Source organism: Streptomyces sp. NPDC053431 (assembly GCF_044544925.1).
Lineage (GTDB): Bacteria > Actinomycetota > Actinomycetes > Streptomycetales > Streptomycetaceae > Streptomyces.
This window is the reverse complement of sequence record NZ_JBITXX010000006.1, coordinates 228,410-285,024: the sequence shown is the minus strand read 5'-3', so window position 1 is coordinate 285,024 and position 56,615 is coordinate 228,410. Positions and strand designations below refer to the sequence as shown.

The window sequence follows — 56,615 nt, the reverse complement described above, 5'->3', positions numbered from 1 at the left end:
CGCACGAACGCCTCGCGCACCGTGTCGCCCTCCGGCCCCGCGAGCGCGGCGCCGAGCTCCAGCAGCCCCGACACGTCGAAGAGGGCGCCGGAGTCCCGCTGTTCCCGCCGGGTCATCCACGGTACGGCGGCGACGGCGGCGGGCTGGTCGACGGCGACCAGACGCCGGATCCGGCCGGTGCCGTACTGGTCGACGAAGCTCCACCACACCGAGACGCCCATGGACCAGCCCAGTGCGTCGAAGCGCTCCAGGCGCAGGTGGTCGACGAGTTCCCGCACGTCCCTGGAGAGGCGGGCGACGCGGTAGCCGTGTCGCGGCTTGGCGGACTCGCCGTGGCCGCGGAAGTCCACGGTGACGACGCGGCGGCCGGGTGCGAGCCCTTCGACCTGGTGGCGGAACATCGCCTGCGTCTGCCCCCAGCCGTGCAGCATCACCAGCGGGACGCCCTCGCCGCCGGTGTCCCGGTAGGCGAGCCGTACGCCGTCCGTCGTGATCAGTTCCTTCATGGCCTCTTCCCTGGTCGCAGGCGGTTTTCCCACGCCTGCCGGTGCTGGACATCATCGAACGGGGCCGCCTGCCGCCACCACCGCGAGCTGTAGGAATCGGGCCGCCGATCCTCCTCGCTCTGTCGAAGCGGGTCCGGGGTCAGGCGGCCACGCCGTCGCCCGGGGCGAGGAGTTCGCCGATCCTGAGGCCGAGGTGCAGGGTGAGCCGGTGAGCGCCGTCGTCGAGGTCGAGTCCGGTGATCTGCTGGATCTGGCGCAGGCGGTAGTAGAGGGAGGTGCGGTGGATTCCCAACGCGTCCGCGGTCCTCGGAATCGATCCCGCGTGGTCGAGGAAGCAGCGCAGGGTGTCCCGCAGGCGATCGCCGCCGTGAGCTTCGGCCAGGGTGCGGAGCGGCTTCGGGATCAGGGACATGGTGAGGGCGTGCTCGGGGAGTTGGAGCAGCACGGCGAGTTCCCCCAGCAGGTCCCAGTCCCCGACGTTCTTCAGGGCGGGCAGTCGGCGGGCCGCCCGGGCCGCCACGAGCGCCTGCTCGTACGACGTCGAGGCGTCGAGCAGGCCGGGGTGCCGCCCGCCGACGCCGATCACGGGGTCCGCCGACGGGTCGAGGAAGGTGCGGAGTTCGTCGAGGATGCGAGCGGACTGGGCGGCGACCTCGTCCGGGCCGGGTGGCCGGTCGCGGAGCTGGAGCAGCATCGCCCGTTCCTTGCCGATCGCGATGAGGCCCTGGGCCGAGCGCGTCTGCCGGAATCCCTCCAACGCCCCCCACAGGGCTGCCTCGGACTGCCGTACGAGCTCCGTTCCGCAGCTCAACTGGACGACGGTGACCAGGACGTGCTCCGCCGCCCCGAGCAGCCCGAGTTCCCTGCCCCTTCGGCGGGCGGCGGTGCGGGCGGCGAGGTCGGTGCCGACGAGTTCCAGGGCCAGCTCGCGCTCGTCCGTCTTCCGGGAGTCGGCGGCGATGTGCTCTCCGTACATCTGGGCGGAAACGGCGTCCGCCGCCCGGGCGATGGCTGCGGTCTCCGGCTCGCCCAGCGCCCGTTCGGGGACGACCACCACGAGCAGCCCGAGGAGGTGCCCGCGTTCGCGCAGCGGCACGACGTAGCGGGGCAGCAGCCCGAGGTCGTCGCGGCCGTCGATGAACCCGGGTCGTGACCACCGGGTGACGCCCTGGGCGAGGACGTGGCGGATGGCCGCGTTGTCGGCCCGGCCCTGCAGCAGGGTGCCGATGCGTACCGGGTCCTCGTCCCCGAAATGGCGGCTCGTGCAGACCATGCGGACCAGCGGGTCGTCGACGGCGACGGACCGGCCCAGCCGCTCCGCGAGTTCGTCGACGAGCGCCTGGAGCTCCGGGCTGCCAGGGCGGGCTCGCTGGGGCCGTGCGGTCATGCGCTGTTCCTCTCTCGACCAACGGTGCTCCGCGGACTTCTTCCGTTCCGCAGTTCTTGATCATTTTGAGGAAGCGACGACCTCGGCACATCGCACGAATCGTCCATTGCCCTGACGCCCGCGTGGGATACGAAGCGACTACGCTCCGCTGTCGCGGCGCTCCACGAGCCGGGCCAGCTCCACGCGTGAGCCGATGTCGAGCTTGGTGAAGGCCCGGCGCAGGTGCGAACTCACCGTGTGCGGCGAGAGGGAGAGGCGCTCGGCCACCTGATGGTTGGTGAGCCCCTGGGCCACGAGCCGCGCCACCCGCACCTCCGCCGCGGTGAGCTCCGGCCACTCCCCGGTGTCTCCGGCCGCCGAGGGCCGTCGGCGGACCCCCGCGGCCCGCAGGCGCCGGCGGACGCGGGCGGCGTCGCGCTCGGCGCCTGCCCGCAGGTAGAGGGAGAGGGCGGCGTCGAGGTACGGCACCGCCTCGTGCCGACGGGTCGCGGCGAGCTTGCGCCCGGTGTCCTCCAGGGCCGACGCCCGGGCGGTGGTCCGGGGACAGTCCTCGTACAGCCGGACCGCTCGCACGAGGTGGTCGAGGTCGTTGTCGAGAAGCCCCCGGGCGTGCGCGGCGGTAGCGGCGAGGAAGGTGAGGCCGGGGTTGAGCACGGCTCGGCGCTCGGCCGCGGCGACCGCCTGCGCGGCCCGCTCGTGAGCGCCGGCGCGCAGCGCGATACGGACGAGCGTGGGGGCGTCGGCGGGGTCGAGCCCGCCGACGAAGACCGGCAGATCCTCGGTGGGATCCGGCACGGCCTCGTCGAGTTCGGCCATGGCGCGGTCGGGCCGGCCCTCGAAGTCGCCCATCAGCGCCAGCATCCAGGAGCCGACGGCGCGGACGGCCGGCGCGCCGTCCTTCCGCATGCGCCTGGCCTCCGCCGCGCACCGCCGTGCGGCCTGCTGGTCGTGGCTCTGGAGGGCGAGGCGCATCGTCACGTACCGGAGCATGACGTCGGCGAGGCCGCCCGTGCCGAGATCGTCGGGCGCCGTGGACGCGGCTTCGGCGTCGGCCCGGGCCTCCTTCAGCCGTCCGGCGTCCAGGAGCACCCGGGCGCGGGTCATGAGCCACAGGCGTGCGGCGTCCGTCCGGTCCTGGCTCTCGGCCCTCCGGATGCCGTCCTCGGCGGCGGCGAGCGCTTCCGCGGTACGGCCGGCCGCGTTCGACAGGCACGCGTGCCACAGCGCCTCCGGAAGCTCCGGCGAGAAGCCGCCGCCCAGGGCATCGGTCAGGGCCGCGGCCCGGTCCGCCTGCCGGAACGCCGCCGTCCAGTCCAGCTGGTGGAAGCGCACGACCGACTCGGCCGTCAGCGCGGTGGCCTTGATGGTGAGGTCCCCCGCCGCTTCGGCGGTCTCCATCGCCTCCGCGGCGGCCCGACCGGCCGCCCCGTACTCGCCCGCCATCGACAGGCCGAGGGACAGCAGCGCGAGCAGCCGGCCGCGCAGGGCGACGGGGATCCCGGGCAGCGCGGCGCCGGCCCTGGCCTGCCGGACCGCCTCGGAGAAGTCGGTGCGAACGGCCACGCGCGCCAGGGCGAGGCGTATGCGCGCCTCGTCCTCGGATGCGAGTCCGCCGGCCGCCAGGGCCGCGTCGCCCAGCTCATGTGCCCGGGCGGTCCGGCCCGTCCGCCGCAGCAGCGGAATCGTCTCGGCGACGACACGGGGCCGTTCCGGAGCGTCCGCCGGGGTGAGTTCCAGGGCCCTGAGGCTGAGTTCCGCGGCGGGCCCCGGTGCGGTGGCCGCGCGTTCCGCCGCGGCGGTGCGGAGCCGGTCGGCCTCCGCCGCGTCGCTCGGAGCGCGTCTTCCGGCCGGCTGCCCGGCCGGGACGGCCGGGACGGCCGGGACGGCCGGGCCCCTGACGCTTTTCCGCAGCAGCGGCTCGGCCGCTTGACGACGCAGTGCCTGCCGCAGGGACAGGGGGAGGCCGGATTCCACCGCCTCGCGGACGAGTTCGTGGCGGAACGCGAGGCGGTCGCCCGTCTCGGCGAGCAGATCGGCGTCGAGGGATTCCCGCACCGCTGTGATGAGCGCCGCAGCGGGTCTGCCCAGCAGTTCGGCGAGCAGCGCGACGGTGACGGGGCGGCCCACGGCGGCCGTCGTCCGCACCAGCTCGCGGGCCTCGTCGGACAGCTGGTCGAGGCGGCGCCCGACCGAGGGGAGTTCCCGTGGGGCCGGGGGTCCGGCCGGCAGCCCGGCCGTGCCGTTCTCGATCGTCACCGCCTCCTCCTCCCGCAGCGAGCCGAGCAGCTCGACCAACAGCTGTGGCACCCCGTCGGCCCGGCGGACGACGCGGAGGACGTCCGGGCCGGGGACCGCGCCCAGGACGTCCTCCGCGATCCGCGCGCTCGCCCGGTCCCCGAGCGCCGCCAGCGGCAGTTCGTACGCGCCCGCCTGCCGGACCCGGTCCAGGGTCGTGCGGACGCCCGGCGGGACACCGCCGCCGCGCACGGCCACGATCCACAGGATCGCCCGCGAGGAGAGCCTGGTGGCGAGGGTGTGAAAGGTGAGCAGGGTCAGGTCGTCGCACCACTGGAGGTCGTCGAGGAGGACGAGCAGGGGCCCGACCCGGGCCGCCTCCTCCAGGCGGTCCCCCAGTTCCTGGAGCAGCCAGAACCGCTGACCGGGTGTCGCGGCCAGGTCCCGGAGACGGGTTGCGTCCGACAGCGGATCGGCGCCGGAGAGCAGGCCCTCCAGGAGGGGGCCGAGCGGCACGAACTGCTCGTCGGGGTCCGCCGCTCCGTGGAACACCCTCGTACCGCGCCGGCGCGCGAGCACCGCGGCCTCGGCGAGGATCCTGGACCTGCCGATGCCGACCGGGCCCTCGACGCGGACGATCCCGCCTTCGCCTCGGTCGAGCGCGTCGAGCCGCGACTCGACGAACGCCAGTTCCGCGTCCCTGCCGCGGACGGGGGCCCGCACGCCGTCGAGCTCCTCGGACACGGTCCCTGTCGTCACTCGGTTCACGCTCATTCCGCCGGCCTGGGGCCGCACGGGACGGGCTCGGTCCACGTGCGGTACGGCGGATCAGTATCCCCCCGCCGTCGCCCGGACCGCAGTCCGTCCCGGTCGATGCGCAGGTCGGTGACACCCGTCCCGACCCGCTCCGGCGGCCGATGCCGCGGGCTCCGGCCGCACCGAGGGGCCGGAGCCCGCGACGGAGTCAGCCGAGGGGCCGACGGCGCGGCGGCGTCACCCGAGGGGTCGACGGTGCGGCGTCACTTCGCCAGGAACGCCAGCAGGGCCGAGTTGACCTCCTCGGCGTGGGTCCACAGCAGGCCGTGCGGGGCGCCCTCGATCTCCACGTAGTCGGCCGACGGAAGGGCCTTGTGGAAGGGACGCGCGGTGCCCTCGGCCGGCAGGATGCGGTCGGCGGTGCCGTGCAGGATCAGGGCCGGCACGTCGACGGCGGGGATGTCGGCGCGGAAGTCGGTGTACCAGGTCGCCGGCGCGGCGGACGCGGCGAAGGAGCCGCCGCCGGCCGCGGTGTTCCAGCTGTTGCGGACGGCCTCCTCGCTGATCCGGCTCCCCAGGTTCTCGTCGAGGTTGTAGAAGTCGTTGAAGAAGGCGGTGTAGTAGGCGTAGCGGTCGGCCTTGACGGCGGCGACGACGCCGTCGAAGAACTCCTTCGGCGCCACCCCGTCGGGGTTGTCGTCGCTCTTGAGCAGGCAGGGCTCGAGGGAGGCCAGGAAGGCGACCTTGGCGACCCGGCCGGAGCCGTACGTGGACACGTAGCGGGCGACCTCGCCGGTGCCCATGGAGAAGCCGACCAGGACGGCGTCGTTCAGGTCGAGGGTCTCCATCACGGTGTTCAGGTCGGCCGCGAAGGTGTCGTAGTCGTAGCCGGCGGTCGGCTGGGAGGACTGCCCGAAGCCGCGCCGGTCGTAGGTGATCACGCGGTAGCCGGCGTCGAGCAGCGCGGCGCTCTGCCGCTCCCAGGAGTGGCCGTCGAGCGGGAAGCCGTGGATGAGGACGACCGGCTGCCCGGTGCCGTGGTCCTCGTAGTAGAGCTCGACGGGGGTGGTGTTCTCCTGGCCCACGGTGATGTAAGGCATGGTTCGCTTCCTCGATTCGGGTCGGCTGGTCCGCGCGTCGACGCGGCGCGATATGCCGTCACGCTAGGACCCGCCGGGCGCCGCCTGTTGGCGTACGGCGCACCACTCCTTGCACGGGCGCGCAAAGCCCGCTCAGTCGGCGGTGAGCGGCTCCGCCTCGTCCTCCGCCAGCACGATCCGGGCCAGGTGGACCCTCGAATGCACCGAGAGCTTGCGGAAGATCGACGCCAGATGGGTGTTGACGGTGTGCGGGGAGACGAGGAGGTCGGTCGCGGCCGACCGGTTGGTGTGCCCCGCGGCGATCAGCCGGGCGACCTTGCGTTCCGAGGCCGTGAGCGCGCCCCACCCCTGGCCGGGGCGTGGCCGGAGGCCTCCGGTGCGCCGGCCGGAGCGGGCCGTGGCCCGTTCCAGGTCGGCCCGCACCTGGTTCGCCTCGGCGTCGGCCCCGGCCCGCTCGTAGGTCTCGTAGGCCTTCGTCAGGGCGGGTACGGCGGCGGGGTCGCCGGCCGTCAGGAGCGCGCGCCCGAGGTCGGCGGACGCGGCGGCGAGGAGCAGCGGCCGGGGGCCGGTGCGGAGGACACGGACCGCGCGTTCCAGGAGGTCCCGGTCGGCGTTCACCAGGGCGGTCGCGTGAGCGCCCGTCCCCTGTGCGGTCGGCACGGAGGGGTTGCGGGCGGCGTGTTCGGCCGCCTGGGCCGCGAGGTCCTCGGCCAGGGTCCGGTCACCGGCGCGCAGGGCGATCCGCACGGCCTGGACGACGTGGGGCCGCAGCAGCCGCCACCGCAGAAAGGGGTGGTCGCGCTGGACGGACCGGAGCTGTTCGGCCGCCGCCGCGTGCTCGCCGCGGGCGTCGGCGACGACGGCCTCCAAGTACCGGTGCGTGGCGTGGTTGCCCGTGTTGGGCCGCGCGGTCACGGCCCTCCGCACGACCTCCAGGTGCTCCCGGGCGGCTTCGCGGTCGCCGCGCAGCATCGCCAGAAGGCCGCGGTTGACCCGTATGTTGACCAGGTTGCCGGGCACATGGAGGTCCGCTTCGAGGCGTTCGGCGGTGACGAGGTCGGCGTCCGCGTCGTCGAGTCGGCCGAGCCCCAGGTTCAGCGTTCCCTGGGCCCAGATCAGCATGGCGGGGCGCAGGGGGTCGTCGCCTGCCGTCCGCAGCAGTCGCCTTACGGTCTCGAAGTCGTCCATGTGGATCCGGGCGACGACCTCCTCGGGCAGGAAGGCCGTGTCGAACACGCTGAGCGCCGTGTGGTGTTCGACGGCCGCGGCGCAGTCGCCCGCGTTGAGGGCGATCTCGCCGAGACCCCACAGCGCGAGGACGCGGGCCTCCCGGTCACCGGCCCGCTCCGCCTCGGCCAGCGCCCGTTCGCCCGTCTCGCGAGCGGCCCCGAGATCGCGTCCGCGGGACCGGGCCAGGGCCTGACGCGCGGTCAGCCGGGCGCGGATCGCCGGGTCGGTGACGGCGGCCAGCGCCGCCGTCGAGCGACGGGTCAGCTCGTGGACGTCGTCGAGGTGCCAGAGCGTGTCGCCCAGCACGGACTGCAGTCGGGCGAAGACGTCCAGGGACGGCTGTCGGGCCAGCAGCGCGTCGCCGGTCTGCCGTGCCTGGGTGTAGCGGCCCGCGCGGGTCAGCGCGACGACGGCCCGTTCTCCCACGTCGAACACCATGGGCGTATGGGGCGGTACGAGTTCCAGGGCGCGCACGGCCAGGTCGGCGGCGAGGTCGGGCATCACGGCGATCACGTCCGTGGCGGCCGTGCCGAGCAGTGCGATCGCCTCCTGGTCGCCGGGTTCGGCGCTCTTCAGCAGATGCGGGACCGCGTCGACGGCGCTCCGGCCCGCGGTGACGAGCCGGCTCGCGGCCTCCCGGTGCAGCGCCCGGCGTACCGAGGGTGCGAGGTCGGCGTACACCGCCTGGCGGAGCAGGTCGTGGCGGAAGAGGAGGCGTTCGCCGTCGTCGTGGAGGAGCCCGGCGGTGACGGCCTCGTCCAGTTCGGCGAGGAGACCGGAGGCGGGCCTGCCGCACAGGGCCGCGGCGTCGGCGAGCGTGAACGCGCGGCCGAGGACCGAGCCGATCCGCAGGAAGTGGAGGGTGTCCGGCCGGAGGGCGGCCAGCCGCCCGCGCACGCCGAGGACCAGCCGCTCGGGCGGTTCCGGCCCGTCCGGGCCCGACCCGGCGATGCCCATGAGCATCTCGGCCGCGAGGAAGGGATTGCCGCCCGCCCCGTCGAGGAGTTCCGTGACCCGCTCCGGCACGTCGTCGCCGAGGATGTCGCGGGCCAGCTCGGCGAGGGCGGCGTCGGACAGCGGTCGCAGCGGAAGGGTCGTCGTCCGCGGCCGCGTCCCTTCCCCGTACAGGCCCGGGTCCTCCCTGCCCGCGAGCAGCCACAGGACCGGGGAGCCGAGCAGCCGTGCCGGCAGGACGGTCAGGGCGAACCGGCTCAGCGGATCGGCCCATTGGACGTCGTCGATCGCGATCAGCACCGGCGTGCCGGCCGAGCGTTCCTCGATCAGCCGGGCCAGCCGTTCCACGAGCCAGATGCGCTGGTCGTGGTGGCCCGCGAGGTGCGCGAAGTCCGTGCCGGACAGCAGGGGCGGGTCGCCCTGCAGAAGGCCGGACGCCAGGGAGGCGAGCGGAGCCAGCTCGTGCAACTCCTCCGCGCGTCCCTCGCCGACGAGGCACCCGTGGGCCCGTGCGAGCGCGGCGGTCTCCCGCAGCAGTGCGGTCTTCCCGATCCCCGGCTCGCCCAGGAGCAGCGCGATCGCGCCTCCTTCGCCGGCGCGCAAGGCCTCGACCAGGGCGCGCAGCCGCTCCCGTTCGTCTTCGCGGCCCCGCAGCCCGGGCCTGCTCGCCCCGGCGTTCACGGCCGCCGCCACGGTCGCGTCCCGTGGCCGGTGCCGGGCGTCATCCCTTGACCGATCCGGCGAGCAGGCCTCGGGCGAAGTGCCGCCGCAGGGAGAAGAAGACGAGCAACGGGACGGCCGCCGTCACGAAGGCGCCCGCGGTGAGCCGCTGCCACTCCTCGCCGCGGGTCCCGGCCAGGTTCGCGAGTCTGACCGTCATCGGCGCGGTCTCGGCCGTTCCGCCGGACAGTGACAGTGCCACGAGGAGGTCGTTCCACACCCAGACGAACTGGATGATCGCGAGGCCGGCCAGGGCCGGTCGGGCCAGGGGCAGCACGATCCGGAGCAGCAGGGTGCCGTGCGAGGCGCCGTCGACGCGGGCGGCCTCGATCAGGTCCCGGGGCAGCCCGGCCAGGGCGTTGTGCAGGAAGAACACCGCGAACGGCAGCGCGAAGACCGTGTGGGCGAACCAGACGGTGCCGAACCGCGCGGAGCCGGTGACGTTCCAGGCGGGCAGGAACAGCCAGCCCTGGGAGAAGAGCTTCAGGAGGGGGACGAGTGCCATCTGGAGCGGCACGATCTGGAGCGCGAAGACGCCGACGACGAGGGCGTGCCGCCCCCTGAAGTCGATCCAGGCCAGGGCGTACGCCGCGAAGAACGCCAGGACGAGCGGGAACAGGACCGAGGGGAGGGTGATGACGACGGAGTTGACGCAGTACTCGGCGAGCCGCCCGGCTCCGTTCCCGCCGCCGGACAGCACCTCACGGTAGTTCTCGAGCGTGAGGTGCGGCGCGCCGAACACGGTCCACCAGCCGGTGGTCTTGACCTCGTTCTCGGGGCGGAAGGAGGAGAGCAGGAGACCGAGGGTCGGTGTGGTCCAGAGGAGCGCGATCAGCACGGCGATCCAGGAGAAGGCGCGGGAGGTCAGACGCTCCCGGACGCCGTTCACGCCGCCCTCCGCCGTGCCCGGCCCTGGAGGGCGACGCAGGGGGTGACGAGGACGAAGAGGAGCACGGCCAGCGCCGCGCCGCGGCCCGTCTCGCCGTAGCGGAAGGCCTGGTCGTACATCTCGTGGGCGAGGACGCCGGTGTCGAACTGTCCGCCGGTCATGGTCTTGACGATGTCGAAGGCCTTGAAGGTGCCGGCCACTTGGGCGAGGACGACGACGAGCAGGGTGGGCCTGATCGACGGAATCGTGATCCGCCGGAAGATCTGCCGGGGGGACGCCCCGTCCAGTCGGGCCGCCTCGGTCAACTCACGGGGCACGGCCCTGATCGCGCCGGTCAGGAGGACGGCCGCGAAGCCCGCCTGGGTCCACACCATCACCATGACGAGGAACAGGACGTTCCAGGGAGAGTCCACCAGCCACTGCCTCGGTTCGCCGCCGAAGGCGACGACGAGCCGGTTCAGCAGCCCGATCTGCGCCGCCTGCGCCGGCCGGTAGGCGAAGACGAACTTCCAGACGACGCCCGCGCCGACGAAGGACATCGCCATCGGCAGCAGGACGAGGGCCAGCGCGAAGGCCCTGCACCGCGACCGGACGACGGCCGCGGCGTGGACGAGACCGACCGCGGTGGCCAGGAGCGGCACCAGCACCACCCACGCCAGCGTGTTGCGCAGCGCCACCAGAGCCCGGGGATCGGTGCACATCCACACGTAGTTGTCCAGCCCGGCCCAGGCCTGTCCCCCACTGTCGGTGAACGACAGGACGACGGTGCGCAGAGCGGGCAGGAGGAGACCGACCGTGAGCAGCAGCAGTGCCGGGGCCAGCAGGAGGAGGGCCGCGGCCTTCCTCCGTACCGGTCCCCGGTGCAGTGCCAGAACGATCAGGGAGACCACCGCCGCGAAGGCGGTGACGCCCTGGAGCAGGTACAGCAGCTTGGGCTGCTGGGCGACCAGGTCGAAGGACATCAGTGGCTCGGCCAGGACCGTTCGACGGAGTCGGCGAACCGCCGGGTGCTCGCGCCGCCGATCCAGTCGACGGCTCCCTTCCAGAACGTCCCGGCACCGACCGACGCGGGCATGAGGTCGGAGCCGTCGAACCTGAACTGCGTCCGGGGGTCCTGGAGCAGCTGGATCGAGAGTCTGTCGACCGGGGTGGCGGCCTCGGCGGGATCCACGGCCTTGTTCGCCGAGACGAACGGGCCCTTCCTCATCCGCGTGTGGGCGAATTCCGGGGACGCCAGATACTCCTGGAAGGCCTGGACCTCGGGACGGTCGGAGAACGCCGCGGTGAACACGCCACCGCCCAGTACGGGCCGGGTCGCCGGGTCGGCTCCCGGCAGGAGGAAGGCGAAGACGTCCTTGTCCGGTCCGATCTCGGTGCCCTCCGGCCACAGATCGGCGTAGAACGAGGCCTGGCGGTGCATCGCGCAGGTGCCGGAGAGGATCGGTGTGCCGGCCTCCTGGAACGAGATCGAGGCCATCGACCGGGCGGGGCCGAAGCCTCCGTTGGCGTACCGGTCGTTCTTGAGGACGGACCCCGCGGTGTCGATGGCCCTGATCACCCGGGGATCGTCGAACGGGATCTCGTGGGCGACCCACCGGTCGTAGACGTCCGTGCCCTGCTGCCGCAGCAGGACGTCCTCGATCCAGTCCGTCACGGGCCAGCCGGTCGCCTCGGCGGACTCGAGGCCCGCGCACCACGGCTTGACGCCCGATGCCGCGACCTTCTCCGTCACGGCCATCAGCTCGGCCCACGTCCGGGGAACGCTCAGTCCCCTGTCCCGGAAGAACTTCGGCGAGTACCAGACGAACGACTTCACGTTCGCCATCAGGGGCGTGCCGTAGAGGGTGCCGTCGACGGTCGCGTAGCTGTTCCAGTCCGCCGACCAGCCCTGTCGCGCCAGAGCGGCGGTCCCGGCGCTCACGGGCTTGAGCCGCCCCGCCCGGGCGAAGCGTTCCAGCAGCCCGGGCTGGGGGAAGAACGCCACGTCGGGGGCGCTCCCGCCGTCGACCCGGAGCTGGATCCGCGCCTCGAACTCCCCGTCTCCCTCGTACCGGACGCCGATTCCCGTGCAGTCCGCGAAGTCCGCCCAGCTCTCCTCGAACAGGTCGGCCTCCCGGTCCCGGTTCTCCGCGTAGACGGTGACCTCGGTGCCGGGGTGCTTGCCGTACCGGGCGTACGGTCCGCAGTCCACGGCGGTGCGCGACCGCGTACCGCCGTCCTGCGGGGCGCCGCAGGCGGTGGCCGTGACGGCGAGGGTGACGACGGCGAGCGCGAGCCTCGCCCCGAACCTCATGGGTGTATCTCCTCCGATCGCCCCTCACAAGATCTGCGGGGCGATCAGAAACTACCAGCGCTCGAACGGCTTCGACTAATCGTTCGAACTTGGACGATCGGGTCAGTGGGCGGTGGACCGGACCGCCTCCAGGATCAGCTCCGCCACGGCCTTCGGCCGGGCGAGCATGACCAGGTGCGAGGAGTCGACCTCCACGGTGGTCATGCCGGCGCGCTGGTAGCCGTAGCGCTCCACATCGGGGTTGATCGTGCGGTCGGAGGAGGCCACCAGACCCCATGAGGGCTTGGTCCTCCACGCCGCGACCGGCGCCGCCTCCGTGAAGGCCCGTGCGGCCAGGGGGCGCTGGGAGACCGCGAGCACCGCGGCGAGGTCGGGGTCGACGTCGGCGGCGAACAGCTCGGGGAACCGGTCGACCGCCACCGAGACGTCGGTGCCGGTCTCGGTGGAGCCGGCCACCGGGAAGGGGGTGTACACGAGCGCGTCGGCGAGACCGGAGTCGGGGAAGCGGCCCTGCAGCTCGCCCAGGCTCTCGCCCTCCTCCAGCGCGTATCCGGCGAGGTACACCAGCGCGCGGACGTTCTCCTCCGCGCCGGCGAGGGTGATGACGGCGCCGCCGTAGGAGTGCCCCACCAGGACCACGGGTCCTTCGACGGCGCGGACCACGGAGGCGATGTACGCGGCGTCGTCGACGAGGCCGCGGTTGGGGACCGCCGGAGCCGTCACCTCCAGTCCGGCGGCGGTCAGTTCGGGGATGAGCCGGGCGTAGCTGGAGGCATCGGCGAAGGCGCCGTGGACCAGGACGACGGTGGGCCGGGCGTGTCGGGGCATGGACGAACTCCTCGGTGGATGAAGGTGGGCGGTGCGGTCAGAGCGTGCGGCGCACGCCTGCCTGGCGTTCCAGGTTGCGGAGTTGGACGGACAGGTCGCCCTCGACGGCGAGGTGGGCGGGGCCGCTGCGGCCGATCGGCAGGACCTGCTCGCTGCGCATGTCCTCGAGCATCAGGGCGAACGCCGTGTACATCGCGACGAGCGCCACCACGAGACCGAGCGCGCCGGACGCGCGCGTCAGCCATGCGGCGCCGGTGACGCCCGCGAGTCCGGTGGCCGCCCAGCGGGGCAGGGAGACCACCAGCACGAACCACAGGGCGCGCTTGGGCCGGGTCACGGCGGTCATCAGCGCCCCGAAGCACAGGAGCGCCAGGTTGAACACACCGAGGACCCGGAGGCCGTCCGCCGCGCCGCTGATCATGACGAGCGCGTAGGGCAGCCAGCTGCCGGCGAACACCGCCATCAGGGTCGCGGCGATCACGTCGCGGGCACCGAAGGCCAGGAAGCTGACGAGGAGTTGCAGGACGAAGGCCGGCAGCACGCAGAACGCGACGGCGGCGCGGGCCTCCTCCTCGAAGATCCCCAGCTGGAGCGAGCCCGTCATCACGGAGGCGATGGCGATCGTGAAGAAGCCGAGCGGCATGGGCGAGGCGATGGGGCGCAGGTTGATCCGTGTCATCGACCGGAGGTCCGGTTCGAAACGGCGACCGGGGGGAGCGCCGTCCGGGACGTCGTCGCCGCCGTCGGCGGCGGGTGAGGCTGCGGTCATCACGGGTTCTCTCTCAGTGCTCGAAGCAGGGGTCGACGAAGGACGGCGTCGTCCCGGGGACGGAGCCGCGCGCGACGCGCCAGCGGCGGTGCTGCTCGGACTCGGCGACGGCCTCGGCCACCGATGCCGCCTGGCGGGCGCCGGCCTGGCCTGCCCGCTGCCCCTGGTCTCCCCGGCCCCGGCGGCCGCCGTGTTCGGACCGGCTCCCCTGGTAGCCGCCGAAGTGCGCCACGGGGCTCCACTCGGGGGTCACCGGCGGGACGGCCTCGTCGAGACCCTCGTACTCGGCGGCCGCGTAGACGATGCGGCCGCCGACGACGGTGAGGACGGACTCGATGTCGGGAATGACGTCCTCGGGCACGGTGAGGTAGTCGTCGGACAGGATCGCGAGGTCGCCGTAGCAGCCCTCGCGCAGGCTTCCCTTGACGTCCTGTTCACCGGTGATCCGCGCCCCGCCCCGGGTGTAGAGGCCGAGTGCGGTCTCCCGGTCGATCAGGTTCCCGGCGGGGAAGAGCGGGGTGCCGCCGACGGTGCGGCCGGTCACGAGCCAGTGGAGGGCGACCCACGGGTTGTACGAGGAGACCCGGGTGGCGTCGGTTCCGGCGGCGACGGTCAGGCCCCGGTCGAGCATGGCCCGGACCGGCGGGGTGTGGGCGGCGGCCCCGGCGCCGTAACGGTCGAGGAAGGCGGTGCCCTGGAAGGACATGCGGTTCTGGACCGAGACGGCGCCACCGAGGGCGGCGATCCGGTCGAGGCTGCCGGCCGAGACGGTCTCCGCGTGGTCGAAGAGCCAGCGGTTGCCGCCGGGGAAGAGCCCTTCGGCCGCGAGCTTCTCGAAGACGGCCAGGTCACGGCGGATGGTCTCGTCGTACGTGGCGTGGAGCCGGAAGCCCCAGCCGTTCTCCAGGAGCAGCCGGACGGCCCGCTCGAACTCGGTCTCGTACCCGGCGGCGAGCTCGGGGCGCGGTTCGGAGAAGTTCTCGAAGTCCGCGGCGGCCCAGGTCAGGTTCTCGCCGGCGCCGTTGAGGCGGAGCCACTCGTCGCCGTCCCCGGGCTTGACCGTCTCGGTCCAGCGCCTGAGGTCGGCGAGCTCCTGCCCCGCCGTCTGCGGGAAGAGGTGGTAGGCGATCCGGAGGGTCAGCTCCCCCGATGCGGCGAGGTCGACGACCGTGGCGTAGTTGTCGGGGAAGTTCTGGAACCCGCCCGCGGCGTCGACCGCCGAGGTCAGTCCGAAGCGGTTCAGCTCCCGCAGGAAGTGGCGCGTCGACGTGCGCTTGTCCGCCTCGTCGAGGGCGGGTGCCTTCGCCAGGGTCGAGTACAGGATGAGCGCGCTCGGCGCCGCGAGCAGCACGCCGTTGGGTTCGCCGTCCCGGCCGCGGACGATCTGCCCGCCGCGCGGATCGGGGGTGTCGCGGGTGAACCCGGCGGCCTGTACCGCGGCCCGGTTCATCAGGGCCGACTGGTACAGGTGCAGGACGAAGACCGGGGTGTCGGGGGCCGCGGCGTTCAGCTCGGCGACGGTCGGCATCCGGCGCTCGGCGAACTGTTCGGCGGTCCAGCCGCCGACGACCCGGATCCACTGCCCCTTGGGCGTGCGGCCGGCCTGCTCGCGCAGCATCGCCAGGGCGTGGCGCAGGCTGCGCACGCCGTCCCAGCGCAGCTCCAGGACGTAGTTCAGGCCACCCCTGATGACGTGCAGGTGCGCATCGTTGAGGCCGGGGATCACCCGGCGGCCGAGGGCGTCGACGACCCTGGTCCCCGGTCCGACGAGGCGGGCGAGGGCGTGGTCGTCGCCGAGGGCCGCGACCCGGCCGTCGCGGATCGCGACGGCACGGGCCTCGGGTCGGGCGGCGTCCCCGGTGAACACCTTGGCGTTGCGGACGAGGAGGTCGGCGTGTTCGGGCACGTGCCGCGGGGCGGGAACGAGGCCCGCGACCGGCATGCTCTGCGGCGTCATGCGAGGGCCTTGCGCAGGGTGTCGGTGGCGAGGCCGATGGCGAGTTCCGCGGCGTGCGTCTCGCGCAGCGCGTTCAGCATGACGAAGTCGTGGATGGCGCCCTGGACGCGCAGGGCGGTGACCGGGACGCCGGCGGCGCGGAGCTTGGCCGCGTACGCCTCGCCCTCGTCGCGCAGGACGTCCGCCTCGGCCGTGATCACCAGGGCGGGCGGCAGGCCGGCCAGCTGCTCCGTGGAGGCGCGCAGCGGGGAGGCGGTGACCTGGGCGCGCTCGGCCTCGTCGGTCGTGTACCGGTCCCAGAACCACTTCATGGCATCGCGACGCAGGAAGTATCCCTCCGCGAACTCGTGGTACGAGTCGGTGTCGAAGCTCGCGTCCGTCACCGGGTAGAAGAGGACTTGATGGGCGAACGTCACGTCACCGCGCCCCTTGGCCATGAGGGTGAGGGCGGCGCTCATGTTGCCGCCGACCGAGTCGCCCGCGACGGCGATCCGCGTGCCGTCCAGGTCCTTGTGGCGGCCCTCGCGGGCGATCCACCGGGCGACGCTGTAGTTCTGCTCGACGGCGACGGGGTAACGGGCCTCGGGCGACAGGTCGTACTCGGGGAACACCACGGCCGCGCGGGCGCCGACGGCGAGTTCGCGGACGAGCCGGTCGTGGGTATGGGCGTTGCCGAAGACCCAGCCCGCGCCGTGGATGTAGAGGATCACGGGGAGCGGGCCGGTGGCGCCGTGGGGACGGACGATCCGGGTGCGGACGCCGCCGGTCGGGCCGCCCGGGACGGTGATCCACTCCTCGTCGACGTCGGGCAGGGGGACGCCGTCACCGCTCTGGACGTCGTCCACGGCCTTGCGCCCGTCGGCCACGGGGATCTGGTAGAGGAACGGCGGCTGGGCGGTGGCATCGGCGAACGCCTGGGCGGCGGGTTCGAGGATCGGACGGTTCTTCACGAGGGGTTCTCCTGACGGTACGGGGCTGGGAGGGGTTGAGGTGGGATGGGGTGGGGTGGGGTGGGGTGGGGTGGCGCTCAGAGGCCGTACGCCTCCAGGAGGCGGAGCCAGACCTCGCTCACCGTCGGGAAGGCGGGGACGGCGTGCCACAGGCGCTCCAGGGGGACCTCGCCCACGATGGCCACGGTGGCCGTGTGGACGAGTTCGGACGCCATCGGGCCGGTGAGCGTGCAGCCGACGACGACTCCCCGGGTCTCGTCGACGACGAGCTTGGCGAGGCCGCGGTAGGCGTCCGCGTGGAGCGCGGCGCCCGCGACGTCGTCGATGCGGTACTCCACCGTGCGCACGGCGAGACCCGCTTCGCGTGCCGCGCGTTCCGTGAGACCGACGCTCGCGACCTCGGGACGGGTGAAGACGGCCTGCGGGACGGCGAAGCGGTCGGCCTCCGCGCTCCACGGCTGCCGCCCCCCGGTGTCGGCCGGGCGCCCGGCGGCTCGCTCGGCGATCGCCGCCGCGCAGGCCCGGGCCTGGTACTTGGCCATGTGGGTGAGCGGCGCGCGGTGGTTCACGTCACCGACGGCGTAGAGCCATGCGCCCCCGACCCCGGTGACGCGGCAGGTGTCGTCGACCGGGAGCCAGTCGCCGGTCGGAAGTCCGACGGATTCCAGGCCGAGGTCCGCGGTACGCGGGCGCCGTCCGACGGCGGCGAGGACCTCGTCGCAGACGAGGGTGGTGCCGTCGTCCGCCTCCACGGTCACCGTGCGGGTGTCCTCGTCCCGGGCCACGCGGACCGCCGAGACCCCGAAGCGGATCGTGACGCCCAGATCGCTCAGTCCCCGGGTGACCTCCTCACCCGCGCACGGCTCCCAGCCGGTCAGCAGCGCCTGGTCGCGGACGAGCAGGGTGACGGAGGAGCCGAGCGAGCGCCAGGCGGTGGCCATCTCGCAGGCCACCACTCCCCCGCCGATGACGACGAGCCGGGCCGGCACCGCGTCGGCCGTGGTGGCCTGCCGGTTGGTCCACACGCCGATCCGGTCGAGCCCTTCCACCGGCGGCAGCGCGGGTTCCGTGCCGGTGCAGAGCACGACCGCGCGCCGGGCCCGCAGGGTCCGGACCGTGCCGCCGGCGCCGGTCACCGCCACCCGGCGCTCACCGGCGAGCCGCCCGTGCCCCCTGACGAGCGCGATTCCCGCGCCGTCGAGCCAGTCGGCCTGACCGGTGTCGTCACCTCGCCCGGTGAAGCGGTCGCGGCGGGCCAGGACGCGCGCCGGGTCGAGTGCGTCCGTGACCGCCTGCCGGGCCCCGTCGACCGCGCGGGCCGCCGCCAGGGCGGCGTCGGGTCGCAGCAAGGCCTTGCTCGGCACGCAGGCACGGTAGGAGCATTCGCCGCCGACCGCCTCGGCCTCGACGACGACGGCGGTCAGCCCCGCCCGGACGGTCCGGTCGGCGACGACCTCGCCGGCCGGCCCGCCGCCGACCACGACGACGTCGTACGTGTCCATCAGCCGCGCACCAGCGGGGTGTCCACCAGGTGCTCGGCCAGGAACCACACCTGGGCCTCGCCGGTACGGATGACGTCGGAGACGAGCAGGTCGGCGCTGCCCTCGTCGCCCTCCTCGGAGAGCCGGGCGGCAGCGTCCCGCACGTCGATCAGGATCCGCTCGTGCGCGTCGAGGAGCCGCGAGAGCATGACGGGCACCGGCTCGACGCCGTCCGGCGGCCGCGGGATCGCGGTCAGCTGCGCGACATGGCGGGGGTCCCCGACGGCGACGCCGCCGAGGCTCTGGATCCGCTCGGCCAGCGCGTCCACGACGGCCAGTTGGGCCTCCGCGTGCTTGTCGAGCATCAGGTGGAGCGAGTAGAAGGTGGCCCCGCGCATGAGCCAGTGGTGCTTCTTGTAGAGGGAGTAGAGGATCTGCGTGTCGGCGAGCACGCGATTCAGCCGCTGGCAGGCGTACATGCGGGTGTCGTGGCCGAGGCCGATCGGCAACTGCTTGAGCGTGCCGAACGCCTGGGTCTCGGCGCCCTTCTGGTGCAGCAGCGGCTGGCCGCCGCCGTGCGCGGGGCCGGTGGTGGGTCCGGTGCCGGACGGGGTGGTCGCGGTGTCCATGAGGTACTCCTGGTGGGAGGCGTGGGAAGGGGGTGGGTGGACCCGGCCGCCCGGGCGGGGGTGTGGGCGGCCGGGCCCGGTCTCGGGCGGCGCGGGTTCAGTGCCCGCCGCGGGCGGCGGTGCGCGGCGCCGCAGGGGCCGGCCGGTGCAGGACGAGCCGGGTGAGGAGTCCGCTGCCGGCGCCGGCCAGGAGCGCGAGGGCCGCCCACCACAAGGGGTACGGCCCGAGGCCGAGGGCGGCGTCGAGGGACCAGGCGCCGGGTCCGGTGGCGGCCAGGGCGACGGCGGTGCCGATCAGGACGAGCGGGTACTCGTAGCCGTCGTTCTGCACCCAGAGCCCGTGGCGCCATTTGACGGTGAGGGCGACCGTCATGACCCCGACGACCCCGGTCGCGGCGAGCGGCGTGAGGAGGCCGGCGGCGAGCAGCAGGCCGGATCCGATCTGACCACCGCCGGCCGCCAGGGCGGTGAGGGCGCCGCCGCGGAATCCGTCGGCACGGAACTCCTCCGTGCCGCCCTCGAGTCCCCTGCCGCCCAGGTGCGAGCTGACCTTCTGCACACCGTGGCCGGCGACGAGCAGGCCCACCAGCAGACGCAGGATCAGAATGCCGGTGTCCACGGGGGTCAGCCGGCCGCGTGCGCGCCGATGACGCTCTGCGCGTACACGACACCGAGGCCGTACGCGCCCGCGTGGGCCTTGACGATCTCCATGACCGCGCCGTACGTCTCCTGACGCGCCCAGTCGCGCTGCAGCTCCAGCAGGACCTGGACCCAGGTGACGGGCACCGCGCCGGCGGCGATCATCCGCTGCAGCGCGTGCTCGTGGGCGGCCGGGCTGACGCCGCCCGAGGCGTCGGAGACGACGTACACCTCGTAACCCTGCTCGAGCGCGGAGAGCGCGGGCAGCACCAGACAGACCTCGGTCCACAGACCCGCGAGGACGATCTTCCTGCGCCCGGTCGCCCGCACCGCCGCGACCAGCGCCTCGTCCTCCCAGGCGTTCATGGTGGTGCGATCGATGATCTCGTGCTGGGGGAACACCTCGGCGAGCTGGGGCAGCAGGGGCCCGGAGAACGACTCGGCGGCGACCGTGGTCAGGACGGTCGGCACGTCGAACGCCCGAGCCGCCTTGGCGAGACCGACGGTGCTGTTGATGATCGCGGCACGGTCGCCGCTGCCGGTGCCGAAGAACATCTGCGGCTGGTGGTCGACGAAGAGCATGACCGCGTTGTCCGGCGTGAGCAGGTCCTTGCTCGGGGCGGCCTGCACCTGGGCGATGTCGAACATGAGGGGTCCTTTCGGAGCGATCGGAAGCGCGCCCGCCGCCTCGGCGGCTCGGCACGCTCGAAGCTACGAGCGACCCGGCCGACCGGGTTGACTTCCCGCGCCCAGCGGTTGGCACGACGGCGCACACCTGGGCGGGAACGAGCAGGGAGGAGCGGCGCGCCTCTCACCGCCAGGGCCGGACGGGCGGTCCTCGGCGAACGGACCCGTCACTCCGCGCGCGTGCGGTGCGACGCTGTGCGACGAGACCCCTGCACGGGCCTGCGCGCCTCGGACCAGGCCGCCCCGCCGCCCCGCCGAAGCGCTGCCGCCGCGCTCCGGGGCCGCCGCCGCCGGGGCCTCCGCGCTGCCGGGGCGGGTGCCGGGACGTTTGCGTACCCTGGCGGCATGCGTACGCGCCCCACCTTGAGCTGGACACCCACCGGGGATCTGCCACCGGGCACCACCGACCTCGGGCCGGTCGCCGACGCACTCGGCGCCGGCGGCGTTCTGGTGCTCAGCGGGGCGGGGATCTCCACGGAGTCGGGCATCCCCGACTACCGAGGCGAAGGCGGGAGCCTGAGCCGGCACACCCCGATGACCTACCAGGACTTCATCGGCGGGGCGCAGGCCCGCCGCCGGTACTGGGCGCGCAGCCACCTCGGCTGGCGTACGTTCGGCCGGGCCCGGCCCAACGCCGGACACGGGGCCGTGGCCGCGTTCGGGCGGCACGGTCTGCTCGCGGGTGTGATCACCCAGAACGTCGACGGGCTGCACCAGGCCGCCGGCAGCGAGCCCGTCGTCGAGCTGCACGGGAGCCTGAGCCGGGTCGTCTGCCTCTCCTGTCGGGAGGTCAGCACGCGGCGGGAGCTGGCCCGGCGGCTGGAGGAGGCCAACCGGGGTTTCGAGCCGGTGGCGGCCGGAATCAATCCGGACGGCGACGCCGACCTCACCGACGAGCAGGTCGCGGACTTCCACGTGGTGCCCTGCACGGTGTGCGGCGGCATCCTCAAACCGGACGTCGTGTTCTTCGGCGAATCCGTTCCGCCGCAGCGCGTCGAGCACTGCCGCGCGCTGGTGCGCGAGGCGGCCTCGCTGCTCGTCCTCGGCTCCTCCCTGACGGTGATGTCCGGGCTCCGGTTCGTCCGCCAGGCGGCGGAGGCCGGCAAGCCGGTGTTCATCATCAACCGGGACCACACGCGGGGCGACCGGCACGCCGTCACCCGCGTCGCGCTCCCCCTCGGCACGGCCCTGACCAGCCTGGCCGACCGCCTGGACGTCCCCCTGGACAGCCGGACGACTCCCTGACCCGAACCGTCGCGGGGGTCCCTTCGACCGGGCACGGGAGCCCAGGTCGATTGTCAGTGCCGGGTGAGACGGTAGGGCTACCGATTCCGATTCGGAAAGAGGGGGAGCCACCCGTGTCCGGAAGCCAGAACTACATCAACCACGTCGCCCTTGTGCTGGACGCCAGTTCGTCCATGTCGCACCTGAGCCGCAAGGTCGTCGAGGTCGCCGACCAGCAGATCGAGTATCTCGCCCGGCGCTCGCGGGAGTTGGACCAGGAGACCCGTGTCACGGTGTACGTCTTCGCCGACAAGGTGGAGTGCGTCATCTACGACAAGGACGTGCTGCGGATGCCCTCGCTGAAGCAGCTGTACCGGGTCGGCGGGATGACCGCCCTGCTGGCGGCCGCGCTGAAGTCGCAGCGCGAGCTGGCCCAGACGGCTCAACTGTACGGCGACCACAGCTTCCTGACGTTCGTGCTGACCGACGGACAGGAGAACGCGAGCCATCGCTGCCCCGACGCCCCCAGCAGGAACGCGCGTCAACTGGTCGCCGCGGTGGGCGAGATGTTCCAGACGCAGGAGGACAACTGGACGCTCGCCGTCCTCGTACCCGACCAGATGGGCAAGCGCGAGGCCATGCAGTGCGGCTTCCCGAAGGACAACATCGCGATCTGGGACGCCACGAGCACGCAGGGCCTGGAGGAGGCCGGGCAGGTCATCCAGGAGGCCACCGAGAAGTTCATGGTGGGCCGCACGAAGGGCATCCGCGGCTCGCGGGCCGTGTTCTCCGTGGGCGCGGAGGCCGTCAACGAGGACACCATCAAGGCGGCCGGCCTCACTGCGGCGGACCCGTCCGCGTACCAGCTGATTCCGGTGACGCGTGACGCGGCGATCCGCGAATGGGTGATCGAGTCCGGCCACACGTACCGCACCGGATGCGCGTTCTACCAGCTGAGCAAGTCGGAGAAGATCCAGGCGCGCAAGCAGATCGCGGTGCTCGAGAAGAAGACGGACCGCGTCTACACGGGACCGGAGGCGAGGGCCCTCCTCGGCCTGCCGGACGTCGAGGTCCGCGTGAAGCCCGACCACAACGACGACTTCACCATCTTCGTGCAGAGCACCAGCGTGAACCGCAAGCTCGTGCCGCAGACCCGCCTGCTGATGATGATCTGACCAACGCGCGGGGGACGGGCCGTCCGCGGGGTACGCGTGGCGGCCCGAGGCCGGTCGAGCCGACCGGTCGTTGCCGACACGCCCGCTCGGCTCCGGCGGATCGTGGGCCCGGTCCACGAGGATCGCAGCGAACCCCACCGCCCGGGGCTCGTGGAGGACGCCCGCCCACGGGCCCGCCGGTTGCGACCGGTCGCGCCGCGTGGGCGCGGGGTCCGATCCACGCGTGGGCGTCGGACGAGCCCGTTCCCCTGCCACCTCGTCGGAGTCACCATGGCGCCACCTCCGGACCCACCCCGTCCCCGACGCTCCGGGACGTCGATACTGCCGATCCTGGTGCCCATCGCCCTCCTGATCGTGGTGGCGGTCACCGTGGGCTCGTGGCTGCAGTTCGCCGAACGGCAGGCTGTCGACGAGGTCCACACCACCGGCTCCGCAGCCGACGACCGGGTGGAGGTGCGGGCCACCGTCCAGCACGTCGACGCCGCCGCCAGGGAGCTGGTCCTGCGGGTCCGGGTCGGCCTGCACGGATCGCTCGGCGAGCAGGAGGGGGTCGCCCCGGTGGCGGATCTCAGCCTGGAGACGTCCGCGACGACCCTCGGCGACCTGGAGTTCAAGGCGCACGAGCGGCTCTCGACCAGTGACGTACCGGTGGCGCTCTCCGACGGATCGATCAGCGACTATCCGTTCGACAGCTACGAGACCGACATCGGGTTCCGGGCGCTGCTGGGCGGCAAGCAGGTCCCCGTGCGGCTGCTGTTCTCCAACAACGACACCCTGTTCGCGATCTCCGCGACGCCGATGCCCTCCGAGCAGGAGGCCGTCATGAGTCTGGGGCTGCGCCGATCGAGCAGCGTGCTCGTCTTCGTGACCTTCATGATGCTCGTGATGTGGGCGCTGGCGTCGTCCGTGCTCATCGCCGCCTGGTACCTGACGAGCCGTGGCGAGAACCTGGTGTGGCCGGCCCTCGCCTGGATGGCCGCCACGCTGTTCGCCCTCTCGGCGTTCCGCAACACCGCCCCCGGCACTCCCCCGATCGGCTGCGTGCTGGACTGGTTCGCCTTCCTGTGGGCCGAGACCGTCATCGCCCTCTGCCTGATCGCCGTCGTGATCTCCGGCGTCCGCCACGCCCTCCGCGCACACGACGCCCGCCCCGCCTGAGGGCCGTCCTCCCGATCGACGACGCGGGCCCGGAGGGGTTCCCGAGGGGAGCGAGGGGGGAGGAGGCCCTGAGGGGCGGTTGATGTCAGGGGGCGACGCCGATGATGTTCGGGTACTCGGATTCGTGGTGGGTGCTGTTGCTGTACCCGGCGGTGCTGTGGGTGCTGTTCGGGCCGTTCGTGATGGTGGCGCTGGGGGTGTGGTGCGGCAGGGCGCCCGGCCCGCGGTCCCGGTTGTGGTCGGTGCTGGTTCCGCTGGTCCCGGTGGTGACCTCGGCGGTTCTGACCGTCTTCCCGCTGAGCAAGTGGGAGCGTGCGGTACGGGTGGACGGCACCGAGGGACCGCCGGAGCAGTTGGACGAGTTCCTCGGCTATCTCGCCGTGTACGTCGGGGGTATCACCGTGCTGCCGTGGTTGCTCGGCTACGGCATCACGCGTCTGGTGCGCTTCGTGCGCTCCCGCCGGCGCGGCCCGGCGTCTACAGTCTCCCGGTGACCGAACTCGACACCTTGCAGGCCACCCGCGAGGCCTACGACGCCATCGCCTCCACGTACGCGCGGCTGTTCCACGACACTCTGGGCGATCGCCCTTGGGAGCGGGCCCTCCTGGGCGCCTTTGCGGAGCTGGTGCGGTCGCGCGGCGAGGGCGGGGGCGAGGTCGCGGACCTGGGCTGCGGGCCGGGCCACGTCACGGCTCACCTGCACGGGCTGGGTCTGCGTGCCTTCGGCGTCGACGCCTCCCCCGTGATGATCGGACTCGCTCGCGAGGCCCATCCCGGCCTGCGGTTCGAGGTCGGCTCGATGGCCGCGCTGGACATCGGGGACGGCGCGCTGGGCGGGGTGCTCTCGCGGTGGTCCGTCATCCACACCCCGCCGCAGGAGCTGCCCGCCGTCTTCGCCGAGTTCGCCCGGGTGCTGGCTCCCGGCGGGCAGCTGCTGATCGAGTTTCCCGCCACTGACGGGCCCGACCAGGAGACGCAGGCCTACGACCACACCGTGGCGACGGCCTACCGCTGGTCCCCCGATCGCTTCGCCGCGCTGCTCCGCGAGCACGGCCTGAGGGAGTCGGCCCGCCTGGTGTCGGAGCCGAAGCCGACCGACCGGCGGCAGTTCCAGGAGGTCCAGCTCCTCGCGTACAAGGCGTAGTCGGGCCGCCGTGCCGACGGCGGGTCGAGTCGGCACGGCTCTCAGGGCCGGGGGGCTGCGTCGGTCGCGTGGCGTGGCCAGTCAGGGCTGGGGAGCCGCGTCGGTCGCGTGGCGTGGCCAGTCAGGGGCGGGGTCCTCGGCGAGCAGGGGCCGGAGTGCGCCGAGGACCGCGCCGACGCAGACGTCGCGCAACTGGGTTCGGCCGCAGGTCTCGTGGGCGAGCCAGTCGACGCAGAGGACCTGGACGAAGACCAGCCAGCTCTTCAGTACGCCGGACACGGCCTCGCGGGTGCCGTCGTCCGCGAGGGGCAGCACGGCCAGCAGCCGCGCGCGGAGCATGTCCAGCTCGTCCGTCATGATCGTCTGGATCACGGGGTCGCCCGCGAGCACCCGGTTCGCGGCGAGGACGGCGTTGCGGTTCGCCACGAAGTAGTCGAGGTGGACGTCCATGCCCTGGGTGAGCTGGTCCACCAGTGAGTCGGCGGGGTCGAGCCGCGTCTCGGCGAGCAGCTGGTCCGCCGCCTGTCGGTAGACGGCCGCGAAGAGGGCGTGCTTGCTGGGGAAGTGACGGTACAGCAGGGCCCGGGAGACGCCCGCCTGTTCGGCGACCTCCTCCATCAGCACCTCGTCGTAGGGGTGGGCGGCGAAGAGCCGGGCACCGACGGCGAGGAGTTGGGCGCGGCGGTCGGCGGGAGCGAGTCGCTTGCGGGGAGGCACGAACGCATCTTAGTTGACATGTGTCCACCAGGGCGCCAACGTAGTAGACACATGTCAACTAGGCATGGATGTCGACACCGGACCGCCTGGAGGGACCATGGCAAAGGCTCTGCGCACACTCACACAGACGATGGGTTGGGCCTGCGTGGCGATCGGGCTCTTCCACGTGACACTCGGCAACGCGGCACTCCCCGGCGCCGGTTCCGCCGGCGCGACGGTCGACAGCTGGGGCCGCTTCATGGGGGCGAGCTTCGCGGGCTACGGGCTGGCCTGGCTCTGGGCCGCACGGCAGCGCCCCATCCCGGCTCAGGCGGTGCGGTGGCTGGCCGGGGTGTTCCTGCTGGGCGGCGTGGGGCGGCTGCTCTCGCTCGCCGCGCACGGGTGGCCGCAGTGGTTCCAGGTCGCGCTGACCGTGATCGAGCTGGGCCTGCCGCCGGTCTTCTTCTGGCTGGCCGACGCGGAGGAGCGCAACCGGCGCGGCGACGCCATGGCGGCAACGCCCGCCGGGGCATGAGGATCGGCGGCTCCCCGACCTGGGGGCCGCATGTGATCCGGTCAGTCTGACGGCGTGGGGCCCACCACATCGCGTCCGTCAGATCGAAAGATCGTCCACGAGACGATCACTTACTCCGCAAGATTTTCACCTCCGGGCGCCCCACGGCTCCCGGACAGCAAGATCATCGTGGTTCAAGTCTGGACTTTTCAGGGCATGTTGTCCGGTTCACAGCCAACCCTCTCCCGGCGATTTCCGCCGCGCCCGCGTCCCCCCGTACTGATGGGAGCTGCCGGGGGCATATGACCACCCCCCGGTCGCACCATTCACCAGGGGGTTCTCATGTCCAGCATCACCCGCCGCAAGGCTCTGGGCGTCGCCGCCGGCGCCGCCGGTGCCGCCGCAGGCCTCGCGCTCGCCGGGTCCGCCGTCGCCGCTCCGCGCGCCGGCGGCCCGGCGGCGACCGCCGCTCCGGCCGAGTTCGACGAGGTCTACCTGGGACGCCGCATCAAGGGCGGTCCCGCGCACGGCGGAGGTCACCACGGGGGGCACCACGGGGGCGGCTACTCCGTCACCATCGACGGCGAGGAACTGCACGTCATGCAGAACGCCGACGGCACCTGGATCAGCGTGATCAACCACTACGAGCCCGCCGCCACGCCCAAGGCGATCGCCCGCGCGGCCGTCCGCGAGCTTCAGGGCGCCCCGCTCGTGCCCCTCGCCCTCCCCCTCGCCTGATCCGATCCAGGAGCCGCACCACCATGACCGTACGCAAGAACCAGGCCACCCTCACCGCCGACGAGAAGCGCCGCTTCGTCAACGCGCTGCTCGAACTCAAGCGGTCCGGCCGCTACGACACCTTCGTCACCACGCACAACGCCTTCATCATGAGCGACACCGACACCAGTGACCGCGTCGGCCACCGCTCGCCCTCGTTCCTGCCCTGGCACCGGCGCTTCCTCATAGAGTTCGAGCAGGCGCTGCAGTCGGTCGACCCCACCGTCACCCTCCCCTACTGGGACTGGACGGCCGACCGCACCTCCCGCTCCTCGCTCTGGGCGCCCGACTTCCTCGGCGGCACCGGCCGGGCCCGCGACGGCCAGGTCCTCGACGGGGCGTTCGCCCGCGCCGGCAACCGATGGACCGTCAACGTCCGTGTGGACGGCCGCGACTACCTCCGCCGCGACCTGGGCGCGGGCGGCCGACAGCTGCCCACGCGGGCCGAGGTCGACTCCGTCCTCGCCATGGAGACGTACGACACGGCCCCCTGGAACAGCTCCTCGGACGGCTTCCGCAACCACCTGGAGGGCTGGCGCGGCGTGAACCTCCACAACCGGGTCCACGTCTGGGTCGGCGGCCAGATGGCCACCGGAGTCTCCCCGAACGACCCCGTCTTCTGGCTGCACCACGCCTTCGTCGACAAGCTGTGGGCCGACTGGCAGGCCCGCCACCCGCGGTCGGCGTACCTGCCGGCCGCGGGCACGCCGAACGTCGTCGACCTCAACGACACCATGCGGCCGTGGGGCGACGTGACGCCGGCCGACATGCTCGACCACACCCGCCACTACACGTTCGACACCGCCGCCTGAGCCGTCGGCGCCGCGCAGTATCCCATACCCCCAGAGGTATCCAGACTTCAGCACTGGATACCCCTGGGGGTATTTGACATCCGCCGGAGGGCCCACCTACCGTCGAGCACGTACATACCCAGGGGGGTATCGGAGAGATCCGTCCCTCCCCGGTCGAAGGGTTCGTCGTGTTCTTCACCCAGTACTACCTCGACTGCCTCTCCCAGGCGTCGTACCTGATCGCCGACCGGACGACGGGGCAGGCCGTCGTCGTCGACCCCCGCCGTGACGTCTCCGAGTACCTGGCCGACGCCCGGGCGCAGGGGCTGTCCGTGGTCGGCGTGATCAACACCCACTTCCACGCGGACTTCGTCGCCGGCCATCTGGAGCTGGCCGACCGCACCGGCGCGTGGATCGGCTACGGCCGCCGGGCCGAGACCGAGTACCCGATCCGGAAGCTGGCCGAAGGCGAGCGGATCGCCCTCGGCGACGTGACCCTGGAGATCATGGAGACGCCCGGGCACACCCCGGAGTCGATCAGCGTCCTCGTGTACGAGCACGCCGCCGACCCCGTGCCGTACGGCGTACTGACCGGCGACGCGCTGTTCATCGGCGACGTCGGCCGCCCCGACCTGCTCGCCTCGGTGGGCGTGACCGCCGAGGAGCTCGGCGCGATGCTGTACGACAGCATCCAGAACAAGCTCATGGGCCTGCCCGACCAGGTCCGGGTCTTCCCCGCCCACGGCGCGGGATCCGCCTGTGGCAAGAACCTCTCCACCGCGAAGCGGTCGACCGTCGGCGAGCAGCGCGCCACCAACTACGCCTGCGCCCCGATGGGCCGCGAGGAGTTCGTCGCGCTCGTCACCGCCGGGCAGTCCACCGCGCCCGGATACTTCGCGTACGACGCCGCGCTGAACCGCAAGGACCGCGTTCGGTACGACGCGGCGGCGGCGCGGTCGCTGCCTCTGGACGAGTTCGCCGAGCTGCGGCGGGCGGGCGCGGTCGTGGTCGACGCGCGGCCCCCGCAGGAGTTCGCCGCCGGGCATCTGCGGGGCGCGGTCAACGTTCCCGCCGAGGGCCGGTTCGCCGAGCAGGCGGGCACGGTCCTCGACCCGGCCGACACGCTGATCGTCATGGCGCCGGAGAACCGGGAGGAGGAGGTCGTCACCCGTCTCGCCCGGATCGGCTTCGACCGCGTCGAGGGCTACCTGCGCGATCCCGAGGACGCCCTGGAGGCACTGCCCGAGGAGGTCGTCCCCGCGAGTCGCCTCACCGCCGCACAACTGCGCGCCGCGTTGCGGGGCCCGCGGGCGCCGCTCGTCATCGACGTCCGCACCTGCGGGGAGCGCGACGGGAACGGCGTCATCGACGGCGCGCTGCACATGGCGCTGAGCGAACTCCCCGCCCGCGCGCACGAGATCCCCACCGACCGCCCCCTGGTCGTGCACTGCGCCGGCGGGCACCGGTCGTCCGTCGCCGCGAGCCTGCTGCGCAGGCGCGGCTTCGCGGACGTCTCCGACGTCCTGGGCGGTTACGCCGCGTGGGCGCTGACCGCCGAGCCCGCCGAAGCCTGACCTCCCCCACCCCGCTCCCCCACCGCTCTGCTCAGAACCAGGAACCAGCCCCCATGGCCGAGAATGCCACCCCCACCGTCTCGATCACTCCCGCCGCCCTCGATCGGCTGATGCGGGAAGGGCGCGGTCCGCGCCTGTTGGACGTGCGGACGCCCGGCGAGTTCCGCACGGCGCACATCCCCGGCTCCTCCAACGTGCCCCTCGACATGCTGCGCGAGCACCGTGCCGAACTGCTGTCCCACCTCGACCAGGAGGTGGTGCTGGTCTGCCGCTCCGGCGCCCGCGCCGGGCAGGCCGGGAAGGCCCTGGCCGAGGCCGGTCTGCCGAACCTCCGTGTGCTGGAAGGCGGCGTGAACGCCTGGGAGACGGCCGGCGCCCCCGTGGACCGAGGTGCCGGGAGGTGGGACATGGAGCGCCAGGTCCGGCTCGTCGCCGGGTCGGCCGTCCTGGTCACGGGGCTGGTCGGCGTCCTCGTGCCCGGGGCGCACCTGATCGGCACCGCGATCGGCGCGGGGCTGACGTACGCGGCGCTCAGCAACACCTGCGCCATGGGCGTCCTGCTGTCCAAGCTCCCGTACAACCGCGGGCCGCGCACCGACCTCCGTACCGTGGTCGCGGAGCTGCGGGGCGACCAGCCGGACAAGCCGTGACCGTCCTCGTCGTCGCGGCGTCCCTGCTCGTCGGTGTCAGCCTCGGCGTGCTGGGCGGTGGCGGCTCGATCCTGACCGTTCCCCTGTTGGTTTACGTGGCGGGGCAGGGCACCGAGCAAGCCGTCGCGACCTCGCTGTTCGTCGTCGGCGTCACCAGCGCGGCCGCTCTGGTCCCCCATGCCCGGGCCCGTCGGGTGCGCCCGCGGACCGGGCTTCTCCTCGGGGCCTTCAGCATGGCGGGCGCGTACGGCGGCGGACGGCTCGCGGGGTACGTCCCGGGCACGGTGCTGCTCGTCGCGTTCGGCCTGATGATGCTGGCCACGGCCGCGGCGATGCTGCGCCGACCGCCCCGCAGCGCCGAACCGGTGCCGCCGCGTCGGGACCCGTCTCCGGCGCGGATCGCCGGCATGGGACTGGGCATCGGAGCGGTGACGGGTCTGGTGGGTTCCGGCGGCGGCTTTCTCGTCGTACCGGCGCTGGTGGTCCTGGGCGGACTCCCGGCCGGGGCCGCCGTCGGCACGTCGCTGCTCGTCATAGCGATGAACTCCTTCGCCGGCCTGGCCGGGCACCTCTCGGGCGCGCGGATCGACTGGGCCCTCGCCCTCACGGTGACCGCGGCCGCCGTCGTCGGCAGTCTCGCGGGCGCCCGCCTCTCCGGGCGCCTTCCGCAGGCGGGCGTGCGCACGGCGTTCGGCTGGTTCGTCGTCGTGATGGGCGTCTTCGTGCTCACCCGGCAGGTCGGCGCCGATGTCTGGGGGCACCCGGCGGTGTGGGGCGGGCTCGGCGGCGCCGCGGTGCTGGCGACCGGTGCCGCCGCCGTCCTCAAGAGGCGGCCGGTTCCCAAGCGCTGAAACATACCCCTCGGGGTATCGTGTCGGTGCAAGGACAGCGGCACGCGGAAGGTGGGGGCGACAGGAGGAGGATCGCCGTGCAGGTGGAGGAACAGGCCGTACGACCCGTCCTGAACCGGCTGCGTCGAGCCCAGGGACAGCTGGCGGCCGTCATCGCGATGATCGAGGCGGGACGCGACTGCAAGGACGTCGTCACCCAGCTGGCCGCGGTGTCCCGGGCACTGGACCGGGCCGGCTTCAAGATCGTGGCGAGCGGCATGCGGCAGTGCCTCGGCGAGACCGCCGCCGGCGATCCCCCGATGTCGGAGGAGGAGCTCGAGCGGCTCTTCCTCACCCTGGCCTGACCGCTTCGCGCGGGACGCTCCGCGATGCGCCGGGATCGGTGCGGTCCGGGCGCCGCGGGAGCGCGCCTTCGCCGTCTCGCCTCAGCGGCGGGCGGTGCGGGGGCCGGAGCGGGGGTCGCTATGCCCCGAGACGGTCCGCCAGGGACTGTGCCGCGGCCGTGGCCGACTCGGCCGCGGTGCGAGCCTTCGCCAGAGCTTTCTCGGTGGTCTTCGCCGCCTTGCGGGCGTTCGCGGCGGCGTCCTTGGCTTCGCGTTCGGCGGGCCGGGCTCGGGCCAGTTCCTCCTCCAGGTCGGTCACGCGGGCGGATGCCGCCGCCGCTCGGGCCTCCGTCTCCTGTTGTGCGGCTCGCGCCCGGTCGAGTTCCCCTTCCAGGCGGCGCACCTCTTCCCCGGCTTCCTCGGCCGCGGCCCGGGCACGCTCCAGGGCCTCGTCGTGCCGTGGCTCCGGCGGGGGCGGAGCGGCGGGCGCCCGGCGGGCGGGTGGCGACGCCGGGGCCACGGCCGCGAAGTCGACGGCGGCCTCGGGGGACTTCAGCAGGCGTCCGCGCGCCCAGGTCTCGGCGACCTCGGGATCGGCGAGCACGGCGCGAAGGGTCTGTTCGACCTCGTGGAGGACCGTGTCGCCGACCGTCTGGCCCTCGTCGCGGGCCAGGACCACGGCCGTACGGGTGAGGGCTTCGACCAGTTGGTTCCGCTGCCGGCTCGCGGCGCGCAGCTGCCCGGCGTCGAGCGTGCGGTGGGCCTCGCGCAGGGTCTCGCCGATCGCCAGGAAGCGCCGGGCCTCCTCCGGTCGCCGGCGGGCGAGCAGGTTCGCCACCCACGCCGCGACCGTCGGCCGCCGCAGCCCGGAGATCGCCTTCGCCGTCCCTTTGTCCCCCGCCTTGCGCGCCTCGGCGACGTACGCGTCCCGCGCCGCCACGAACTCCGCCGGCTTCAGCTCGTACAGCTCGTCCGCGACTTCCTCGACATCCACCGCTCCACTGTGCGGGGACGGGGGCGGCCAGAGCGACGTGGACCGCCGGACGGCCGTCCCCGTCACCCGCTCGGCGGTCTCAGACGCGCAGCCCCTTGGCGTCGCAGGGCAGGCGGCCGCTCGGGTGATCGGCGGCGTAGTCGTCGCCGATGTCGGCCGCCGTCTCGGCCATGGCCTCGTTCGTGATCCGGATCTGACCGGAGAACGGCTTGTCGATGTCCTCGATGAGGAGCAGCGAGCCGGTGAACAGCCCGGCCAGCACGAAGAGCAGGACGAAGTGCGAGGCGCCGCGCCGGCGCGGCAGCCCGAAGGCGAACGCGCCGACCGTCGCGGCCAGCGAGACCACCATGAACCAGTACACGACCGCCGGGATCGCCGGCAGGGCCTCGGAGAGCCGGGTCTGGCGGGCCACGGATCGTTCGTCGTCCGCCTCGACGAGCAGCTCGAACGTGCCGGCGTTCTTGGCGGCGAGCGCCTTGAAGTGGCGGCGGAAGTCCGAGGACCAGACCGAGGCCTCGGCCGCCTTCTCGCCCTTGTCGATCATCGACGGCCACTCGTAGGTCATGATCGCCCGCGCGTAGCAGACGGCCGCGCCGTGCATCCCCGCGCGCTCGGGCTCGGGGGCGTAGTCGGCGACCTCGTACAGCTGGTCCACCCGGTGGGCCTCCGCCCCGGCGGCCGTGCCCGCCGTGCCGTACGACTCCGCCGCCACGACGATCACGAACGCCACCAGCAGGACGGCCAGCGTCTCCAGGGGACTGATCAGGTCGCTGATCGACGCCTCCGCCTCCTCGGGGGCCTCCGTGACGCGACGTCGCCGCAGGTGGTTGGCGGTCAGGCCGATCGCGAGCGCGGCGGCCATGATGACGACGGTGATCGTGGTGAGCATGAGTACGGCCCTCGGGTAGGCGGTCGTTCCGTGTCTCGCGCCCAGCCCACCACGCCCGCCGGGGCGGGGCACCCGGGGCTGCTCCGCCTGGTCCAGCGGCGTCGCGTAGCGTGGAGACGTCAGGTGCAGCAGAGCCGTGATCGGGCGGTGATGGCACGTGAACCGCACCCGTCGAGTCCGCTGGGCCCTCGCCGCGGTCGCGGCCGTCGCCGCGGCCGTGATCGGCGTGCTGGTGGGCTCTTCCCCCGGCGCCCCCGGTGACCGGGACGACGGCAGGTCGGCCTCGTCCCGACCCTCGCCGGCTCCCCGGCCCGACTCCGCCGAGCCCCGGCCCCACTCCGCCGAGCCCCGCGCCACCACCACCGGCCCCGGCCCCGTGCTCGCCCGGCGGGCGACGCCCCCGGCGCCCGCGCCGACCCCCACCACTCCCCCGCCCACGCCCGCCGTCCGGTTCCGGACCGCCGAGCTCGACATCCCCTCCATCGGCGTCGCGAACCTGCGCGTCGTGCCGTACGAGGGGACGACCGACGACCGGGCCGGTACGCGCATCCAGGACCGCGGCGAGGCCGCGAGCCCGTACGGCGAACGGGGCGGGGTCGGGCCGGGCGAGGTCGGCAACTACCTGGTGACCGCTCACCGGCTCTCGGCCGGCGGGCCGCTGCACGAACTGCCCGCCGTCACGGTGGGCGACCGGGTGTACGTGACGTCGGGCGGCGAGGTGTACGAGTACCGCGTCGTCGCGTCCCGCATGACGTCCTTCCGGTCGGCGCGCTCCCTCGCCGAACAGCGCGCCGCCGTGCCCGGGGAGCCGGGTGTGCGGCCCACCCGGGCGATGATCACGCTCTCGACCTGCGCGACGCCGGAGGACAACGCGGCGGGCAACTTCTGGCGGGACGCCCAGGGCAACCCCGAGCACCGGATCGACAAGATCGGGGTCCTGGTCTCGGTCCGGGCCGCCACGGAGGCCCCGGGCCGGGGCGGCTCGTAGCGAGGCGGCGTCGGCGGGTGGCCTCCGCCCGACACGATTACTTCCACCAGCCTCTACCCCGCTAGCGAAAATAAAGCGCGTGTGCAATTATCTTGCTCGTGTCCACGCGGCACCCACGCGCCGGCCTCCTGCGCGCCCCTCCGTCGTGGACCGACCGCCACGACGCGCCCAAGGAGTCCGGGATGAGTTCCCTCTTCGCCCCCTTCACCCTCAGGTCCCTCACCTTCCCGAACCGGATCTGGATGGCGGCGATGTGCCAGTACAGCGCCGCCCCGGACGGCGACGCGGTCGGCGCTCCGACCGACTGGCACTTCACGCACCTCGCCGCTCGGGCCGCGGGCGGCACCGGGCTCATCATCACCGAGGCCACGGCCGTCAGCCCCGAGGGCCGGATCAGCCCGTACGACCTCGGCATCTGGAACGACACCCAGGTGGCGGCGTTCCGCCGGATCACCGACTTCCTGAAGTCGCAGGGCACCGTCCCCGGCGTCCAGCTCGCGCACGCCGGCCGCAAGGCGTCGACCGAGCGCACCTGGGTCGACCGCGGGCGGCCGCTCGCGCCCGGGGAGACCCACGGCTGGACGCCGGTCGGCCCGAGCCCGGTCGCCTTCTCCGAGGCCTCGACCGTGCCGGAGGAGCTGAGCACCGAGCGCATCCGCGGGATCGTGCGCGAGTTCGCCGACGCCGCCGAGCGGGCGCTCGCGGCGGGCTTCGAGGTGGCCGAGATCCACGGCGCGCACGGCTACCTCATCCACCAGTTCCTGTCCCCGTACAGCAACCACCGCACCGACGAGTACGGGGGTTCCTTCGAGGGCCGCAGCCGCTTCGCGCTGGAGGTCGTCGACGCCGTCCGCGCGGTGTGGCCGCAGGACCTGCCCCTCTTCTTCCGCATCTCCGCGACCGACTGGCTCACGGAGAACCCGGGCGACGACCGGGCCGGCTGGACCGCCGACGACACCGTCCGCTTCGCCAAGGAACTGCAGGCCCGCGGCGTCGACCTGCTGGACGTCTCCACCGGCGGCAACGTCCCCGACGCCAAGATCGAGGCCGGCCCGCACTACCAGGTCCCGTTCGCCGAGCGGGTCCGCAACGAGACCGGCCTGCCGGTGGCGGCCGTCGGCCTCATCACCGAGCCCGCCCGCGCCGAGGCCGTCGTGGCCTCCGGCCAGGCCGACGCCGTCCTCCTCGGCCGCGAGCTCCTGCGCAACCCCTACTGGGCACGCAGGGCGGCGGAGGAGCTCGGTGTCGAGCTCGCGGGGCCCGTGCAGTACCACCGCGCCTGACGCTCCGGGCCGCGCTCCGGGGTTCGCCGGGGCGCGGCTCCACCCTGGTGCCCTGCAGGGCGCCCAGCCGTCCCGCCGTGGCGGCGGAACCCGCGTCAGCGGGTCGTGCGGGACGGCGGGACGAGGAGCGCAACCGGTCAGTTTCCGAGAAGCCCGCGGCCGGCCTTCCTCCCTAGCATGGGGAGCATGACGGAGACGAAGAAGACCGCGACGAAGACCGCCACGAAGTCCACGGCCAAGAGCCCGTCCAAGGCCCCGGCCAAGACCGCGGCGAAGGGCACCGGCCGGACCGACACCGCGGCCGACGGCTTCACCGCCGAGGAGCGGAGCGCGATGAAGGAACGCGCCAAGGAGCTCAAGGCGGCCTCGCGGCGCGGGTCGAGCGCGGACAAGGCGGCCGCGGCCGAGGCGGAGGTGCTGGCGAAGATCGCGGAGATGCCCGAGGCGGACCGTGTCCTCGCCGAGAAGGTGCACGCCGTCGTGAAGGCCAGCGCACCTTCGCTCGCCCCCAAGCTCTGGTACGGGATGCCCGCCTACGCGCGGGACGGCAAGGTCGTCTGCTTCTTCCAGAGCGCCGACAAGTTCAAGGCCCGTTACGCGACCCTCGGGTTCAACGACCCGGCGCACCTGGACGACGGCGCCATGTGGCCCACCGCCTTCGCCCTCACCGGGCTCACCCCCGCCGTCGAGGCCCGCATCGGCGAGCTCGTCAAGACCGCGGCGGGCTGACCGGGGACGCCCGACGGCGACTGGCCGCACACCCCTCTTGGGAGCGCTCTCAAGGCTCGATATCCTGGCCGGGCCCACCGGACCCGACCGCGGCGGCGCCGACCGGACCGCGGCCCCATCCAAGGAGTCCCGCCTTGTCCGAGTCGAGCACGGGGTCCCGCCCCACGCTGGAAGCCGTCGCCGCGCGTGCCGGCGTGTCACGGGCCACCGTCTCGAGGGTCGTGAACGGCGGCGCGGGCGTCCGCGCTCCGCTGGTCGAGAAGGTGCGGCAGGCGGTCGAGGAGCTGGGGTACGTGCCCAATCAGGCGGCGCGCACCCTGGTGACCCGGCGCAACGGGGCCGTGGCCGTGATCATCGCGGAGCCGGAGTTCCGGATCTTCTCGGACCCCTTCTTCGAGCAGCAGGTGCGCGGAATCAGCCGGGAACTCGCCGCCCACGACTCGCAGCTCGTCCTGCTGTGGGTCGAGGGCCCCGAGGACCACGAGCGGATCGCCCGCTACCTCGGCGGCGGTCATGTCGACGGTGCGCTGGCGTTCTCGCTGCACAACGACGACGAGCTGGCGGCGCTGATCGGCCGGGCGAGGATCCCCACCGTGTTCGGCGGCCGCTCGGCGGCGGGGCGGGACGTGGCGGTCCCGTACGTGGACTGCGACAACCGCGGCGGCGCCCGCGCGGCCGTGCGCCACCTCGTGTCGCTCGGCCGCCGGCGGATCGCCCACATCGCCGGTCCGCGGGATCTGATGGCCGCGCTGGACCGGCTGGACGGCTACCACGACGTGCTGGCGGACGCCGATCCCGCGCTCGTCGTCCAGGGTGACTTCACCGCGGCGAGCGGCGCCCGCGCCATGGGCGAACTCCTCGACCGCTGCCCGGACGTGGACGGCGTCTTCGCCTCGAACGACCTGATGGCCTCCGGCGCCCTGCGGACGCTGCGCGAGCGCGGGGTCCGCGTTCCCGAGGACGTCGCGGTCGTCGGCTTCGACGACATGCCCTCGGTGGTGCGGGCCTGCGAGCCCGCGCTGACCACCGTGCACCAGGACATCGAGGGCATGGGCCGGCTCATGGTGAAGCTGCTGATGCGCGTGCTGGACGAGACGGGCGAGGGGACGGACGCCGACGGGACGGACGGCGCCACGACGCCCGAGTCGATCGTCACCCCCACCGCGCTGGTCCGACGGGCCTCGGCCTGACGGCCGCCCTCGGGGTACGGGAACGGCCGCCCCGCGGGCACGGGTGACGGCCGTCGCGTCCGTGCGCGACGGCCGCCACCTCGGCGGATCCGCGGGCCCTTCAGCCTGTCAGGCTCTGCGGGCCGTTCAGCCCTTCGGACTCGGCAGGCCCTTCAGGCCCTTCAGCCGTACGGGATCACCAGGACCGACGTGCTCGTTCCCGTCTGGAGCTTCGACGTCCCGTTGCCGATGGCGCTCCACACCTCGAGGCGCACGGTGCCGTTCACGAGGTCGCCGAGCGTGCCGGTGGCCGAACGGAGGCCACGGGTGTGGGCGTACTCCTCCCAGCCGGTGACCGGGTCGGTGGCGAAGTACTGGTACGTCTCCGTCCGGTCGAAGGTGCCGTCCCCCGTGAGGTCGTAGCTGATCCTGGCCTGCTGACCGAGGCCGACGGTGGTGCCCGCGTCGACCTGGAGCCGGAAGGCGGTGGCGGCGCCGGGGGTGAGGGTGCCGTGGACGCCGCGGATCTCGTAGACGAGCGGCTTGTACGGCGTGCCGTCGTGGTTGGCGCCGTCGGCGGAGGGGATCGTGTCGCTCGCGGCGGTGCCGCCGGTGGCGGTGGTCAGGACGCCGCCCGACCGGAGCTGGAAGGTGTTGCCGGTCGACGGCTCGGGGTCGGGGTCCGGGCCCGGGCCGCCCGTGCCGGTGCCGATGGCGGTCGAACGGGCCGGCACGCTCAGGGTCTTCCCGTCGGAGAAGGTGACGGTGCGGGCCGTGGTGCCGTAGTTGTGGGCGGCGTACGTGCGTACGGTGCCCTTGGTGAACACGGCGGAGGTGGGCAGGTCGCCGGTGACGCTGGCGTCCGGGGCGCCGAGCGCGTCGAGGGTGCCGATCCAGTGGTAGGTGTGCGCCTTGGACTCCCCGGCTTCGGGGGTGTACGCGGCGTTCCCCGCGTCCCACGCGCTCTTGGCGGCGGCTGGGTCGGCAAGGGCCTGGAACTCCCAGAGGATGTCGCGCCATTCGACGGCGGGGCCGCCGTTCTCGCGTTCCATCTCCGCGATGTCGCGGCGGATGGCGTCCTTGCGGGCGGCGAGGTGGAGCGAGCCGCCGCCGGTGACGGGCAGCACGTTGATGCCGTGGATCTCCTCGGGGTTGGCCGTCCACCAGGTGGCGTAGGCGGCGCCGCTGCCCCACACCATGCCGACGGTGTCGTGCCCGAAGGAGCCCGGGAAGACCTGCTGGTCGGCGTCGAACCAGTACTGGGCGATCGACTCCGACTCCGTGGTGAGGAGATAGGTGCCGAGGTCGCGCAGGGTGGTGTCGCCGGTGGCCGAGCCCCAGAGGACGAGCGCGGCGCTGAGGTTGGTGGACTCGGAGGACGACTCCTGGTTGTTGCCGGCGGCGAAGCCCTGGTGGCCGGAGGCCCAGCTGTGGCCGGCGTAGACGTCGAAGCCGCGCAGGAAGGGGAAGGCGGCGTCGGTGCGGGCCGGGTTGGCGGTGTCGCGGATCAGGGTCTTGACCATGCCGCCCCAGGCGGAGTCGGCGGCCCAGGCCGGGTCGTACTGGGCGACGATCGCGGCGGCGTAGACGTAGTAGCCGTAGTGGAAGTGGTGGTCGTTGAGTTCGGTGTCGCTGCCGTAGGAGGCGGGGTAGCCGATGAGGGTCTTCCAGGCCGGGTCGTACGAGAACTGGTTCGCGCCCCCGGCGGTGAGCCAGTCCTGGAGGCGGCCCTTCATCAGGCCGAGCAGCTTGTCGCGGGTCGCGGTCGCGCCGATCCGGTCGGCGATCGGGACGAGCTGGGCGAGCCGGCCGAGGGCCTTGCCGGTCCAGTAGGTGTCGACGGCGCCGGAGAAGGGGTCGGCGGAGCCGGCGACCTCGTCGAGGTAGGCGCGGAGCCGGGCCGGGTCGGTGCCGTCGGCCCCGGGCAGGGCGGGCAGCACGGCGGAGGCCTTCTGGCTGGTGGTGAAGGAGGCCGCCTCGCGGACCTTCATGGTGCCGCGCGGCGAGACGTACGTGTACGGGGTGAGGGCGTCGGTGGTGTGCAGCCACTGGTGGCGGTAGAGCGCCTGGAGGGTGCCCCGTTCGGTGCCTTCCTTCGCCTCGGTGGTGAGGGTGTAGGTGGCGCGGACGGTGCCGCCGGTGTAGCTCCAGTTCACGGTGGAACCGGTGACGAAGCTGAAGGCGTACCTGCGGTACGTGGCGAGTGCGCCGGTGTCGGGCAGGACCGCGACGGAGAAGTAGTCCTTGCCGCCGAGTCCGGCGGTGATGCTGCTCCCGGAGACGTTCCAGTCGGTTCCGGTCGGGGCGAACAGGGCGTAGTGGTGGCCGGCGACGGTGATGCCGAGGACGTTGCCCTGGTCGGCGAAGACCGTGGGGGTGGCGGCGGTGGTGATCTGGGCGTTGCCGCCGGTGCCCTTGGCGTACACGAAGGGACTGCCGTGGCCGATGGTGGTGCGCAGGGTGCGGGTGCCGTCGGACCAGTAGGGGGTGACGGTCCAGTCGGACCAGGCGTCGGCCTTGGTGTCGGGCGAGTTGAGGCCGCTCAGGCCGATGGTGAGGTCGCGCTTGTGGGCGAACTCGTACTGGCGGCCGTCGCCGACGATCTGCGGGCTGGTCGGATAGCCGACGTCGAGTCCGCCGGCGGTGGCCTGGTAGGTGAGGGGGTGGCCGTACATGGGGGTCGAGTACGGGTTGTCGCCGTAGCGCTGGAAGGCCAGTGAGGACCACCAGTCGTTGGTGGGGACCGGCCTGCCCTGCGCGGCGGGGGTCACCTTGGGGGTGACGGGCGTGCCGGTGTTGGTGGTGGGACCGGAGGTTCCGGCGGGGCGGGTGTCGGAGTAACTGCCGGAGCCTACGGGGACGGTGGCGGCGGCGGCCGGGAACGCGGCCGGAACGAGTCCGACGGCGGCCAGGGCGGTGGCCAGGACCAGCACGGCGGCCGGTCGGTTGCGGGGGGCTGGCATGGACGGCACCTCGTGTCACTCGTGTCATCACGACGGATGGGGGTGTGTCAGCGCGAATCCGGTGCGCCGAGAGCGCTCTCAGACGCTGGGGAACGTAAAACTCCTGAAACTTCGCTGTCAATAGAGGCGGCAGCAGCCCCAGTTGAGGGCGGCTCCGGCGGAGTCGGCCGCGAATCCAAGCCGTTACGCCTTCGAGTCTTGACGGGAGGGACACCGGGCGGGCACGCTCCAGTCGCATCGCTGAGAGCGCTCTCAAGGGGTTCGCAGCCGGCTTTCTCGCGATGCCTTTCTCTCTCCGCTCCGAAGCCAAGGGAGGCTTCCATGCCCATCGCCCGAGCCGCCAAGAGGGCCACCGTCCGCCTGGGGGCGGTCGTCCTGGCCGGGGCCCTGCTCGCCGCCTGCGGAGGATCGTCGGGCGAGGCGTCGTCCGACGGCGCGGGCGGCGACGTCACCGTCACCGTCGACCTGTTCGGCTCCTTCGGCTACAAGGAGGCCGGGCTGTACGCGGAGTACGAGAAGCTCCACCCGCACGTGAAGATCAAGCAGACGGACACCGAGGACGAGGCCGACTACTGGAAGTCGCTCCAGACCCGGCTCGCCGGCGGCGGCGGTCTCGCCGACGTCCAGGCCGTGGAGGTCGGCCGGATCGCCTCGGTCACACAGGAGCAGGCGGACCGCTTCGAGGACCTGCGGAAGTACGGCGCCGACCGGCTCAAGAGCCGCTTCGCCGAGGCCAAGTGGGCGGCGGGGACCGGGCGCGGCGGCGAGGTCCTCGGCCTCGGCACGGACGTCGGTCCCGAGGCCCTGTGCTACCGCGCCGACCTCCTCCGCCAGGCCGGTCTGCCCACCGACCGCGCCGAGCTGGCCAAGAAGTGGTCGACCTGGGACGGCTACCTGGAGCTCGGGAAGCAGTACAAGGCGAAGGCCCCGGCGAACAGCGCCTGGCTCGACAGCATCGGCAGCCTGTACTCGATCATGATCGGCCAGGAGAAGGAGCGCTACTACGACGCCTCCGGCAAGCTGATCTGGGAGTCCAACCCGGCCCTGAAGACCGCCTGGGACACCTCCGTCGAGGCGGCCCGGAGCGGACTGAGCGCCAAGCTCGACCAGTGGTCGCCGCAGTGGAACCAGGCCTTCTCCGCCGGCTCCTTCGCCACGATCCCCTGCCCGGCGTGGATGCTCGGCTACATCAAGGGCCAGGCCGGCGACGCCGGCAAGGGCAAGTGGGACGTCGCCGCGCTGCCCGGCGGCGCGGGCAACTGGGGCGGCTCCTACCTCGCGGTCCCGAAGGCGGCCCGGCACAAGAAGGAGGCGTACGAGCTGATCGAGTGGCTCACCGCCCCCGAGCAGCAGGCCCGCCTCTTCGAGAAGAACGGCAACTTCCCCTCGGCCACCGGCGCCATCGACAAGGCCGCGGGCGCGAAGGACCCCTACTTCTCCGACGCTCCGATCGGCCGCATCTTCGGCGACGCCGCCAAGGCCGCTCCCGTCCAGGTGCTCGGCGTCCACGACCAGAACATCGCGCAGCAGATCACCAACGCGCTGAGCGAGGTGGAGCGCAAGGGGACGGCGCCGGAGAAGGCGTGGGAGAACGCGCGGAAGGGCGTGGCCAACACGATCGGCTGACGCGGCGGAGGGGGCGGCGGGCCCCGGCCTCCGGCCGCCCCCGTCACCCCCTGCCACCGCCCTGCCGCCGCCCCTCTGCGCCGGCCCCTTCCGCCGCGCCTCTGCGCCGCCCCTCGCCGCCGCCCCTCTGCGCCGGCCGCTCCCCCGTCCCGGTACCGACTCACCCCCCAAGGGCCGCCCGTGACCCTCCTCTCGCCCGCCGAGCCGATCGCACCGTCCCCTCCGCCCGGCCCGCCCCGACCGCCCGTGCTCCGGCGCGTCCTGCGGGCGGCCTCGCCGTACGCCTACATCGCCCCCTTCTTCACGCTCTTCGCCGCCTTCGGGCTCTTCCCGCTGGTCTACACGGCCTTCGTGTCGCTGTACCGGGTCGAGCTGCAGAACCCCGGCACGATGGAGTGGCGGGGCCTCGACAACTACACCGCGCTGTTCGCCGACGAGTTCTTCTGGACGTCGCTGCGCAACACGTTCACGATCGGGCTGCTGTCCACCGTCCCGCAGCTGGTGACGGCGCTGGGCCTGGCCCACCTGCTCAACTACCGCCTGCGCGGCCGGACCTTCTTCCGTACGGCCATGCTGCTGCCGTACGCGACCTCCGTGGCCGCCGCCACCCTGGTCTTCGCGCAGCTCTTCGGCCGTGACTTCGGCCTCGTCAACTACACGCTGGGGCTGGTCGGCGTCGACCCGGTGGACTGGCAGACCGGCACGGTCGCCTCGCAGGTCGCCGTGTCCGCCATCGTCGTCTGGCGCTGGACGGGCTACAACGCGCTGATCTATCTGGCGGGCATGCAGTCCATCCCGCACGAGCTGTACGAGGCGGCCGAGATGGACGGGGCCTCCCGGTGGCGGCAGTTCTTCCACGTGACGCTGCCGGGGCTGCGCCCGACGATCCTCTTCACCGTGGTCGTCTCCACCATCGGGGCGACCCAGCTCTTCGGCGAGCCGCTGCTCTTCGAGGGTTCGGTGTCGGGCGGCATCTCGCACCAGTACCAGACGCTCGGCCTGTACCTCTACGAACAGGGCTGGGGCTTCTTCCACCTGGGCCGCGCCGCCGCGATCGCCTGGGTGATGTTCCTGCTCATCCTGCTCCTCGTCGGCGTCAACGCCCTGCTGGCGCGCCGTCGCTCATCGAAGGAGGCCGGCCGATGACCGCGCTCGCCGATCCGCCGGTCGACCGCCCGGCCCCCACGACGCCCGCCGCGTCCGGGCGGCGCCGGCCCCGGTCCCGCGCGGGCCGCACGATGCGGGGCGGAAAGCTCGCGTACGCGTTCCTCGCCGTCGCGGTGCTGGTCTCGGCGTTCCCGTTCTACTGGACGATCGTCGCGGCCAGCCGCTCCAACGCCGAACTGGCGCAGGTGCCGCCCGCGCTCCTGCCCGGACGACACCTGTTCCGCAACTTCGAGGCGGTGGTGCAGGAGGCCGACATCGGCAAGGCGCTGCTGAACTCCTTCATCGTGTCCGGCTCGATCACCGTGGGTACGGTGCTGTGCTGCACGCTCGCCGGATTCGCCTTCGCCAAGCTGCGGTTCCGGGGCCGGGGCGCCCTGCTCGCGATCACGGTCGGCACGATGATGATCCCGCCGCAGCTGGGCGTGATCCCGCTGTTCATGCTGATCGCCGAGCTGCAGTGGGCGAACCAGCTCCAGGCGGTGATCCTGCCGGGCCTCGTCTCCGCCTTCGGCGTGTTCTTCATGCGGCAGTACCTCGTGCAGTCGCTGCCCGACGAGCTGATCGAGGCGGCCCGGGTCGACGGCGCGTCCACGGCCCGCGTCTTCTGGTCGATCGTGGTCCCGATCGCCCGGCCCGGGATGGCGGTGCTCGGTCTGCTGACGTTCATGGCCGCGTGGAACGACTTCTTCTGGCCCGTCGTCGCCCTCAGCTCGTCCGAGCCGACCGTGCAGGTCGCGCTGCGCCAGCTCGGCGGCGGATACGTCCACGACCAGTCCGTGATCATGGCCGGCACCCTGCTCGGCACCCTGCCGGTCCTGCTCGTCTTCGGCCTCCTGGGCCGGCAGATCGTGGGCGGGATCATGCAGGGCGCGGTGAAGGGCTGAGCAGCCCGCCCGCCTCCGCCCGGGACCCCCGACCCGGGCGTCCGCCTCCACCCGGGACTTCCGATCCCGGCGTCCCGCCTCCGCTCTCCGACGGCTGATATCCGGTCTCCGATATCCAACTCCAGGGAGTTCCCTCCACATGACCGCGCTCGATCCACGCCCCGCAGCCGACACCACGACGGCGCTTCGGTTCCCTGCCGGCTTCCGCTGGGGCACCGCCACCGCCGCGTACCAGATCGAGGGAGCCGCCCGCGAGCACGGGCGGACCCCGTCCATCTGGGACACCTTCAGCCGGGTCCCCGGCAAGGTCCGCAACGGGGACACCGGCGACATCGCCGCCGACCACTACCACCGCGTGAGCGAGGACATCGCGCTCATGCGCCGGCTCGGCGTCACCGACTACCGGTTCTCCGTCTCCTGGCCCCGGGTGCAGCCGACGGGGCGCGGGCCGGCGGTGCGCCAGGGGCTCGACTTCTACCGGCGGCTCGCGGACGAGCTGCGGGAGGCCGGGATCAGGCCCGTGGCGACGCTCTACCACTGGGACCTCCCGCAGGAGCTGGAGGACGCGGGGGGCTGGCCGCAGCGCGAGACGGCGCTGCGGTTCGGCGAGTACGCGGCCGTCATGGCGGAGGCCCTCGGCGACCGCGTGGCCACCTGGACGACCCTCAACGAGCCGTGGTGCGCCGCCTTCCTCGGGTACGGCAGCGGGGTGCACGCGCCGGGCCGTACGAGCGCGCTCGCGTCGCTGCGCGCCGCCCACCACTTCAACCTGGCGCACGGCCTGGCGACGCGGGCGCTGCGCGCGGCCCTGCCCGGTGGGGCGGCCGAGGTGTCGCTCACCCTCAACCTCCATGCCGTACGCGCCCACACGGACACGCCCGAGGACCTGGACGCGGTGCGCCGGATCGACGCGGTCGGCAACCGCGTGTTCCTCGACCCGGTGTTCCGCGGCACCCTTCCCGAGGACCTGGTCCGGGACACCGCCTCCGTGACCGACTGGTCCTTCGTGCGGGACGGTGACCTGGAGACGGCGTCGGCGCCGCTCGACTCGCTGGGCATCAACTACTACTCCCCCACCGTGGTCGCGGCCGGCTCCGCCGCGGCTCCGGGGCGGTCGCCGGAGCCGTCGCCGTGGGCGGGGGCCGAGCGGCACGTGCGGTTCCTGCCGGCGCCGGGCCCGCGGACCGCGATGGACTGGCCGGTGGACGCCGACGGGCTGCACGAACTCCTGGTGCGGCTGCGGGACGAACTGCCGGGCGTACCGCTCCTGATCACCGAGAACGGCGCGGCGTACGACGACTACGCCGACCCGGAGGGCCGGGTGCGGGACCCGGAGCGGGTGGCGTACCTGCGCGCGCATCTGGCGGCGGTGCACCGGGCGATGGAGGACGGTGCCGACGTCCGGGGGTACTTCCTCTGGTCCCTGCTGGACAACTTCGAGTGGGCGTACGGTTACAGCAAGCGCTTCGGCATCGTGCACGTCGACTTCGCGACCCAGCGGCGTACGTTCAAGGACAGCGCCCGCTGGTATGCCGAGGTCATCGCACGGGGCGGGCTCGAGCCGTAGCCGCCCGACCCGTGGAGGGTGCGGCATGGGGCACGCGTTCGGCCGTTCGTCGCGGAGGGTGATCCGGTCCGCGACGGCGCCACCCCGTGCACCGGTCGCGCGTTGGGGTTGCCGTGACGCCGCGTGCAGTGACGGTTCTGCACGCTGGGCCTGCGCGTTCGCGGCTCGATGACACGGCTCCTGGGTGTGTGGCGTCCGCGACGGCAAGCAAGGGCGGCGAACGTGGTGGAGTACTCGACCGAGGGGACGCGTGCCGACGGCTCAGGGCCGGCCTCCGGGCCGCCGGTGCGCGGTGCGGGCGGGCCGCCGGTGCGAGAGGCGGGCGGAGGACCGGTGCGGGGCGCGGCCGGAGACCCGCACCGGGGCGCGGACGGTCTGCTGGTCGGCCGCGGCCGGGAGCTGGCGGAGCTGCGGGCGGCCCTCGGCGCCCACCGGTTGGTGACCGTGACGGGTGCGGCCGGGATCGGCAAGAGCCGGCTCGCCGTGACGGTCGCCGCGTCCCCGGCGGGCGGGGCGTGGCAGGCGATGGTCCGGGTGCGGTGGCACGACGGCGTGCCCGTGGGACCGCGCGCGCTGACGGCCCGGGTGGTGCGCGCCTTGACGGCCGCGTCGGGGGCGCCGCCGGGGGCACACGGCACGGACGTCACCGCGGCGGCGTGCGCCGCCGCGACGGGCGACGGGCTGCTGCTGGTCCTGGACGACGTCGATCCCGTGCACGGCGAGTCCGTAGGCCTGGTCCAGCGGCTGCTGCTGGCGGTGCCCGCGCTGCGGGTCCTGGTGACCGCGCGCCGCCCGCTGGGGCTCGGCGACGAACAGGTGCTGGCCCTGGCCCCGTTGGAGGTCGAGGCCCCGGCGGGCGGGACGGAGCCGTCGGCGGCGGTCGAGCTCTTCCTCGCCGCGACGGCCGGTGGCCCGCCGGTCGCCGAGGACGACCTGCCGGAGGTCGCACGGGTGTGCCGGCTGCTGGAAGGCGTGCCGCTGGCGATCGAGTTGGCGGCGGGCCGACTGGGCGACCTGCCGGTGCGGGAACTCGCCGCCCGTCTGGAGGTCGGCCAGTGCTGGCTGGCCGGCCGGGGACCCGTACTCCGGCGGCACCGGTCCCTGCGTGCCTCGATGGGCGCCGTCCACACGCTCTGCGCGCCGGAGGTGCGGCGGGTCTGGCAGCGCGCCGGCGTCTTCGCGGGCGCGTTCACCGAACCCGCGGCGGTCTTCCTGTGCGCGGGAGCGGGCGTCGAGCCGGACCAGGTGCCGTCCTGCCTGACCCGGCTGTGCGCGGTGGGTGTGCTGCGGGCGCTCGGCGAGCCGGGTGCGCCGCGTCAGCCCCGCTACCGCATGACGCGGGCCGCGCGCGACTTCGGCCTCGAGCGCCTCCGCGGGGCGGGGGAACTGCCGTCCGCGCTGGCCCGGCACGCGGTCCACTACCGCGGTGTGGCGGCCGTCGCCGAGACCCTGTGGCGCATGGGGCTCCAGCGGCAGGCGGCCGGGGTCGTCCGGGACGAGCAGGACGACCTCATGGCGCTGGTGAGCCGCGCCACGCCCGTTCGACCGCCCCGCACCCCGGTCGGCACCCCGGCGAAGGAGCGGCGCGAGTGCGCCGACCGCGCGGAGGCGGCGCTGGAGGCCGTGCTCCATCTGTGGTTCTGGTGGGCGGCGTACGAGCGCGGGGCGGAGGGCGCCGCCCTTCTGCTCCGGCTGGTGCCGCTGCTCCCTTCCGACAGCCCGCTCGTGGCGCGCGGCCGGTGGCTGGCGGCCTGGCTGACCGCCGCGCACGACCCCGTCCCGGCCCGGCGGCTGCTGGAACTCGCCTGGCCCGCCGCCGTCATGGCCGGGGACGACGCCCTCGTCGGCCGGATCGCCCATGTCCACGGCACGCTGGCCTGGCAGCGGCGCGATCCGGACGCGGCCGCCGCGTACTACCGCCAGGCGGCCGACTGGATCCCGGAGACGGCTTCCGGCGGTCCGCCGCCCGGCGTCAGTCTCGCCGCCCTGGCCGTCGTCCAGGCCCACGCCGCCCCGGACGTCGCCGTGCGCACCGCCCGCCGCGCCCTCGCCCAGGAGGGCGGCCGCGACGACCCGTGGGCCGCCGCCCTCGCCCACTACGCCCACGCCTTCGCCGACCACCGTGCCGGGCGCACCGGCCACGCCTGGCACCGCGCCCGGCGCGCCCTGTCGCGGTTCGCCGCCGACGCGGAGGACGCCCCCCAGGCCCGTACCGCCCTCCAGCGCCTGATCGACCACCTCGAACAGGCCCACCTCGCGTCGCACCCGCCCGCGGAAAACCCGCGCCCGTACGTGCCGTTGCCTCGGGTCACCGCGGTGGCGAGCGCCGGGGAGGCCGCGCCGGCGTGGGGTTGAGGCCGGGGGTGTACGCGGCTGGGGGAGCGCCGGTTGAGCGTGATCAGGCCGAATGGACCCACTCGTTCCGGCGGTTTGGCCGAACTACGCGTAGACCAGATAGATGCCTGAGGCATGTAGTGGAGGACGGCGTGCACGCCAGACCACCAGAACCGACGATCCGCCGTCTGCGAGGTCCGCATGACCGAAGCCGTGGCCTTTCCCCAGAGCCGATCCTGCCCCTACCACCCGCCGACCGCCTACGACTCCCTGCGCGAGGACCGCCCACTGGCCCGGGTCACCCTCTGGGACGGGCGGGAGGTGTGGTTCGTCACCGGACACCAGGCCGCCCGCACGCTGCTGGCGGACCAGCGGCTGTCCACCGACTCCACACGACACGACTTCCCGCTCCCGACCGAGCGGGCCGCGGCCGTACGGCGCCGCCGGCGCGCCGCGCTGCTCGGGTGGGACGACCCCGAGCACAACGTCCAGCGCCGCATGCTGATCCCGAGCTTCTCGCTCAAGCGCACCGAGAGCCTGCGGCCGCGCATCCAGGCCACCGTGGACCGGCTGCTCGACGCGGTCGAGGCCGCCGGCCCGCCGGCCGAGCTGGTGAGCGCGTTCGCGCTGCCGGTGCCGTCGATCGTCATCTGCGACCTGCTCGGAGTGCCGTACGAGGACCACGACTTCTTCGAGGAGCAGTCCCGGCGGCTGCTGCGCGGGCCCACGGCCGAGGACACCGAGGACGCGCTCGCCCGGCTGGAGGGCTACCTCGGCGATCTCGTCGACCTCAAGCGGCGAAAGCCCGGGGAGGGTGTCCTCGACGACCTCGTGGCACGGGGGCTCCAGGACGGCGGGCCCGACCGCCAGGAGCTGGTGCAACTGGCGTCGATCCTGCTGGTCGCGGGGCACGAGACCACCGCCAACATGATCTCCCTCGGTACGTACACGCTGCTGCGCCACCCCGAACGCCTGGCGGAGCTGCGGGCCGACCCGGCGCTCGTGCCCGCGGCCGTGGAGGAGCTGCTGCGGTTCCTGTCGATCGCCGACGGCATGTTGCGCGTGGCGCGCGAGGACGTGCCGGTGGGCGACACGGTGATCCGCGCGGGCGAGGGCGTGGTGTTCTCCACCTCCGTCATCAACCGCGACGACGCCGTCTACCCCGAACCGGACTCCCTGGACTGGGCCCGGTCCGCACGGCACCACCTGGCGTTCGGCTTCGGCATCCACCAGTGCCTGGGGCAGAACCTGGCCCGCGCGGAGCTGGAGATCGCCCTCGGGACGCTGCTCCGGCGGCTTCCCGGCCTGCGGCTCGCCGCCCCCGCCGAGGAGATCCCCTTCAAGCCCGGCGACACGATCCAGGGAATGCTCGAACTGCCCGTCGCGTGGTGAGGAACCTCCGAGGAAAGGAAACCGGCCGATGCGCATCTCCATCGACGCGGACGTCTGTATCGGCGCCGGACAGTGCGCCCTGGTCTCCCCCGCCGTCTTCACCCAGGACGACGACGGTTTCAGCACCCTGGTCCCGGGCCACGAGGACCACGCGGGCGGTCCCCTGGTCCGCGAGGCCGCCCGCGCCTGCCCCGTACAGGCGATCACGGTCCGGGAGTAGGTGTGCCACCATCGGCGCATGTTCGAGGTACTGCCAGGGGCCGGACTGAGGTTGCCGCGGGGCGCGGGGGTGCTGAGGTTCGGCATGTCCGCGCGGGCCGCCCGGTGGGCCGTCGCGGCGCTGGCCGACGTACGGGAGACCTGGGTCTGCCAGACCGGCTGGGCGTTCACGGCCTCGTACGAAGGCCTTGAACTGTTCCTGTACGGCGACGTCGTCGACCGCTACGGCCGCGCCGACCACGACCGGCACGGCCTCGCGTCGGTCACCCTGCGCCGGTGCGTCGCACCGCCGACGGAACCCTCCGCCGTGCCGGTGGTGTTCCAGGGCGTCGACGTCTTCGGATACCCGGAGGCCGAGGTGCTGGACGTGCTGACGGCGGTCCCGCACCCGTCGGTGACGCTGCCACGGGCGGCGTCACCGACCGGCTATCTGCCGGAGGTACGGCTGGAAGCCGTGTGAGACCCGCGGCCGCGGCCGTACCGGCGGGTCCGGGGGCCTCAGGCGAGGTGGCCGTCGCGCAGGACCTCGCGCGCCACCGTCCTGGCCGGCTCCGCCAACTCGGCGTCCACGGCGACGGAGCGTGCGGCGTCGAGGACGACGCCGGCCGGACGGTGCTCGCCGCGGGAGACGAGGCGGCGGCGCAGGTGGGTCGGCGGGTGGGTGGCGTCGACGCTGTGGCCGCGCAGTTCGGCGACCCGGCGCAGACGCTCGTACTCCCGCTCCGGAACGGCCGCGACGTGGGCCGCGACCCGATCCCACAGGCCCTCGGCCGGGTCCTCGCGGCGGGCCGTCCGGCCGATCCGGGTGCGGGCGGCGACGGTCTCGCGCTGGAGCACGGTCTCGGCGCTGCCGGTGACGAGGAGCCGGTCCAGGAGGCCGGCCGCCCCGTCCACGCCGGCGGCGCGGGCCGCGGACGCGTCCGCGAGGTACTCGGCCCGCTGGGAGACGCGCAGGGTCGCCTGGTCGAGCAGCAGGATCATGCCGTGCACGGCGAGCCGCGGAAGGGCCGTGAGCAGGTTGGCGAGCTGGTCCATGAGCGTGTCGCCGCGGTTCGGGGCGAGCATGTACTGCCAGGTGCCGAGGGACCGCAGCGCGCTGCCGACCAGGACGCCGTGGCGGGTGTCCCCGTGGGCGTAGTGGCCGAACTCGTGGCCCAGCAGGGCGACCCGCTCCTGCCGGTCCAGGACGGCCCACAGGCTGAGGCCGAGCCCGAGGGCGCGGCGCTGCCGGAGGCCGTACGTGCGGACGGAGGCGTTCGCGTCCGCGTCGAGGAGCACGACGTCGACGCCCCGCGTCCCGACGGCGCCGGCGACCTCGTCGAGGAGGGCGAAGAGCTGGGGGGCGTCGGAGCGTTCGAGCACCGGGGCGCCGTTCCGGATCTTGGCGAGGCTGCCGAACCGGGGCCGCAGGGTGAAGGCGAGCGCGAGGAGCAGGGCGCCCAGTGCGGGCTGGAAACCCTCGCCCCAGCCCCCGACGAGCAGCTGGAGACCCAGTACCACCAGTGCCACGGTGATGCCGTGGACGAAGAGGGCCAGGGCGGTCGCGAGCAGGCCCGGGGCGCCCGCCGATCCGGACGGGGAGGCCGGGAGGGAGCCGGCGGCCGTGGCCGGGTCGCGCCCGAGGTCGGCGAAGAGCTGCTCGCCGTACCGGTGCGCCAGGGTCCGCCGCAGCCGGTCGATCCGGCTGCCGCCGGACCCGGGCCCGCGGCCGCCGGGGTCGGCGTTCCAGCCGCATTCGGCGCACCAGACGACGAACCTGCTGTCGACGGGTATCCGCTCCCCACACGCGGGACAGTCCTGCTCCGCGGCCTCCCCCGGCCCCGCGGTCTCCCCCGGCTCCGCCGCCCGTCCCGGCGCCCCGTCCTGCCCGTCTCCGTCGGTTCCGCCGGTTCTGTCGCTTCCGCCGACTGCTTCGACCGTTCCTGTCATCCCCACCCCTGAGTGCGTGCGTGTTGCAGGCCGCACCCTATGACCTGGCAGGAGTGTGCCGCACGCGGGATTCCGCGGGGCCGCGGGCCGCACTTGCCGGGCACCGCCCGGCGCGGCTATCTTGCATTGCATGGTTCCTGGTGAAGCAATGAACGAGGCAGGGGGCAGGGTCCCCAGCCAGCTCCGCAAGGGCGTCCTGGAGCACTGCGTTCTGGCGCTGCTCAGGGACGGGCCGCGATACGGCGTGGAACTCCTCGCCGAACTGGCCTCGGTCAGCGTGATGACCACCAGTCAGGGCACGATCTATCCGCTGCTGTCACGGCTGCGCCGGGAAGGGCTCGTCGACACCGAGCTCCGCGAGTCCCCGAGCGGGCCGCCGCGCCGCTACTACACGCTGACCGCCGTCGGCCGGGCGGCGCTGGCCGAGTTCACCCGGGCGTGGCCGCTGTTCCGGGACGCCGTCGACCACTTTCTCAACGATCCACAGGGGGAAACCGCATGAACGCCATCGACCACCCGCTCGTCGCCGCCTATCTCGACGCCGTGGCGCGCGAGACGGCCGAACTGCCCGCCGACCGCCGCGCCGAGCTGCTGGCCGACCTGCGCGAGCACATCGAGGTGAGCGGCACGGACGACGAGCAGCGGATCCGCGAGGTCCTCGCCGAGCTCGGCGAGCCGCGTACCGTGGCCGCCTCCGCACTGGCCGAAGAGCCTCAGGCCGGCGGCACGCCCGCCTCCCCGGCACCGGTCCGGCCGGGGCGCGCCCGCCTGACCGTGGGCCTGCTCGGCGTGGCGGGTCTGCTCGCCCTGCTCAACCCGCTCGCCGGCGGTGTGGCCCTGCTCGCGGGCCTGGCCCTGCTGTGGACGTCCCCGTACTGGGACAACCGTCACAAGCTCATCGGCACGGCCACCGCCGCCGGGGTCCCCGTGCTCCTGCTCCTCGCCGCCGTGCTCCTGGCCGCGACGCGCCTCGGCCCGACGGAACTTCTCGTCGTCGTGGCCGTGTCCGTCGCCGTCCCCGCCTTCGGTGCGATCACCCTGCTGCGCGCGCTGCGCCGCTGACGACGCGCACCGACGAGGAGAGGGACCTGGAAAACGTGCCGAGCCCCCGGGAGAGAACTCCCGGGGGCTCGGTACGTACGGGCTGCGCCGGCTGGGCGGGCTGGTCCGCCGGGGCCGGCGGTCGGCCTGCCGTCAGGCTAGAAGGTGAGGTTCCAGGCGTCGATGCGGCCCGTGTCCTGGGACGCGACGTCCTGGACGCGGAGCTTCCAGGTGCCGTTGGCGATCTCGGAGGAGGCGTTGACCGTGTACGTCTTCAGGACGTCGTCACCGCTGTCGCTGTTGACGAAGTCCTCCAGCGGGTACACGGTGCCGTCCGGGGCGACGAGCGAGAGCACCAGGTCGCCGCGGTAGGTGTGCTTGATGTCGACGCCGACCTTGAGGGTGGCCGGGGCGTTGCCGGTGACGCCGGAGACCGTGATCGGGCTCTCGACGGTCGCGTTGTCGGCGATGGCGACGTCGGTCAGGTTCTCGAAGTACGGGCCGGTGGGCGGCTGGGTCGTACCGCTGACGGCCTTCAGGGCGTCGACCTGACCCTCGCCGAAGAAGCCGTTCTTGGTCGCGGTGCCCGTGCAGCGGCTGTCGGACGGGCAGGCCTTGTCGGTGGCCTGGGTGCCGAGCGCGGCGCGGATGTCGGCCGGCGTGTAGGTCGGGTTCGCGCTCGCGATCAGCGCGGCGACGCCGGTGACGTGCGGGGAGGCCATCGACGTACCGCTCATCGAGCCGTACTTGCCGCCCGGCAGCGTGGAGTAGACGCCGGTGGCGCCGTCACCGCCGGGGGCGGTGACGTCGATGACGCCGTTGCCGAAGTTGGAGTACGAGGCCTTCGCGCCGCCGCTGGCCTGCGCGGACACCGTTACGACGCCCGGCAGCTCGGTCGGGATGTCGATGCAGGCGTTGGTGATGGTGCGGGTGGTCGGCGTGGAGTCGTTGGGGCTCTCGGAGTCCGTCGTCTTGTTCGCCAGGTCGTAGTTGGAGTTACCGGCGGCGGCGACCTGCAGGGAGCCCTTCGACTCGGCGTACGCCTGGGCGCGGCGGACGCCCTCGATGATGGCGGCCTGGTCGATGTTGTCCGGGCAGTTGAACTGCCACGGGTCGGTGTAATAGCTGTTGTTGGTGACCTTGAAGCCGTGGTCGCCCGCCCACATGAAGCCGCAGACGGTGTTCTCGGCGAAGAACAGGCTGCTGGTGGGCTCGGCGATGCGCACGGAGGAGATCTTCACGCCGGGCGCGACACCGATGACGCCCTTGCCGTTCTTCGCGGCGGCGATGGTGCCGGCCACGTGGGTGCCGTGGCTGCCGACGTCGCGCCAGGCGCCGGCGCGGGTGTCCGCCTTGCCGTAGGCGCAGGAGACGGAGTCGGCGGCGTTGAAGTTGGGGGCGATGTCCTGGTGCTGGTCGTCGACGCCGGTGTCCAGGACGCCGACCTTGACCGTGGCCGAGCCGGTGCTGACGGCCCAGGCCTGGTCGGCCTTGATCTGGGTCATGTCCCAGCGGTTGGACTCGGTCAGCGTGGTGGTCGCCTGCGTCGGGTTGGCCGGCAGCGCCGGGTTGTACGCGTCGGCGGGGACGTCGGAGGTGCGGGTCGCACCGACCTGCTGGACGCCGGCGACGCCGCGCATCGTGGCGGCGAAGGAGGCGGAGGTCGAGTGGGCGACGACGACGCCGATGGCGTCGTAGGAGGCGAAGACGGTCCCGCCGTTCGAGGCGACGGCCGTACGGACCGCGGTGGTGTCACCGGGCGTCGTGATCACCAGGTAAGCGCGCGTACCGGCGGCCCAGGCGCCGGCGAGGGCGGGCGCGGTGCGGGCCGACGTGGCGGCCGGGGCCGTCTGGGCCGGAGCCTTGGCCCGGGACAGGTCGCGAGCCTGGGGCTCGACCGTGGCCTGGGCGGGGGCGGCGATGGCGACGGTGGCGCCGACGACGGCGGCGGCCACGACCGGGAGTCTCAGCCGACTCGATATGTGGGAAAACAATGCGTCCTCCGAGGGCCCGGAGGTGCTGGTGGCACCGGCCGGGCCGTGTGTTGTGTGGGGTGGACGCAAGATCCCAGGCGGCCGGGACCGGAGGGAAGGATTCTGCCCGCCATATCCCTTTCCGTTACCCATTGTTGATCTGACGGCACGCCAAGTCGGGGACGAAGGAGTGCAGTCACGACATTCCGCGAAAGGTGCCGATGGCCCGGCGTACGGCGCGTCGGCGTCGGCCGAAGAAGGGGCCGGGTCCCGGCGGAAGGGCGTTTCCGGCCGTCCTCACTCTCCCGTGAGGCACGCGTGGCACAGGCAGCGGTCCGGGTGGGGGCTGTGCGGCGACAGCTCGGCGCGGTACTGCTGGGCGTACCGCTCCAGCGTCTCGGAGATGGTCAGCGCCTCGTCCGGGCCCAACTCGCGGCGGTTCCCCACGTCGTTCAGCCGGGCCAGCACCCGGGGTGTGTGCACGAGCTTGGGGCGGAAGCCGTGCAGATGGCGGGTCGCGGTGTCGATGACGATCCAGCGACCGGTGTGCCGCTCGCGGCCGATCACGGTGAGCCGGTCACCGCCGGGGCCCCAGTGCACACGCGCCACGTACACCTTCGCGCCGCCCTTGAAGCTCCTCGTCCCGGGGAACAGTTGCTGTCCCCCGGCGCCGCGCCGACGCCAGGCGACGACGTTCGCCGCCACCATCCAGACGGGCTCCGGCCCGTTGTCCGTTTCCTTCAATCGCCTCCCCCTCCCTCTTCATACCGCTCACAGGCCTTCGTGCCGCTCAGACCTCGGGCCGCCCGAGCCCCCGGCACCGGCACCGGCACCGGCACCGGCACCGGCCGAGAATCGCAGGGGCCCGGTCCGAGCGGCAACCGCATAAACGCACTGCGCCCCTCCCTCACCCGCGAAGAGCCGACGGCCCGGCCCCCTTTCCCGCCGGGGCCGGGCCGTCGGCTCCTCCCGTTCACGCCTTGGCGGCGCAGATCACGTCGTACGGCCTGCCGATGGCGAGCGTCAGGCGCATGGGCTCGGTGGTGCCGGAGGGGCACTCCTTCTCGGTCTTCACCAGGCCGAGGACCTTGTACCCGCTGCCCGCGGCCTGGGCGCAGGGCACCTCCTGGGCGGTGTCGGTCACGCAGTCGCCCTTGACGAGCTGTCCGCCGCCCGCGCCCGCGTCGCCGGGGTGGGCGCCCGAGAGGTTGCGGCCGCAGACGGTCTTGCTGGGGATGCCGCCGCTCTTGTCGCCGCCGGACCCGAAGGAGATCTTGACCTGAATGATGAGGTCGGTGCCGGCGGGGCACTGGATGGCGTCGGGCAGGATGCTGGCCTCCATCACGGCGAGCGCCTTGAAGGTGGCGCCGGATTCGCCGCAGTCCACCGCCCGGTAGCCGTCGGGGGCGTCGTCGGGGTCGGGGCCGCCGCAGTCGCCGACGTTCCAGGAACTCGTCTTGTCACCGCCGGAGGACGAGGAGGAGGACGAGGAGGAGTTCTTGTCGTCGAAGTACTTGGACGCGCCGTAGGCGAGGCCGAGGATGACGACGAGGACCAGCAGGCTCGAGAGACAGCCTCCCTTCCTCCGGCCCGGGGGCGGGGTGGTGCCGTGGGTGGCCATGGTGCGTGCTCCTCCTCGTCGGGGACGGGTCCTGTCCGCGGACCCGGCAGAGCCTCGTGGGGACGGGGGCGCGCCGGTGACCGCTGCACCGGACGCACGCACAGGGACGCGCTATGTACATGTCATGGTTCCGGGCGGCCCCTCGTCTCGACCGCGCCCGTCCGGCACCGGATCCCCCTGTTCCGGCGCCCATGCGCGCGCCCAGGCCGGCGCCCAGGTCGCGCCGCCGGGGCGCTCGTCGGCCGTGGCGGCCAGGTGGGAGCGGAGTGCGGCGAGCGCGGGGTGGGGGTTGTCCCGGTGCCGGAGCAGGGCGTGCGGGTACACGGGCGTCGGGTCGACGACGGGGATGCGGCGCAGGTCGTGGCCGGTGGGCCAGACGAGCCGGGTCTGCGCGCCGACGAGGGTCGCGACGGCGGGGGCGTCGGCGATGACGTCGAGGAGCGCGTCGATGCCGAAGTCGGGACCCGTGGACTCGATGGTGAGCCCGAAGGCGGCGGCGAGGTCCTCGTAGTACGCGGCCCATTCCGTGCCCGGGACGATGCCCGGGATCCAGATCCGGTGCCCGACGAGCCGGTCGGGGGTCAGCGCGGCAGCGCCGGCCAGGGCGTGGGCGGGGCCGGTCAGGAGGTCGTGCGTCTCGTCGAACACCCGCTCCGCCAGGATGCCGTCGGGCAGGGGGTGGCCGGGAGCGGGGGCGGCGCGGAAGGACGCGTCGATGGTGCCGGCCTGGAGGGCGGCGAGCGCCTCGGCGGCGTCGAAGAGGTGGACGACGTCGAGTTCGGTGCCGGGGTGGGCCCGGTGGAAGTCCCGTAGCAGCGCGGAGGGGGCGAGACGGGAGCCGATGACGTCGACACGCAGCGCGCGCCGCCCGGGGCGTACGGAGGCGACGGCACGCTCGGCCGCGACCAGGAGGGCGCGGGCGTGCGGCAGGAACGCCTGCCCGTCGAGGGTGAGGCGGGC

51 protein-coding genes (2 of these 51 running past the window's edge) are annotated in these 56,615 nt (G+C 73.4%); 26 read left to right on the top strand and 25 right to left on the bottom strand.

Translation table 11 applies throughout. From position 1 onward, the window contains the following. From ACIGXE_RS17835 to ACIGXE_RS17760, 16 genes are all read right to left on the bottom strand, one after another. Positions 1-506: the 5' portion of an alpha/beta fold hydrolase gene (locus tag ACIGXE_RS17835; RefSeq protein ID WP_399748308.1), read on the bottom strand. Its footprint begins 346 nt before the window's first position; the window shows 506 of its 852 coding nt (coding positions 1-506); its start codon is at positions 504-506; its stop codon lies off the left edge, out of view. 139 nt (positions 507-645) lie between these two features. Beyond that, positions 646-1,893 carry a PucR family transcriptional regulator gene (locus tag ACIGXE_RS17830; RefSeq protein WP_399748306.1) on the bottom strand — a complete coding sequence of 416 codons (1,248 nt, stop codon included), beginning with the start codon at positions 1,891-1,893 and terminating at the stop codon, positions 646-648. 138 nt (positions 1,894-2,031) lie between these two features. Next, positions 2,032-4,902 (bottom strand): helix-turn-helix transcriptional regulator, encoded by a 2,871-nt coding sequence (locus ACIGXE_RS17825; RefSeq protein ID WP_399748303.1) that lies wholly within the window; start codon positions 4,900-4,902, stop codon positions 2,032-2,034. Between the two features lie 245 nt (positions 4,903-5,147). After that, a complete protein-coding gene (locus ACIGXE_RS17820) occupies positions 5,148-5,984 on the bottom strand; it encodes an alpha/beta fold hydrolase (protein WP_399748301.1) in 837 nt (278 codons plus the stop codon). Between the two features lie 132 nt (positions 5,985-6,116). Continuing rightward, a complete protein-coding gene (locus tag ACIGXE_RS17815; protein WP_399748300.1) occupies positions 6,117-8,861 on the bottom strand; it encodes an ATP-binding protein in 2,745 nt (914 codons plus the stop codon). Between the two features lie 28 nt (positions 8,862-8,889). Continuing rightward, positions 8,890-9,777, bottom strand: coding sequence for a carbohydrate ABC transporter permease (locus tag ACIGXE_RS17810; protein ID WP_399748298.1), 888 nt, complete (start codon positions 9,775-9,777; stop codon positions 8,890-8,892). After that, positions 9,774-10,739: a carbohydrate ABC transporter permease gene (locus ACIGXE_RS17805; RefSeq protein ID WP_399748296.1), complete on the bottom strand. Its 966-nt coding sequence runs from the start codon at positions 10,737-10,739 to the stop codon at positions 9,774-9,776. Before ACIGXE_RS17805 ends, ACIGXE_RS17810 begins: the two co-directional genes overlap by 4 nt. Beyond that, a complete protein-coding gene (locus ACIGXE_RS17800) occupies positions 10,739-12,070 on the bottom strand; it encodes an ABC transporter substrate-binding protein (protein WP_399748294.1) in 1,332 nt (443 codons plus the stop codon). The genes ACIGXE_RS17805 and ACIGXE_RS17800 overlap by 1 nt, the downstream gene beginning before the upstream one ends. Before the next feature lie 102 nt (positions 12,071-12,172). Further along, a complete protein-coding gene (locus ACIGXE_RS17795; protein ID WP_399748292.1) occupies positions 12,173-12,898 on the bottom strand; it encodes an alpha/beta fold hydrolase in 726 nt (241 codons plus the stop codon). 37 nt (positions 12,899-12,935) lie between these two features. Further along, a complete protein-coding gene (locus ACIGXE_RS17790) occupies positions 12,936-13,667 on the bottom strand; it encodes a GPR1/FUN34/YaaH family transporter (protein ID WP_399748290.1) in 732 nt (243 codons plus the stop codon). 13 nt (positions 13,668-13,680) lie between these two features. Next, positions 13,681-15,624 (bottom strand): amidohydrolase, encoded by a 1,944-nt coding sequence (locus ACIGXE_RS17785; RefSeq protein ID WP_399748288.1) that lies wholly within the window; start codon positions 15,622-15,624, stop codon positions 13,681-13,683. Next, a complete protein-coding gene (locus ACIGXE_RS17780) occupies positions 15,621-16,574 on the bottom strand; it encodes an alpha/beta hydrolase (RefSeq protein ID WP_399748286.1) in 954 nt (317 codons plus the stop codon). Before ACIGXE_RS17780 ends, ACIGXE_RS17785 begins: the two co-directional genes overlap by 4 nt. Before the next feature lie 77 nt (positions 16,575-16,651). Then, positions 16,652-18,076 (bottom strand): dihydrolipoyl dehydrogenase family protein, encoded by a 1,425-nt coding sequence (locus ACIGXE_RS17775; protein ID WP_399748284.1) that lies wholly within the window; start codon positions 18,074-18,076, stop codon positions 16,652-16,654. Continuing rightward, positions 18,076-18,684 carry a Dps family protein gene (locus ACIGXE_RS17770; protein WP_399748282.1) on the bottom strand — a complete coding sequence of 203 codons (609 nt, stop codon included), beginning with the start codon at positions 18,682-18,684 and terminating at the stop codon, positions 18,076-18,078. The genes ACIGXE_RS17775 and ACIGXE_RS17770 overlap by 1 nt, the downstream gene beginning before the upstream one ends. A 97-nt stretch (positions 18,685-18,781) precedes the next feature. Continuing rightward, on the bottom strand, positions 18,782-19,303 hold the full coding sequence (locus tag ACIGXE_RS17765) for a DoxX family protein (protein WP_399748281.1): 522 nt from the start codon (positions 19,301-19,303) through the stop codon (positions 18,782-18,784). Positions 19,304-19,308: 5 nt separating this feature from the next. Then, positions 19,309-19,971, bottom strand: coding sequence for a hydrolase (locus ACIGXE_RS17760; RefSeq protein WP_399748279.1), 663 nt, complete (start codon positions 19,969-19,971; stop codon positions 19,309-19,311). A 384-nt stretch (positions 19,972-20,355) separates the two neighbouring features. On the opposite strand from ACIGXE_RS17760, the gene ACIGXE_RS17755 reads away from it, so the two are divergent. The 5 genes from ACIGXE_RS17755 to ACIGXE_RS17735 all read left to right on the top strand — a co-directional run bounded on the left by ACIGXE_RS17755 (position 20,356) and on the right by ACIGXE_RS17735 (position 24,711). Next, a complete protein-coding gene (locus tag ACIGXE_RS17755; RefSeq protein WP_399748277.1) occupies positions 20,356-21,255 on the top strand; it encodes an NAD-dependent protein deacetylase in 900 nt (299 codons plus the stop codon). 113 nt (positions 21,256-21,368) lie between these two features. Beyond that, entirely contained in the window at positions 21,369-22,409 is a 1,041-nt protein-coding gene (locus ACIGXE_RS17750) for a vWA domain-containing protein (RefSeq protein ID WP_399748275.1), read from the top strand. A 270-nt stretch (positions 22,410-22,679) separates the two neighbouring features. Continuing rightward, positions 22,680-23,567 (top strand): DUF4436 family protein, encoded by an 888-nt coding sequence (locus ACIGXE_RS17745; RefSeq protein WP_399748273.1) that lies wholly within the window; start codon positions 22,680-22,682, stop codon positions 23,565-23,567. A 101-nt stretch (positions 23,568-23,668) separates the two neighbouring features. Next, positions 23,669-24,061 (top strand): hypothetical protein, encoded by a 393-nt coding sequence (locus tag ACIGXE_RS17740; protein WP_399748271.1) that lies wholly within the window; start codon positions 23,669-23,671, stop codon positions 24,059-24,061. After that, positions 24,058-24,711 (top strand): class I SAM-dependent DNA methyltransferase, encoded by a 654-nt coding sequence (locus ACIGXE_RS17735; protein WP_399748269.1) that lies wholly within the window; start codon positions 24,058-24,060, stop codon positions 24,709-24,711. The genes ACIGXE_RS17740 and ACIGXE_RS17735 overlap by 4 nt, the downstream gene beginning before the upstream one ends. 81 nt (positions 24,712-24,792) lie before the next feature. On the opposite strand, the gene ACIGXE_RS17730 is transcribed toward ACIGXE_RS17735, so the two are convergent. Then, complete coding sequence (locus ACIGXE_RS17730) at positions 24,793-25,428, bottom strand: TetR/AcrR family transcriptional regulator (RefSeq protein ID WP_399748267.1); 636 nt, start codon at positions 25,426-25,428, stop codon at positions 24,793-24,795. A gap of 97 nt (positions 25,429-25,525) precedes the next feature. Here ACIGXE_RS17730 and ACIGXE_RS17725 point away from each other — a divergent pair, with 97 nt between their 5' ends. The 7 genes from ACIGXE_RS17725 (at position 25,526) to ACIGXE_RS17695 (ending at position 30,908) form a co-directional block, all read left to right on the top strand. Then, entirely contained in the window at positions 25,526-25,942 is a 417-nt protein-coding gene (locus ACIGXE_RS17725; RefSeq protein ID WP_399748265.1) for a DUF4345 domain-containing protein, read from the top strand. Positions 25,943-26,263: 321 nt separating this feature from the next. Then, positions 26,264-26,659 (top strand): tyrosinase cofactor, encoded by a 396-nt coding sequence (locus tag ACIGXE_RS17720; protein WP_399748263.1) that lies wholly within the window; start codon positions 26,264-26,266, stop codon positions 26,657-26,659. A gap of 23 nt (positions 26,660-26,682) precedes the next feature. Beyond that, entirely contained in the window at positions 26,683-27,510 is an 828-nt protein-coding gene (locus ACIGXE_RS17715) for a tyrosinase family protein (protein ID WP_399748261.1), read from the top strand. A 167-nt stretch (positions 27,511-27,677) separates the two neighbouring features. After that, entirely contained in the window at positions 27,678-29,063 is a 1,386-nt protein-coding gene (locus tag ACIGXE_RS17710) for a rhodanese-like domain-containing protein (RefSeq protein WP_399748259.1), read from the top strand. Positions 29,064-29,116: 53 nt separating this feature from the next. Continuing rightward, a complete protein-coding gene (locus ACIGXE_RS17705) occupies positions 29,117-29,713 on the top strand; it encodes a rhodanese-like domain-containing protein (RefSeq protein ID WP_399748257.1) in 597 nt (198 codons plus the stop codon). Beyond that, a complete protein-coding gene (locus ACIGXE_RS17700; protein WP_399748255.1) occupies positions 29,710-30,564 on the top strand; it encodes a sulfite exporter TauE/SafE family protein in 855 nt (284 codons plus the stop codon). Before ACIGXE_RS17705 ends, ACIGXE_RS17700 begins: the two co-directional genes overlap by 4 nt. Before the next feature lie 77 nt (positions 30,565-30,641). Further along, positions 30,642-30,908, top strand: a complete 267-nt coding sequence (locus ACIGXE_RS17695; RefSeq protein ID WP_399748253.1) for a metal-sensitive transcriptional regulator — start codon at positions 30,642-30,644, stop codon at positions 30,906-30,908. A gap of 118 nt (positions 30,909-31,026) precedes the next feature. Here the strand turns inward: ACIGXE_RS17695 and ACIGXE_RS17690 are convergent, their stop codons facing one another. Further along, positions 31,027-31,881: a hypothetical protein gene (locus ACIGXE_RS17690; protein WP_399748251.1), complete on the bottom strand. Its 855-nt coding sequence runs from the start codon at positions 31,879-31,881 to the stop codon at positions 31,027-31,029. Between the two features lie 79 nt (positions 31,882-31,960). After that, positions 31,961-32,770, bottom strand: a complete 810-nt coding sequence (locus ACIGXE_RS17685) for a hypothetical protein (RefSeq protein WP_399748249.1) — start codon at positions 32,768-32,770, stop codon at positions 31,961-31,963. Between the two features lie 157 nt (positions 32,771-32,927). On the opposite strand from ACIGXE_RS17685, the gene ACIGXE_RS17680 reads away from it, so the two are divergent. The 4 genes from ACIGXE_RS17680 (at position 32,928) to ACIGXE_RS17665 (ending at position 36,960) form a co-directional block, all read left to right on the top strand. Further along, on the top strand, positions 32,928-33,758 hold the full coding sequence (locus tag ACIGXE_RS17680; protein WP_399748247.1) for a class E sortase: 831 nt from the start codon (positions 32,928-32,930) through the stop codon (positions 33,756-33,758). Between the two features lie 182 nt (positions 33,759-33,940). Continuing rightward, positions 33,941-35,041, top strand: coding sequence for an NADH:flavin oxidoreductase/NADH oxidase (locus ACIGXE_RS17675; RefSeq protein ID WP_399748245.1), 1,101 nt, complete (start codon positions 33,941-33,943; stop codon positions 35,039-35,041). A 333-nt stretch (positions 35,042-35,374) separates the two neighbouring features. Continuing rightward, positions 35,375-35,770: an iron chaperone gene (locus ACIGXE_RS17670; protein WP_399748500.1), complete on the top strand. Its 396-nt coding sequence runs from the start codon at positions 35,375-35,377 to the stop codon at positions 35,768-35,770. Positions 35,771-35,904: 134 nt separating this feature from the next. Then, positions 35,905-36,960, top strand: a complete 1,056-nt coding sequence (locus ACIGXE_RS17665) for a LacI family DNA-binding transcriptional regulator (RefSeq protein ID WP_399748243.1) — start codon at positions 35,905-35,907, stop codon at positions 36,958-36,960. 161 nt (positions 36,961-37,121) lie between these two features. On the opposite strand, the gene ACIGXE_RS17660 is transcribed toward ACIGXE_RS17665, so the two are convergent. Further along, entirely contained in the window at positions 37,122-39,902 is a 2,781-nt protein-coding gene (locus ACIGXE_RS17660; RefSeq protein ID WP_399748241.1) for a glycosyl hydrolase, read from the bottom strand. A 321-nt stretch (positions 39,903-40,223) separates the two neighbouring features. Between ACIGXE_RS17660 and ACIGXE_RS17655 the strand changes: the two genes are divergently transcribed. The 8 genes from ACIGXE_RS17655 to ACIGXE_RS17620 all read left to right on the top strand — a co-directional run bounded on the left by ACIGXE_RS17655 (position 40,224) and on the right by ACIGXE_RS17620 (position 49,551). Next, entirely contained in the window at positions 40,224-41,528 is a 1,305-nt protein-coding gene (locus tag ACIGXE_RS17655; RefSeq protein ID WP_399748239.1) for an extracellular solute-binding protein, read from the top strand. Positions 41,529-41,735: 207 nt separating this feature from the next. Further along, positions 41,736-42,674 (top strand): carbohydrate ABC transporter permease, encoded by a 939-nt coding sequence (locus tag ACIGXE_RS17650; RefSeq protein ID WP_399748498.1) that lies wholly within the window; start codon positions 41,736-41,738, stop codon positions 42,672-42,674. Then, complete coding sequence (locus tag ACIGXE_RS17645) at positions 42,671-43,579, top strand: carbohydrate ABC transporter permease (protein ID WP_399748237.1); 909 nt, start codon at positions 42,671-42,673, stop codon at positions 43,577-43,579. The genes ACIGXE_RS17650 and ACIGXE_RS17645 overlap by 4 nt, the downstream gene beginning before the upstream one ends. 139 nt (positions 43,580-43,718) lie before the next feature. Continuing rightward, entirely contained in the window at positions 43,719-45,146 is a 1,428-nt protein-coding gene (locus tag ACIGXE_RS17640; protein ID WP_399748235.1) for a GH1 family beta-glucosidase, read from the top strand. 222 nt (positions 45,147-45,368) lie between these two features. Beyond that, positions 45,369-47,501, top strand: a complete 2,133-nt coding sequence (locus ACIGXE_RS17635) for an ATP-binding protein (RefSeq protein ID WP_399748233.1) — start codon at positions 45,369-45,371, stop codon at positions 47,499-47,501. Positions 47,502-47,681: 180 nt separating this feature from the next. Continuing rightward, positions 47,682-48,872, top strand: coding sequence for a cytochrome P450 (locus ACIGXE_RS17630; RefSeq protein ID WP_399748231.1), 1,191 nt, complete (start codon positions 47,682-47,684; stop codon positions 48,870-48,872). Positions 48,873-48,900: 28 nt separating this feature from the next. After that, a complete protein-coding gene (locus ACIGXE_RS17625; RefSeq protein ID WP_399748229.1) occupies positions 48,901-49,092 on the top strand; it encodes a ferredoxin in 192 nt (63 codons plus the stop codon). 18 nt (positions 49,093-49,110) lie between these two features. Beyond that, on the top strand, positions 49,111-49,551 hold the full coding sequence (locus ACIGXE_RS17620; RefSeq protein WP_399748228.1) for a hypothetical protein: 441 nt from the start codon (positions 49,111-49,113) through the stop codon (positions 49,549-49,551). A 38-nt stretch (positions 49,552-49,589) separates the two neighbouring features. Here ACIGXE_RS17620 and ACIGXE_RS17615 read toward each other — a convergent pair whose 3' ends face one another. Beyond that, positions 49,590-51,020, bottom strand: a complete 1,431-nt coding sequence (locus tag ACIGXE_RS17615) for a M48 family metalloprotease (RefSeq protein WP_399748226.1) — start codon at positions 51,018-51,020, stop codon at positions 49,590-49,592. Between the two features lie 130 nt (positions 51,021-51,150). On the opposite strand from ACIGXE_RS17615, the gene ACIGXE_RS17610 reads away from it, so the two are divergent. Continuing rightward, entirely contained in the window at positions 51,151-51,522 is a 372-nt protein-coding gene (locus tag ACIGXE_RS17610; protein WP_399748224.1) for a PadR family transcriptional regulator, read from the top strand. Beyond that, complete coding sequence (locus ACIGXE_RS17605) at positions 51,519-52,082, top strand: HAAS signaling domain-containing protein (RefSeq protein ID WP_399748223.1); 564 nt, start codon at positions 51,519-51,521, stop codon at positions 52,080-52,082. Before ACIGXE_RS17610 ends, ACIGXE_RS17605 begins: the two co-directional genes overlap by 4 nt. A gap of 137 nt (positions 52,083-52,219) precedes the next feature. On the opposite strand, the gene ACIGXE_RS17600 is transcribed toward ACIGXE_RS17605, so the two are convergent. From ACIGXE_RS17600 to ACIGXE_RS17585, 4 genes are all read right to left on the bottom strand, one after another. Next, positions 52,220-54,016, bottom strand: a complete 1,797-nt coding sequence (locus ACIGXE_RS17600; protein ID WP_399748221.1) for a S8 family serine peptidase — start codon at positions 54,014-54,016, stop codon at positions 52,220-52,222. A gap of 315 nt (positions 54,017-54,331) precedes the next feature. Then, positions 54,332-54,778, bottom strand: a complete 447-nt coding sequence (locus tag ACIGXE_RS17595) for a hypothetical protein (protein ID WP_399748219.1) — start codon at positions 54,776-54,778, stop codon at positions 54,332-54,334. 229 nt (positions 54,779-55,007) lie between these two features. Then, positions 55,008-55,655, bottom strand: coding sequence for a hypothetical protein (locus ACIGXE_RS17590; protein WP_399748217.1), 648 nt, complete (start codon positions 55,653-55,655; stop codon positions 55,008-55,010). Positions 55,656-55,766: 111 nt separating this feature from the next. Beyond that, on the bottom strand, positions 55,767-56,615 hold the 3' portion of the coding sequence (locus tag ACIGXE_RS17585) for a LysR family transcriptional regulator (protein ID WP_399748215.1). 162 nt of this gene lie beyond the right edge of the window; the window shows 849 of its 1,011 coding nt (coding positions 163-1,011); its start codon lies beyond the right edge, outside the window; the stop codon is at positions 55,767-55,769.

What these genes read in the sequence shown, in the direction of transcription:
- ACIGXE_RS17830 (WP_399748306.1), bottom strand. Translation starts at nt 1,893, where the DNA reads ATGACCGCACGGCCCCAGCGAGCCCGCCCTGGCAGCCCGGAGCTCCAG.
- ACIGXE_RS17825 (WP_399748303.1), bottom strand. Translation starts at nt 4,902, where the DNA reads ATGAGCGTGAACCGAGTGACGACAGGGACCGTGTCCGAGGAGCTCGAC.
- ACIGXE_RS17820 (WP_399748301.1), bottom strand. Translation starts at nt 5,984, where the DNA reads ATGCCTTACATCACCGTGGGCCAGGAGAACACCACCCCCGTCGAGCTC.
- ACIGXE_RS17805 (WP_399748296.1), bottom strand. Translation starts at nt 10,739, where the DNA reads ATGTCCTTCGACCTGGTCGCCCAGCAGCCCAAGCTGCTGTACCTGCTC.
- ACIGXE_RS17800 (WP_399748294.1), bottom strand. Translation starts at nt 12,070, where the DNA reads ATGAGGTTCGGGGCGAGGCTCGCGCTCGCCGTCGTCACCCTCGCCGTC.
- ACIGXE_RS17795 (WP_399748292.1), bottom strand. Translation starts at nt 12,898, where the DNA reads ATGCCCCGACACGCCCGGCCCACCGTCGTCCTGGTCCACGGCGCCTTC.
- ACIGXE_RS17790 (WP_399748290.1), bottom strand. Translation starts at nt 13,667, where the DNA reads ATGACCGCAGCCTCACCCGCCGCCGACGGCGGCGACGACGTCCCGGAC.
- ACIGXE_RS17785 (WP_399748288.1), bottom strand. Translation starts at nt 15,624, where the DNA reads ATGACGCCGCAGAGCATGCCGGTCGCGGGCCTCGTTCCCGCCCCGCGG.
- ACIGXE_RS17775 (WP_399748284.1), bottom strand. Translation starts at nt 18,076, where the DNA reads ATGGACACGTACGACGTCGTCGTGGTCGGCGGCGGGCCGGCCGGCGAG.
- ACIGXE_RS17770 (WP_399748282.1), bottom strand. Translation starts at nt 18,684, where the DNA reads ATGGACACCGCGACCACCCCGTCCGGCACCGGACCCACCACCGGCCCC.
- ACIGXE_RS17760 (WP_399748279.1), bottom strand. Translation starts at nt 19,971, where the DNA reads ATGTTCGACATCGCCCAGGTGCAGGCCGCCCCGAGCAAGGACCTGCTC.
- ACIGXE_RS17755 (WP_399748277.1), top strand. Translation starts at nt 20,356, where the DNA reads ATGCGTACGCGCCCCACCTTGAGCTGGACACCCACCGGGGATCTGCCA.
- ACIGXE_RS17745 (WP_399748273.1), top strand. Translation starts at nt 22,680, where the DNA reads ATGGCGCCACCTCCGGACCCACCCCGTCCCCGACGCTCCGGGACGTCG.
- ACIGXE_RS17740 (WP_399748271.1), top strand. Translation starts at nt 23,669, where the DNA reads ATGATGTTCGGGTACTCGGATTCGTGGTGGGTGCTGTTGCTGTACCCG.
- ACIGXE_RS17725 (WP_399748265.1), top strand. Translation starts at nt 25,526, where the DNA reads ATGGCAAAGGCTCTGCGCACACTCACACAGACGATGGGTTGGGCCTGC.
- ACIGXE_RS17720 (WP_399748263.1), top strand. Translation starts at nt 26,264, where the DNA reads ATGTCCAGCATCACCCGCCGCAAGGCTCTGGGCGTCGCCGCCGGCGCC.
- ACIGXE_RS17715 (WP_399748261.1), top strand. Translation starts at nt 26,683, where the DNA reads ATGACCGTACGCAAGAACCAGGCCACCCTCACCGCCGACGAGAAGCGC.
- ACIGXE_RS17705 (WP_399748257.1), top strand. Translation starts at nt 29,117, where the DNA reads ATGGCCGAGAATGCCACCCCCACCGTCTCGATCACTCCCGCCGCCCTC.
- ACIGXE_RS17685 (WP_399748249.1), bottom strand. Translation starts at nt 32,770, where the DNA reads ATGCTCACCACGATCACCGTCGTCATCATGGCCGCCGCGCTCGCGATC.
- ACIGXE_RS17675 (WP_399748245.1), top strand. Translation starts at nt 33,941, where the DNA reads ATGAGTTCCCTCTTCGCCCCCTTCACCCTCAGGTCCCTCACCTTCCCG.
- ACIGXE_RS17670 (WP_399748500.1), top strand. Translation starts at nt 35,375, where the DNA reads ATGAAGGAACGCGCCAAGGAGCTCAAGGCGGCCTCGCGGCGCGGGTCG.
- ACIGXE_RS17660 (WP_399748241.1), bottom strand. Translation starts at nt 39,902, where the DNA reads ATGCCAGCCCCCCGCAACCGACCGGCCGCCGTGCTGGTCCTGGCCACC.
- ACIGXE_RS17655 (WP_399748239.1), top strand. Translation starts at nt 40,224, where the DNA reads ATGCCCATCGCCCGAGCCGCCAAGAGGGCCACCGTCCGCCTGGGGGCG.
- ACIGXE_RS17645 (WP_399748237.1), top strand. Translation starts at nt 42,671, where the DNA reads ATGACCGCGCTCGCCGATCCGCCGGTCGACCGCCCGGCCCCCACGACG.
- ACIGXE_RS17640 (WP_399748235.1), top strand. Translation starts at nt 43,719, where the DNA reads ATGACCGCGCTCGATCCACGCCCCGCAGCCGACACCACGACGGCGCTT.
- ACIGXE_RS17630 (WP_399748231.1), top strand. Translation starts at nt 47,682, where the DNA reads ATGACCGAAGCCGTGGCCTTTCCCCAGAGCCGATCCTGCCCCTACCAC.
- ACIGXE_RS17625 (WP_399748229.1), top strand. Translation starts at nt 48,901, where the DNA reads ATGCGCATCTCCATCGACGCGGACGTCTGTATCGGCGCCGGACAGTGC.
- ACIGXE_RS17620 (WP_399748228.1), top strand. Translation starts at nt 49,111, where the DNA reads ATGTTCGAGGTACTGCCAGGGGCCGGACTGAGGTTGCCGCGGGGCGCG.
- ACIGXE_RS17615 (WP_399748226.1), bottom strand. Translation starts at nt 51,020, where the DNA reads ATGACAGGAACGGTCGAAGCAGTCGGCGGAAGCGACAGAACCGGCGGA.
- ACIGXE_RS17610 (WP_399748224.1), top strand. Translation starts at nt 51,151, where the DNA reads ATGGTTCCTGGTGAAGCAATGAACGAGGCAGGGGGCAGGGTCCCCAGC.
- ACIGXE_RS17605 (WP_399748223.1), top strand. Translation starts at nt 51,519, where the DNA reads ATGAACGCCATCGACCACCCGCTCGTCGCCGCCTATCTCGACGCCGTG.
- ACIGXE_RS17590 (WP_399748217.1), bottom strand. Translation starts at nt 55,655, where the DNA reads ATGGCCACCCACGGCACCACCCCGCCCCCGGGCCGGAGGAAGGGAGGC.